Origin of the sequence: Paenibacillus sp. SYP-B3998 (assembly GCF_010820665.1) — a bacterium.
In the GTDB taxonomy this organism is placed as follows: Bacteria; Bacillota; Bacilli; order Paenibacillales; family NBRC-103111; genus Paenibacillus_E.
Window position 1 is genome coordinate 57,672 of sequence record NZ_JAAIKC010000003.1, and the last position, 57,671, is coordinate 115,342.

60 protein-coding genes (2 of these 60 cut by a window edge) are annotated in these 57,671 nt (G+C 44.0%); 51 read left to right on the forward strand and 9 right to left on the reverse strand.

All coding sequences use genetic code 11. The features are described from left to right. Nucleotides 1-817, forward strand: the 3' portion of a protein-coding gene (glnA, locus tag GK047_RS10590) for a type I glutamate--ammonia ligase (protein WP_481855982.1). 521 nt of this gene lie to the left of the window's left edge; only the last 817 of its 1,338 coding nucleotides appear in the window; its start codon lies beyond the left edge, outside the window; the stop codon is at nucleotides 815-817. A gap of 255 nt (nucleotides 818-1,072) precedes the next feature. On the opposite strand, the gene GK047_RS10595 is transcribed toward glnA, so the two are convergent. After that, nucleotides 1,073-1,735, reverse strand: a complete 663-nt coding sequence (locus tag GK047_RS10595; RefSeq protein WP_163945524.1) for a stalk domain-containing protein — start codon at nucleotides 1,733-1,735, stop codon at nucleotides 1,073-1,075. Nucleotides 1,736-2,200: 465 nt separating this feature from the next. After that, on the reverse strand, nucleotides 2,201-2,551 hold the full coding sequence (locus tag GK047_RS10600; RefSeq protein ID WP_163945526.1) for a hypothetical protein: 351 nt from the start codon (nucleotides 2,549-2,551) through the stop codon (nucleotides 2,201-2,203). A 386-nt stretch (nucleotides 2,552-2,937) separates the two neighbouring features. On the opposite strand from GK047_RS10600, the gene GK047_RS10605 reads away from it, so the two are divergent. Beyond that, entirely contained in the window at nucleotides 2,938-4,176 is a 1,239-nt protein-coding gene (locus GK047_RS10605) for an aminopeptidase (protein ID WP_163945529.1), read from the forward strand. A 160-nt stretch (nucleotides 4,177-4,336) separates the two neighbouring features. Here GK047_RS10605 and lexA read toward each other — a convergent pair whose 3' ends face one another. Then, nucleotides 4,337-4,954 carry a transcriptional repressor LexA gene (lexA, locus tag GK047_RS10610; RefSeq protein WP_163945532.1) on the reverse strand — a complete coding sequence of 206 codons (618 nt, stop codon included), beginning with the start codon at nucleotides 4,952-4,954 and terminating at the stop codon, nucleotides 4,337-4,339. A 261-nt stretch (nucleotides 4,955-5,215) separates the two neighbouring features. Between lexA and GK047_RS10615 the strand changes: the two genes are divergently transcribed. From GK047_RS10615 to GK047_RS10625, 3 genes are all read left to right on the forward strand, one after another. Beyond that, nucleotides 5,216-5,494: a LysM peptidoglycan-binding domain-containing protein gene (locus GK047_RS10615; RefSeq protein ID WP_163945535.1), complete on the forward strand. Its 279-nt coding sequence runs from the start codon at nucleotides 5,216-5,218 to the stop codon at nucleotides 5,492-5,494. A 140-nt stretch (nucleotides 5,495-5,634) separates the two neighbouring features. Continuing rightward, nucleotides 5,635-5,820 (forward strand): DUF896 domain-containing protein, encoded by a 186-nt coding sequence (locus GK047_RS10620; protein ID WP_163945538.1) that lies wholly within the window; start codon nucleotides 5,635-5,637, stop codon nucleotides 5,818-5,820. A 41-nt stretch (nucleotides 5,821-5,861) separates the two neighbouring features. Further along, nucleotides 5,862-6,653, forward strand: coding sequence for an HAD family hydrolase (locus GK047_RS10625; protein WP_163946706.1), 792 nt, complete (start codon nucleotides 5,862-5,864; stop codon nucleotides 6,651-6,653). Nucleotides 6,654-6,729: 76 nt separating this feature from the next. Here GK047_RS10625 and GK047_RS10630 read toward each other — a convergent pair whose 3' ends face one another. Then, complete coding sequence (locus tag GK047_RS10630) at nucleotides 6,730-7,272, reverse strand: 1,2-dihydroxy-3-keto-5-methylthiopentene dioxygenase (protein ID WP_163945540.1); 543 nt, start codon at nucleotides 7,270-7,272, stop codon at nucleotides 6,730-6,732. A gap of 219 nt (nucleotides 7,273-7,491) precedes the next feature. Here GK047_RS10630 and metH point away from each other — a divergent pair, with 219 nt between their 5' ends. The 5 genes from metH to GK047_RS10655 all read left to right on the forward strand — a co-directional run bounded on the left by metH (nucleotide 7,492) and on the right by GK047_RS10655 (nucleotide 15,287). Then, entirely contained in the window at nucleotides 7,492-10,929 is a 3,438-nt protein-coding gene (gene metH, locus GK047_RS10635) for a methionine synthase (protein ID WP_163945544.1), read from the forward strand. A gap of 191 nt (nucleotides 10,930-11,120) precedes the next feature. Then, nucleotides 11,121-12,050, forward strand: coding sequence for a ribonuclease Z (gene rnz / locus GK047_RS10640; RefSeq protein ID WP_163945547.1), 930 nt, complete (start codon nucleotides 11,121-11,123; stop codon nucleotides 12,048-12,050). 449 nt (nucleotides 12,051-12,499) lie between these two features. Continuing rightward, on the forward strand, nucleotides 12,500-13,270 hold the full coding sequence (locus tag GK047_RS10645; protein WP_163945549.1) for a GNAT family N-acetyltransferase: 771 nt from the start codon (nucleotides 12,500-12,502) through the stop codon (nucleotides 13,268-13,270). Between the two features lie 21 nt (nucleotides 13,271-13,291). Continuing rightward, complete coding sequence (locus GK047_RS10650; protein ID WP_163945552.1) at nucleotides 13,292-14,263, forward strand: lysophospholipid acyltransferase family protein; 972 nt, start codon at nucleotides 13,292-13,294, stop codon at nucleotides 14,261-14,263. Between the two features lie 31 nt (nucleotides 14,264-14,294). Then, nucleotides 14,295-15,287 carry a metal-dependent hydrolase gene (locus GK047_RS10655; RefSeq protein WP_163945555.1) on the forward strand — a complete coding sequence of 331 codons (993 nt, stop codon included), beginning with the start codon at nucleotides 14,295-14,297 and terminating at the stop codon, nucleotides 15,285-15,287. Between the two features lie 212 nt (nucleotides 15,288-15,499). Here GK047_RS10655 and GK047_RS10660 read toward each other — a convergent pair whose 3' ends face one another. Then, nucleotides 15,500-16,111: a nitroreductase family protein gene (locus tag GK047_RS10660; protein WP_163945558.1), complete on the reverse strand. Its 612-nt coding sequence runs from the start codon at nucleotides 16,109-16,111 to the stop codon at nucleotides 15,500-15,502. 157 nt (nucleotides 16,112-16,268) lie between these two features. Here GK047_RS10660 and GK047_RS10665 point away from each other — a divergent pair, with 157 nt between their 5' ends. The 9 genes from GK047_RS10665 (at nucleotide 16,269) to GK047_RS10705 (ending at nucleotide 26,144) form a co-directional block, all read left to right on the forward strand. Further along, nucleotides 16,269-16,484: a hypothetical protein gene (locus GK047_RS10665; protein WP_163945561.1), complete on the forward strand. Its 216-nt coding sequence runs from the start codon at nucleotides 16,269-16,271 to the stop codon at nucleotides 16,482-16,484. A 58-nt stretch (nucleotides 16,485-16,542) separates the two neighbouring features. Next, nucleotides 16,543-18,831, forward strand: coding sequence for a DEAD/DEAH box helicase (locus GK047_RS10670; RefSeq protein WP_163945563.1), 2,289 nt, complete (start codon nucleotides 16,543-16,545; stop codon nucleotides 18,829-18,831). Beyond that, nucleotides 18,828-20,273, forward strand: a complete 1,446-nt coding sequence (locus GK047_RS10675) for a ribonuclease H-like domain-containing protein (RefSeq protein WP_163945566.1) — start codon at nucleotides 18,828-18,830, stop codon at nucleotides 20,271-20,273. The genes GK047_RS10670 and GK047_RS10675 overlap by 4 nt, the downstream gene beginning before the upstream one ends. Before the next feature lie 107 nt (nucleotides 20,274-20,380). Then, a complete protein-coding gene (mutM, locus tag GK047_RS10680) occupies nucleotides 20,381-21,190 on the forward strand; it encodes a bifunctional DNA-formamidopyrimidine glycosylase/DNA-(apurinic or apyrimidinic site) lyase (protein WP_163945569.1) in 810 nt (269 codons plus the stop codon). Between the two features lie 15 nt (nucleotides 21,191-21,205). Further along, a complete protein-coding gene (locus GK047_RS10685) occupies nucleotides 21,206-22,042 on the forward strand; it encodes a deoxyribonuclease IV (protein ID WP_163946709.1) in 837 nt (278 codons plus the stop codon). A 90-nt stretch (nucleotides 22,043-22,132) separates the two neighbouring features. Beyond that, nucleotides 22,133-22,480 (forward strand): cyclic-phosphate processing receiver domain-containing protein, encoded by a 348-nt coding sequence (locus GK047_RS10690; RefSeq protein ID WP_163945572.1) that lies wholly within the window; start codon nucleotides 22,133-22,135, stop codon nucleotides 22,478-22,480. Nucleotides 22,481-22,503: 23 nt separating this feature from the next. Next, on the forward strand, nucleotides 22,504-23,277 hold the full coding sequence (locus GK047_RS10695; protein WP_163945582.1) for an ABC transporter ATP-binding protein: 774 nt from the start codon (nucleotides 22,504-22,506) through the stop codon (nucleotides 23,275-23,277). Nucleotides 23,278-23,369: 92 nt separating this feature from the next. After that, nucleotides 23,370-24,407, forward strand: coding sequence for an SAM-dependent methyltransferase (locus GK047_RS10700; RefSeq protein WP_163945584.1), 1,038 nt, complete (start codon nucleotides 23,370-23,372; stop codon nucleotides 24,405-24,407). A gap of 87 nt (nucleotides 24,408-24,494) precedes the next feature. Then, complete coding sequence (locus GK047_RS10705) at nucleotides 24,495-26,144, forward strand: serine/threonine-protein kinase (RefSeq protein ID WP_163945586.1); 1,650 nt, start codon at nucleotides 24,495-24,497, stop codon at nucleotides 26,142-26,144. A gap of 1 nt (nucleotide 26,145) precedes the next feature. Here GK047_RS10705 and GK047_RS30600 read toward each other — a convergent pair whose 3' ends face one another. Next, nucleotides 26,146-26,445, reverse strand: coding sequence for a tryptophan-rich sensory protein (locus tag GK047_RS30600; RefSeq protein ID WP_481855984.1), 300 nt, complete (start codon nucleotides 26,443-26,445; stop codon nucleotides 26,146-26,148). Here GK047_RS30600 and GK047_RS10715 point away from each other — a divergent pair. The 16 genes from GK047_RS10715 (at nucleotide 26,371) to GK047_RS10790 (ending at nucleotide 44,997) form a co-directional block, all read left to right on the forward strand. Then, nucleotides 26,371-26,883 (forward strand): acyl-CoA thioesterase, encoded by a 513-nt coding sequence (locus GK047_RS10715; protein WP_163945590.1) that lies wholly within the window; start codon nucleotides 26,371-26,373, stop codon nucleotides 26,881-26,883. The two genes, GK047_RS30600 and GK047_RS10715, sit on opposite strands and share 75 nt — an antisense overlap. A gap of 264 nt (nucleotides 26,884-27,147) precedes the next feature. Further along, on the forward strand, nucleotides 27,148-28,266 hold the full coding sequence (locus tag GK047_RS10720; RefSeq protein WP_163945594.1) for an AAA family ATPase: 1,119 nt from the start codon (nucleotides 27,148-27,150) through the stop codon (nucleotides 28,264-28,266). Continuing rightward, on the forward strand, nucleotides 28,263-29,525 hold the full coding sequence (locus tag GK047_RS10725) for a TadA family conjugal transfer-associated ATPase (RefSeq protein ID WP_163945597.1): 1,263 nt from the start codon (nucleotides 28,263-28,265) through the stop codon (nucleotides 29,523-29,525). Before GK047_RS10720 ends, GK047_RS10725 begins: the two co-directional genes overlap by 4 nt. Then, complete coding sequence (locus GK047_RS10730) at nucleotides 29,522-30,466, forward strand: type II secretion system F family protein (protein ID WP_240343898.1); 945 nt, start codon at nucleotides 29,522-29,524, stop codon at nucleotides 30,464-30,466. The genes GK047_RS10725 and GK047_RS10730 overlap by 4 nt, the downstream gene beginning before the upstream one ends. A gap of 1 nt (nucleotide 30,467) precedes the next feature. After that, complete coding sequence (locus GK047_RS10735) at nucleotides 30,468-31,337, forward strand: type II secretion system F family protein (protein WP_205516705.1); 870 nt, start codon at nucleotides 30,468-30,470, stop codon at nucleotides 31,335-31,337. A gap of 15 nt (nucleotides 31,338-31,352) precedes the next feature. After that, nucleotides 31,353-31,580 carry a Flp1 family type IVb pilin gene (locus GK047_RS10740; protein ID WP_163945603.1) on the forward strand — a complete coding sequence of 76 codons (228 nt, stop codon included), beginning with the start codon at nucleotides 31,353-31,355 and terminating at the stop codon, nucleotides 31,578-31,580. Beyond that, nucleotides 31,570-32,583: a hypothetical protein gene (locus tag GK047_RS10745; RefSeq protein ID WP_163945606.1), complete on the forward strand. Its 1,014-nt coding sequence runs from the start codon at nucleotides 31,570-31,572 to the stop codon at nucleotides 32,581-32,583. Before GK047_RS10740 ends, GK047_RS10745 begins: the two co-directional genes overlap by 11 nt. A gap of 14 nt (nucleotides 32,584-32,597) precedes the next feature. Then, complete coding sequence (locus GK047_RS10750) at nucleotides 32,598-34,865, forward strand: hypothetical protein (RefSeq protein ID WP_163945609.1); 2,268 nt, start codon at nucleotides 32,598-32,600, stop codon at nucleotides 34,863-34,865. A 17-nt stretch (nucleotides 34,866-34,882) separates the two neighbouring features. Beyond that, nucleotides 34,883-35,548, forward strand: coding sequence for a TadE/TadG family type IV pilus assembly protein (locus GK047_RS10755; protein ID WP_163945613.1), 666 nt, complete (start codon nucleotides 34,883-34,885; stop codon nucleotides 35,546-35,548). A gap of 9 nt (nucleotides 35,549-35,557) precedes the next feature. Then, on the forward strand, nucleotides 35,558-36,073 hold the full coding sequence (locus GK047_RS10760; RefSeq protein ID WP_163945616.1) for an A24 family peptidase: 516 nt from the start codon (nucleotides 35,558-35,560) through the stop codon (nucleotides 36,071-36,073). Between the two features lie 70 nt (nucleotides 36,074-36,143). Then, nucleotides 36,144-37,661, forward strand: a complete 1,518-nt coding sequence (locus tag GK047_RS10765; RefSeq protein WP_240343928.1) for a DUF6382 domain-containing protein — start codon at nucleotides 36,144-36,146, stop codon at nucleotides 37,659-37,661. A gap of 676 nt (nucleotides 37,662-38,337) precedes the next feature. Continuing rightward, the gene (locus GK047_RS10770; RefSeq protein ID WP_163945621.1) at nucleotides 38,338-39,894 is read left to right on the forward strand and encodes an ABC-F family ATP-binding cassette domain-containing protein; all 1,557 of its coding nucleotides are present in this window, start codon (nucleotides 38,338-38,340) and stop codon (nucleotides 39,892-39,894) included. Between the two features lie 12 nt (nucleotides 39,895-39,906). Beyond that, on the forward strand, nucleotides 39,907-40,197 hold the full coding sequence (locus tag GK047_RS10775; RefSeq protein WP_163945623.1) for a Dabb family protein: 291 nt from the start codon (nucleotides 39,907-39,909) through the stop codon (nucleotides 40,195-40,197). A 146-nt stretch (nucleotides 40,198-40,343) separates the two neighbouring features. Further along, nucleotides 40,344-41,366: a M42 family metallopeptidase gene (locus tag GK047_RS10780; protein WP_481856000.1), complete on the forward strand. Its 1,023-nt coding sequence runs from the start codon at nucleotides 40,344-40,346 to the stop codon at nucleotides 41,364-41,366. Continuing rightward, nucleotides 41,363-43,345: an ABC-F family ATP-binding cassette domain-containing protein gene (locus tag GK047_RS10785; protein ID WP_163945629.1), complete on the forward strand. Its 1,983-nt coding sequence runs from the start codon at nucleotides 41,363-41,365 to the stop codon at nucleotides 43,343-43,345. Before GK047_RS10780 ends, GK047_RS10785 begins: the two co-directional genes overlap by 4 nt. A gap of 38 nt (nucleotides 43,346-43,383) precedes the next feature. Next, nucleotides 43,384-44,997 (forward strand): ABC-F family ATP-binding cassette domain-containing protein, encoded by a 1,614-nt coding sequence (locus GK047_RS10790; protein WP_163945644.1) that lies wholly within the window; start codon nucleotides 43,384-43,386, stop codon nucleotides 44,995-44,997. Between the two features lie 111 nt (nucleotides 44,998-45,108). On the opposite strand, the gene GK047_RS10795 is transcribed toward GK047_RS10790, so the two are convergent. After that, a complete protein-coding gene (locus tag GK047_RS10795; RefSeq protein WP_163945647.1) occupies nucleotides 45,109-45,321 on the reverse strand; it encodes a hypothetical protein in 213 nt (70 codons plus the stop codon). Nucleotides 45,322-45,374: 53 nt separating this feature from the next. Between GK047_RS10795 and GK047_RS10800 the strand changes: the two genes are divergently transcribed. Genes GK047_RS10800 through kapB form a run of 3 tightly spaced genes read left to right on the forward strand, consistent with a single transcriptional unit; the run spans nucleotide 45,375 to nucleotide 46,654 of the window. Beyond that, complete coding sequence (locus GK047_RS10800; RefSeq protein ID WP_163945649.1) at nucleotides 45,375-45,911, forward strand: hypothetical protein; 537 nt, start codon at nucleotides 45,375-45,377, stop codon at nucleotides 45,909-45,911. Nucleotide 45,912: 1 nt separating this feature from the next. Then, nucleotides 45,913-46,230 (forward strand): thioredoxin family protein, encoded by a 318-nt coding sequence (locus tag GK047_RS10805; RefSeq protein WP_163945652.1) that lies wholly within the window; start codon nucleotides 45,913-45,915, stop codon nucleotides 46,228-46,230. A gap of 28 nt (nucleotides 46,231-46,258) precedes the next feature. Then, nucleotides 46,259-46,654 carry a kinase-associated lipoprotein KapB gene (kapB, locus tag GK047_RS10810; protein ID WP_163945656.1) on the forward strand — a complete coding sequence of 132 codons (396 nt, stop codon included), beginning with the start codon at nucleotides 46,259-46,261 and terminating at the stop codon, nucleotides 46,652-46,654. Here kapB and GK047_RS10815 read toward each other — a convergent pair. Beyond that, on the reverse strand, nucleotides 46,651-46,872 hold the full coding sequence (locus GK047_RS10815; RefSeq protein WP_163945659.1) for a hypothetical protein: 222 nt from the start codon (nucleotides 46,870-46,872) through the stop codon (nucleotides 46,651-46,653). The genes kapB and GK047_RS10815 overlap by 4 nt on opposite strands. Before the next feature lie 474 nt (nucleotides 46,873-47,346). On the opposite strand from GK047_RS10815, the gene GK047_RS10820 reads away from it, so the two are divergent. From GK047_RS10820 to GK047_RS10880, 13 genes are all read left to right on the forward strand, one after another. Next, nucleotides 47,347-48,420, forward strand: coding sequence for a Gfo/Idh/MocA family protein (locus tag GK047_RS10820; protein ID WP_163945662.1), 1,074 nt, complete (start codon nucleotides 47,347-47,349; stop codon nucleotides 48,418-48,420). A gap of 19 nt (nucleotides 48,421-48,439) precedes the next feature. Then, the gene (locus tag GK047_RS10825; RefSeq protein WP_163945665.1) at nucleotides 48,440-49,081 is read left to right on the forward strand and encodes a TRIC cation channel family protein; all 642 of its coding nucleotides are present in this window, start codon (nucleotides 48,440-48,442) and stop codon (nucleotides 49,079-49,081) included. Nucleotides 49,082-49,114: 33 nt separating this feature from the next. After that, nucleotides 49,115-49,597, forward strand: coding sequence for a hypothetical protein (locus GK047_RS10830; protein ID WP_163945668.1), 483 nt, complete (start codon nucleotides 49,115-49,117; stop codon nucleotides 49,595-49,597). Nucleotides 49,598-49,736: 139 nt separating this feature from the next. Next, nucleotides 49,737-49,886: a hypothetical protein gene (locus GK047_RS10835; protein WP_163945671.1), complete on the forward strand. Its 150-nt coding sequence runs from the start codon at nucleotides 49,737-49,739 to the stop codon at nucleotides 49,884-49,886. 32 nt (nucleotides 49,887-49,918) lie between these two features. Further along, nucleotides 49,919-50,626 carry a hypothetical protein gene (locus tag GK047_RS10840; protein ID WP_163945674.1) on the forward strand — a complete coding sequence of 236 codons (708 nt, stop codon included), beginning with the start codon at nucleotides 49,919-49,921 and terminating at the stop codon, nucleotides 50,624-50,626. 84 nt (nucleotides 50,627-50,710) lie between these two features. Beyond that, nucleotides 50,711-51,046 (forward strand): hypothetical protein, encoded by a 336-nt coding sequence (locus tag GK047_RS10845; protein ID WP_163945677.1) that lies wholly within the window; start codon nucleotides 50,711-50,713, stop codon nucleotides 51,044-51,046. Between the two features lie 90 nt (nucleotides 51,047-51,136). Continuing rightward, complete coding sequence (locus tag GK047_RS10850) at nucleotides 51,137-51,334, forward strand: hypothetical protein (protein ID WP_163945680.1); 198 nt, start codon at nucleotides 51,137-51,139, stop codon at nucleotides 51,332-51,334. Then, nucleotides 51,331-51,549 (forward strand): hypothetical protein, encoded by a 219-nt coding sequence (locus tag GK047_RS10855; RefSeq protein WP_163945683.1) that lies wholly within the window; start codon nucleotides 51,331-51,333, stop codon nucleotides 51,547-51,549. The genes GK047_RS10850 and GK047_RS10855 overlap by 4 nt, the downstream gene beginning before the upstream one ends. Nucleotides 51,550-51,615: 66 nt before the next feature. Next, nucleotides 51,616-52,503: an AAA family ATPase gene (locus tag GK047_RS10860; RefSeq protein ID WP_163945685.1), complete on the forward strand. Its 888-nt coding sequence runs from the start codon at nucleotides 51,616-51,618 to the stop codon at nucleotides 52,501-52,503. 4 nt (nucleotides 52,504-52,507) lie between these two features. Further along, on the forward strand, nucleotides 52,508-54,421 hold the full coding sequence (locus tag GK047_RS10865; RefSeq protein ID WP_163945687.1) for a nitric oxide reductase activation protein NorD: 1,914 nt from the start codon (nucleotides 52,508-52,510) through the stop codon (nucleotides 54,419-54,421). A 175-nt stretch (nucleotides 54,422-54,596) separates the two neighbouring features. Next, on the forward strand, nucleotides 54,597-55,775 hold the full coding sequence (gene purT, locus GK047_RS10870) for a formate-dependent phosphoribosylglycinamide formyltransferase (RefSeq protein WP_163945689.1): 1,179 nt from the start codon (nucleotides 54,597-54,599) through the stop codon (nucleotides 55,773-55,775). A gap of 35 nt (nucleotides 55,776-55,810) precedes the next feature. Then, nucleotides 55,811-56,296, forward strand: a complete 486-nt coding sequence (locus GK047_RS10875) for a hotdog domain-containing protein (protein ID WP_163945690.1) — start codon at nucleotides 55,811-55,813, stop codon at nucleotides 56,294-56,296. Between the two features lie 109 nt (nucleotides 56,297-56,405). Further along, a complete protein-coding gene (locus tag GK047_RS10880) occupies nucleotides 56,406-57,200 on the forward strand; it encodes a TIGR00266 family protein (protein ID WP_163945692.1) in 795 nt (264 codons plus the stop codon). Nucleotides 57,201-57,351: 151 nt separating this feature from the next. On the opposite strand, the gene GK047_RS10885 is transcribed toward GK047_RS10880, so the two are convergent. Further along, nucleotides 57,352-57,671, reverse strand: partial view of a sulfate ABC transporter substrate-binding protein gene (locus GK047_RS10885; protein WP_346010321.1) — the 3' end only. Its footprint extends 793 nt past the window's final position; 320 of the gene's 1,113 nt are visible here — the last part of the coding sequence; its start codon lies beyond the right edge, outside the window — the gene reads right to left on this strand; its stop codon occupies nucleotides 57,352-57,354.

Sequence of the window (57,671 nt, forward strand, 5' to 3'; positions counted from 1 at the left end):
GTTAACGTTGGAAGAGATGGGCTTCGAAATTGAAGCGTCACACCACGAGGTAGCGCCAGGTCAACATGAGATTGACTTTAAATACGCAGATGCGATTAAAGCGGCAGACCAAATTCAAACGTTTAAGCTCGTTGTTAAAACGGTTGCCAGACAGCATGGTCTGCATGCGACATTCATGCCGAAGCCGCTGTTTGGTATGAACGGTTCAGGTATGCACTGTCATCAATCACTATTCAAAGAAGAAGAGAACGCATTCTACGATGAAAGCGATAAGTTAGGTTTGAGTAATATTGCTAGACATTACATGGCAGGTGTTTTGCGTCATGCGCGTTCCTTTGCTGCGATTACTAACCCGACAGTGAATTCGTACAAACGTCTTGTTCCTGGTTATGAAGCCCCATGTTATGTCGCATGGTCTGCTAGCAATCGAAGCCCAATGATCCGTATCCCGGCATCCCGCGGATTGAGCACACGCGTTGAAGTTCGTAACCCTGATCCGGCTGCGAATCCTTACCTAGCTCTGGCAGTTATGCTTGCCGCTGGATTAGATGGCATCAAGAATAAAATGCAGCTTCCAGCTCCAACAGATCGTAACATCTACGTGATGTCCGAAGAGGAAAGAGAAGAGCAAGGTATTCCTAGCTTACCTCTTGATCTGAAACAAGCATTAGAAGAATTGATTCGAGACGAAGTTATTTGCGACACCTTAGGCGAACATGCTTTGGCTCATTTCTACGAACTCAAAGAAATTGAGTGGGATATGTACCGCACACAAGTTCACCAATGGGAAAGAGATCAGTATTTAACGCTTTACTAATTCATGAATCCCTTGGCGCTGTAAGCGCTGAGGGATTTTTCATTTGGGGGCGTTACAGTATTTAGGATTAGGCAAAGGGAGTGCCCACAAACTGCCCACAAATTCTAAAATAAGTTGGTTGCGGACTCCCCAAAGTGTCGCTTTAACTAATATAAGAAAAAAGCTCTTATGGTCAAGATACAGAATAAGTCTTGATCCATAAGAGCTTATTTAGTTGGTTTTGAATTCACATAAATTTAGTTGTTTATTGTCATGTTACTTATAGTAGGAAGTAGTTAAAGGAACAAAAACACCTGATTTGTCGTTATTTTCATATGAATAAAAAACAGTAACTTCATTTAGTCCAGCTACATTGACTTCGATTGTTTTTAATCCGTCTTCTATCTTCACTGTGTCTTGTTTAAGCAAAACGCTGTTTTTGTCTTGAATTTTTATTGCAACCTCTGAACCAATAGCAGCAACTTGTAAATAAAGTTTTTGATACTTACCCTTCGGCTCTAATGTGAAATTCGATCCTGAATTCTCTGTATCCTTAATTACTTCCCCATAATCCTTGTTTTTATATTTGGTTAGATTCGGGTCTTTAATAGCTTGATAAAAAGTTTGAGCAGCATTAACAGGAGTACCTTCGACTTTTTCGCCAAATAAAACGCTGTTTGCTGCTGCATCGTAATCTACTGCAACATTAAGTGAATTTGCAATTGCTCTGGCTGGTAAATAAGTACTTCCATCGTATGTAATTGGAGTAACAACATTACCTTGAGCATCTAGCAATTGAACAGATTTTCCGTTTACTTTGACGCTGATATCATTGTTTAGATAAGCCTTAATTTCTTGCAAATTAGCTCCTGCGTAAACGCCACCTGCTGCGCCGAAAATCATAGAAAACCCGACAATAGAAACTATAGTTTTCTTCATGTTATCTCTCCTCTTATCTGTTATAGACCTTAACTCTCTTTCCATAATATATGACAGATACAGGAAGTACAAGTGATTTGAACATACTTCAATATATAGACTGTAAGAATGATTCAAATCTTTGTAGTGTAGAATTGCAATTTACACGTATAATCTTCTCATAAAATGTCCAATTTTAACTCAGTAGTTTAATAAATATGATTCTGGATCAACTCATAGCGTTGATGTGGTTGAAAACAGTTTTTATTATGACTCCAGTAATTCCTTTAAAGCAAACATAGGCTTCTAATATTTTTCATGGGGAAACACTTTTTATATCTGGACCCATCATTTAGCGACACCCCTAAAAATATGATAATAAGCTTCAAAATCCATAAAAGCTCAAGGGGACGCTTTCCTTCAGGGCTTTTACATTGCCCAGTGCTTCCAGTACAAGATTATAATTCATTGATCTTCTAAACTTGTCTATTGATTTTCTCTTAAATTTTTTAGCAGTTCTTTTGTCTCGTTTTTGTATTTGTATTTTATTCTATCAATCGAATAAATAATGATTGTGGAAATTATTACTGAGCCAAGAGGACCTACGATAAAAAATGAACCTGGAAGAATTCCATATCCTGCTGCACCTTCATTTTCCTCACCAGCTTGATAGAATGCCCATGCACAGCACAGAAAAGACACCGGGAAATACATATAAAATGTAATGGGTGTAAAAAGTTTTATTACTGGTCTAGATTCTTTATCTCTATTTACTTTTCTAATGATACTACGAATTACAACTATGACGAGAGCAAAAGCCAGTAGCCCAATTAACACTTAATTCACCCCTTTGTAAAACCACGAAAATTTTACCACTATCTTCCATGCTTGTCTACCTATATTTCCATTAATTCGTAGACCATTCGACATTAAGCATATATAATCTGAAATAAGTACTTTTACTAATATCTAGGTTTTTTTTTGAATTTAAAGTTTGAAAGCGAAAATAATAAAAAACGTTGATTCTAAGCTATTTTGCTAAGAAATAATATGATATATTAATGAAGGAATATTAACCGTACACAAGTTCACCAATGGAAAAAAAGATCAGTATCTGACGCTTTACTAATCTTACAGCTACAACTAGATAAGATGAGCCCGTTAGCTTTTTAGGATGAGGAATCCTATGCTAGTGGGCTTTTTCACACGAGGAGAGAGGGCAAATGGACGCATTTACGACTAATTTGGAAAAATATGCAGAGCTTGTTATTCGCATTGGGGTTAATCTTCAAAAAGGACAAGATTTGATGATAGAATCTCCCATGGAGTCACTTGAATTAACTAGATTAATTGTCAAGAAAGCTTATGAGGCTGGAGCTAGCTTCGTTCAGGTGCATTGGCAGGATGATCTGATTACTCGCAGCCGTTTTGAATATGCGGTGGATGAGGCGATTGATTATTATCCAGACTGGTACACAAGCATGTTGGAGCGATTCGTGGAAAACGGAGGAGCATTATTGAATATTAAGGTTCCTGACCCTGATCTTTACAAAGGTATTGATGCTAGTATGATATCAAGAGCTTCGAAGGCAGCGGCTACAGCTCGTAAAACATATCAACAATATGTTCGGACAAGTAAATTTAGCTGGTGTCTGATTAAGGCTCCGACGCAAGCATGGGCATCGAAGGTGTTCGCTGATTTTCCTGAAGAACAGCGAATGGATGCCATGTGGGATGCAATTTTCCGTATGAATCGGATTTATGAGGAAGACCCGGTGGCAGCATGGCGGATACATATCAAGCAGTTGCAGCGGATGCGAGAAGTCTTGAACGCTAAAAAGTATACTGCACTCCAATACCGTGCACCAGGAACGAATTTGCGTATTGAGTTGCCGGAAGGGCATATTTGGCTAGGCGGGGACAAAGGCAATGAGCAAGGAATCCGTTTCGTAGCCAATATGCCTACAGAGGAAGTATTTACAATGCCGAAGAAAACGGGTGTCAATGGTACGGTTGCCTGTACGAAACCTTTGAATGTAAACGGTGCGATTGTAGATAAGTTCTCGTTTGTATTTGAAAATGGTCGAGTGATTGATTATACAGCTGAAGTGGGTTACGAGCATTTGGAAAGTCTAATGAATATGGATGCTGGGAGCCGTTATTTGGGTGAAGTTGCGCTTGTGCCGGTTGACTCACCGATTTCCAATATGAATCGTATCTTTTATAACACAGGCATTGATGAAAATGCTTCCTGCCACCTTGCCTTGGGAAGCTGTTACCCCATTAACATAGCAAATGGAGCGAAGCTGTCTAAGGAGGAGTTGGATGAGCGCGGAGGTAACACTTCCCTTATTCATGTTGATTTTATGATGGGATCTGCTGATCTTGAAATTGATGGTGTGTTAAGTAATGGTGACGTTGAACCTGTTTTCCGTAAAGGGAATTGGGCGTTATTGTTTTGAAGCTTTTTGTAGTTCCGGAGTTGCGCCTGATGTGCGTATGAATGTGGATAAAGCTGCTTTATGAAATAAGGTTATATCTGGAGAGATAACAAAGGCCACTTCGACTAATGCCGAAGTGGCCTTTGTTATACAGATTTATTGTAAGGAGAAAAAGGGCGGTTTACATATCGCGGAATAAACCAATAACGCGACCGAGAATTGTAACATGTTTCAGAAGAATCGGTTGTAAAGCAGAATTTTCTGGTTGTAGACGAATATGATCGCGTTCCTTATAGAACCGTTTCACGGTAGCTTCATCATCCTCAGTCATTGCAACGACGATATCACCGTTATTAGCTGTCTGCTGTTGTTTAACAATAACGTAGTCACCGTTGTGGATACCAGCGTCAATCATACTATCTCCCATAACACTGAGCATAAATACGTTGTTGTCGCCTACTAAATGAGATGGAAGAGGGAAGTAATCTTCAATGTTCTCTGTTGCAGTGATTGGTACACCTGCTGTTACTTTACCAATCAATGGCACACGAGCAACAGAGTGTGCGAAATTGCTTTCGCTGCCATCCAAGCCTAAGATTTCTATCGCCCGAGGCTTTGTAGGATCGCGACGAATTAAACCCTTCTTTTCTAAACGCTCCAAATGCCCATGTACTGTAGAACTGGAAGCTAGTCCAACAGCTTCGCCGATTTCTCTTACAGAAGGAGGATATCCCTTATCTTTCACTTCATTCTTAATGAAGTCCAATATTGCCTGTTGTCGCTGTGAAATTTTGCTCAATTGTTATCACTCCAATTATGGTAATCATTAGCCAAAGTATACCATAGAACCGGAGTTCGTACAAACATAAGTTCGAGAAATAGATTGACTCAAACATGTGTTCGTGTTATTCTAAAAACAGAACAAATGTTTGGAGGTTGATTATTCATGTATATAGCCTATTCTCACACAACGACATCAACGACACCTCATAGATCACTACACACATCAAACCGGATGAAACTCAACTCGAAGCTTGCAAAAAGATTGTTTGGTTTTTTTATGTTAGTTGTCATTCTTGGTGCTGTTTTCTCTTTCGGAGCCATAGTTCAGGCCTACGCAGGAGAAGGGAGTTCCATTACTACCTCCAAGGTGGACGTCTCATTGACAGTGAAGACATATGAGCGTGTTGTTGTTCAGCGTGGAGATACGTTATGGAGAATCGCATCCACGCATCTGGATAAAGGCGGGAATATTCGCGCTTACATTGATCAAATGTATAATTTCAATCGATTAAGCTCTAGCGTGCTTCAAGAGGGTCAGGTGTTACTACTCCCTTAATCGCTAGCTGTTGCTGCATATTTCTGCCGATGTTAGAAGCACGGGGGTGTTCCCGTGCTTCTTTTTGGTTCCTTTCTTGACATTCTTTTAAGGGGATGGCAAAGTAATAGTCATACTGATTTTTAACAGGGAGGATACTCATGAGCGACAGCATAGATCAACATATTGAACGGATCAATGAGCTTGCACGTAAGGCAAAAACGGTAGGACTTACGGATGAGGAAATTGATGAGCGCAACGAGCTGAGAAAAAAATACATTGAAGCATTTCGTGGTAATCTGAAAATTCAACTTGATTCCATTAAGTTTGCTGACGAAGAGAGCTAGTTTTAATATAGAAACAGCGCATTCAAAAGGGGAAATGAATGATGACAGTGAAGGCCGTGCTTTTTGATTTAGATGATACGCTATTATGGGATGATCGTAGTGTGAAGGAAGCATTCGAAGCTACTTGCGCTGAAGCCGCCAAACTAGTAGAGGTGGAACCAAGTGCTTTGGAGAGGGCTGTTCGACAAGAAGCCCGTGCATTGTATGAATCATTTGAAACGTTTCCGTTTACCAAAATGATCGGAATTAACCCTTTTGAAGGGCTGTGGGCGAACTTCACACAAGGAGACAAAGAGAATTTCCGCAAGTTAGAGAAGCTAGCGCCAGGGTATCGTACAGAAGCTTGGACACGCGGACTGCGAGCGTTAGGCATTGAGAATCGTGAGCTCGGTTATATGCTGGGTGAATTATTTCCTAAGGAACGCAGAAGCCGTCCACTTGTCTATGAAGAAACATTTCGAGTGCTGGATTCTCTAAAAGGCAGCTATAAGCTCTTGCTCCTAACAAACGGTTCTCCTGATTTGCAAAAAGAGAAGCTGGCTGGTGTTCCTCAAATTGCAGATTACTTTGATCATATTATTATCTCTGGGGAATTCGGTGAAGGCAAACCAGCTGTTTCCATATTTCATCACGCGATGGGGCTGTTGAACATCGAGCCTCATGAGGGCATGATGATTGGGGACAAGCTGACTACGGATATACTGGGTTCAAACCGCGTCGGTATGCGTAATATTTGGATTAATCATCATGGACTTACGGGTGGAGATGAAATTGTTCCTGCCTTTGAAGTTTCACGTTTACAAGAAATTTTGCCAATTATCGCAAATGGCTAAACAACGTTAGTACCAAAAAGCCCAACGAATTTTCAGGATCTTTGTTCCTGAGACGTTGGGCTTTTTTTATAATATGCTATGCTTTAATAAATTCCGGATCATCAATGTTATAAGCGACCCAACCGTCTTTTTCGATAAAGAGGCGAACAGCTACAATTTGACGATTGTCCATCAGTGTGAAGAAATGGTTCGTGTTTTCAGGAACGGAAATAACATCTCCTGGCTCTAACTCAACATCGAAGTATCCAACTTCACCTTCGGATTTAATAATGAAAATACCTTTGCCGGATACGATCGCGCGAATTTCATCTTCCGTGTGTGTATGCACTTGCTCGAATTTAGTGAGCAATTCTTCGATCTTAGGCGTAGAGTCAGATAGAGAAATAACGTCCCAGATCTCATAACCTCTTCGTGCAGCAAGATCGCGAATTTCTTCTTCGTAGGTGCTGATGATTTGCGCTTTTTCTTCATCGCTTAGAATGAATTTTTCGCGAAGTGCCTCAGGTAGCTTGGTAGGCTCCCAGTGTTCGTAGACAACATTTTGACTATCCAAGAAGGCTTTGACCTGGTCTTCGCCTTCAATGCGCTCGTTTGTGTTGCGAATTCGGATTTGTGCCATGTTCCATCCCTCTTTCTATGTAAATATACTTGTATTATAGTGGAAATGAAGCTGGATGTCGATGGATATGGATAAATAATTCCGATATATCCAATGGGAAAAATATATAATTCAAATTCTTTTCATAGAAGCAGTATTCTGTTAGAATAATTCTTAATATATTTTGTCGATAAAACGGGTTTATTTCTGCTTTACGCCAAGTTGAAAGGGAGTCACGAAATGATCAAAATACCGATTCAAGAGCAGTTAAAGAAAAAAATTATGATCCTCGACGGCGCCATGGGCACAATGATTCAACAGGAGGATTTAACCGCTGACGATTTCGGAGGGGATGATCTCGACGGTTGTAACGAGATTCTTTGTGTTACCCGGCCGGATGTCATTCGTAAAATACATGAAGCTTATTTCGCGGCAGGCGCGGATATGGTAGAAACAAATACATTTGGAACGACTAGCGTCGTGTTGGCGGAGTATGATTTGCAGGATCGTCATCGTGAGTTGAATTTAGCGGCAGCGAAATTAGCAATAGAAGCAGCTAACAAATATTCAACGCCAGAATGGCCCAGGTATGTTGTCGGTGCGATGGGACCTACAACCAAGACGTTATCGGTAACTGGAGGCGTAACCTTTGAAGAACTCGAGGAAAGCTATTACCAACAGGCTTTGGCGCTAGTAGAAGCTGGTGTTGATGCCATGCTGCTTGAGACTTCGCAAGATACGCTCAACGTGAAAGCGGGTAGCATCGGGATTCGTAGAGCGTTTGAGACAACCGGTGTGAAGCTGCCGATTATGATTTCTGGAACGATTGAGCCCATGGGTACAACGCTGGCCGGACAAAATATCGAATCGTTCTATATTTCATTGGAACATTTGGAGCCTATATCCATAGGATTGAATTGTGCAACAGGGCCAGAGTTCATGCGGGATCATATTCGTACACTTTCTGGGATTGCGCAAACAGCGATAAGTTGTTACCCCAATGCCGGGCTGCCGGATGAGAATGGACATTACCATGAGTCGCCAGAATCACTAGCCAAGAAAATGGCAGGATTCGCCGAGCAAGGTTGGCTCAACATTGCCGGAGGCTGCTGTGGGACGACGCCGGATCATATTCGTGCCATGGCTGAAACATTAGGTCAATATAAGCCAAGAACGCAATACGGAACCCATCCACCTGCCGTTTCCGGTATTGAAACCGTCTTTATTGAACCTGAAAATCGACCTATCATGGTCGGAGAACGGACAAATATTTCCGGTTCCCGGAAATTCAAACGTTTAATTAAAGAAGGTAAGTTTGAAGAAGGCTCTGAAATCGCGCGTAATCAGGTGAAAAATGGTGCTCACGTCATTGATATCAACTTGCAAGATACAGATATTGACGAAGCCTATGCGATTGAGGAGTTTATGCAGGAAGTCGTGAAGAAAGTTAAAGTGCCACTCATGATTGATTCCACCTATGACCACATCATCGAGTTAGGCTTGAAATATTCACAAGGTAAAGCGATCATCAACTCCATCAATTTGGAGGATGGAGAAACGAAATTTGAGGGTATTCTACCGCTGATTCATCGTTATGGAGCTGCTGTAGTTTGTATTCTCATCGATGAGCGCGGGCAGGCCGTATCTCGTGAAGCGAAAATTGAAGTAGCGACGCGTTCCTATGAACTTTTGACACAGAAATACGGGATGAACCCGGAAGATATTATTTTTGATCCGAATATGTTCCCGGTTGGTTCAGGTGATCCCCAATATATTGGTTCCGCAGTAGAAACGATAGAAGGCATTCGCATGATCAAAGAGAAGTATCCTACGGCTAAAACGATCCTGGGGTTAAGTAATATTTCCTTTGGTTTACCAGATGCTGGTCGTGAAGTATTGAACTCGGTATATTTGTACCATTGTACGAAGGCTGGTTTAGATTACGCAATCGTTAACACGGAAAAGCTTGAGCGTTACGCTTCGATCCCAGAAACAGAGCGCAAGCTTGCCGAAGAATTGATTTACAATACGAACGATCAAACATTGGCGGAATTCGTTGCACATTTCAGGGAGAAAAAGGTTGAGAAGAAGGAAAAAATATCGAACCTTTCCTTGGAGGAAAGGCTTGGTTCTTATGTCGTAGAAGGAACGAAAGAAGGACTTATCCCCGATTTAGAGATTGCGCTACAAAAGTATTCGCCGCTTGAAGTGATCAACGGTCCTCTGATGAAGGGGATGGAGGAAGTGGGAAGGCTTTTTAATAACAATGAGTTGATCGTCGCGGAAGTGCTGCAAAGCGCTGAGGTAATGAAGGCATCCGTTACTTATCTTGAACCTTTTATGGAGAAGTCAGAAACCGCGGTTAAAGGGAAAATTATTTTGGCGACGGTCAAAGGCGACGTGCATGATATTGGGAAAAATCTAGTCGAAATTATACTTTCAAATAATGGCTATAAGATTGTAAATTTAGGGATTAAAGTACCGCCAGAGCAAATTATTGAAGCTTATCGGAGAGAGAAGCCTGATGCAATTGGCTTATCTGGTCTACTTGTGAAATCCGCACAGCAGATGGTTATCACAGCACAGGATTTACGTACCGCTGGCGTCGATGTGCCTATTATGGTCGGTGGCGCAGCGCTTACCCGTAAATTTACAAAGACGCGCATCCAGCCGGAATATGAGGGTGTTGTGTTGTATGCCAAAGATGCAATGGATGGGCTGGATATCGCTAATAAGCTTAGTGACCCAGAGCAGCGTAAGCGTCTCATTCAGGAATTGAGAGAGAGCAAAGAGTCCGATGTTATGGATGCTGGCAAGAAAGAAGAGCTCATGCCGAAGCTCACCCGTGTGAAATCATCGTCAGTAAATAAAGAACTGCCTGTGAATGTTCCGCAGGATTTAGAACGCCATGTACTGCGTGATTATCCAATCAGTCATTTGATGCCTTATGTCAACATGCAGATGTTGTTGGGTCATCACCTTGGCTTGAAGGGTAAGGTGGAACAACTGCTAGGCGATAAAGATGCGAAAGCGATGCAGCTTAAAGATACAGTGGATTCCATTTTGTATGCCGCCCAAAAGGAAGGCATAATAAAGGCGCACGGCATGTACCGTTTCTTCCCTGCGCAATCAAGCGGTGACAATGTGATTGTATATGATCCAGCGGATCATACGAAAGTGGTTGAAACTTTCACCTTCCCGCGGCAGGATAAAGAGCCGTATCTCTGTTTAGCTGATTATCTAAAATCTGTGGAAAGTGGGCAGATGGACTACGTTGGGTTCCTGCTTGTAACCGCTGGGCACGGTATTAACGATCTTGCCAAAGAATGGCGCGACAAAGGCGATTACCTGAAATCACATGCCTTGCAATCGACCGCACTTGAAGTGGCTGAAGGATTTGCAGAGCGGGTTCACCATATCATGCGTGATGTGATCGGCATTCCAGATCGGCCTGATATGACAATGCAGGAGCGTTTTGGGGCGAAATATATCGGACAACGCTTCTCTTTTGGTTATCCGGCTTGCCCGAGTCTTGACGATCAAGCGAAATTGTTTGCTTTGTTGACGCCGGAGGATATCGGTGTGGAGCTCACGGAATCAATGATGATGGAGCCAGAAGCCTCTGTTTCCGCCATTGTATTCGCTCATCCGGAAGCCCGTTATTTTAACGTAGGTTAATTGCGGCATGTAAGAGAGCTGTGTATCCAAAGTAAAAGCGAGGCTGACTGCTCGAACTTCAATGTTCAGCAGCGTACCTCGCTTTTTGTTTCGGGATGTCGGAGTTTGACTTCTCGGCCGAATTGAATTAGCATTTTTGTGAAATAATGCGAACCTGAAATGGCAATTGCAGATAGATTGGAGTTAAAGAAGTGGAACTATATTTTCTAGGCACAGGGGCAGGTATGCCCTCTAAACAACGCAATGTAACCGCAATTGCGCTGAATTTGTTGGATGAGCGGGGCTTTTACTGGTTATTTGATTGCGGAGAAGGCACGCAGCAGCAAATCTTGCACTCATCTGTAAAGCTCGGGCGTACCGAGAAATTATTTATCACGCATCTTCATGGCGATCATGTATATGGACTTCCGGGGCTGCTGACTAGTCGCTCTTATTTAGGGGGGGACACACCGCTAACGGTCTATGGACCTGTAGGCCTTAAAAGCTTCATTGACACGGCATTAGCGGTAAGTGGAGCTCATCTGACCTATACACTTCAGATTGTAGAGATAACGGAAGAAGGTTTGATATTTGAAGATGAAACGTTCCGCGTTGAAACGGCACGTCTTGAGCATCGAATTGAATGTTTTGGCTATCGGATTGTGGAGAAGGATCAACCTGGAAAGTTGTTAATGGAAAAGCTTAAAGGATTGGGTGTACCCGCTGGACCGATTTATGGTCAATTGAAGCAAGGGCTTAGCGTACAACTAGAAGATGGACGCACGCTACATGGGTCCGATTATCTAGGGGCACCCATTCCAGGCCGGATTGTTGTTATACTGGGAGATACACGCTACTGCCATGGGGCAAAGCACTTAGCCCAAGGCGCTGACGTATTGGTGCATGAGGCAACGTTTGCCATGGACAAGCAGGAGCTTGCCTATTCGTTTGATCATGCGACTTCTGTAGACGCAGCGAGAACCGCAGAGGAAGCAGGAGCTGACGCACTGATCTTGACACATATAAGCTCTCGTTACCAAGGTGAGGACACAGATCTGCTGCTTCAAGAAGCTCGAAACCTACATGAGAATACCTTTGTAGCTAAAGATTTTTGGAGCTTCGAAGTACCTCGTAAAGTCTAAAAGGGAAAGCCTTTCCATTATTTGGAGAGGCCTTTTTTCGTTCTTGAGTGGTTTAGGCAAATATTAAGCTTTCCTCTCATATGCTATCCGAAAGAGACGCGTATAGAGGTGACTTGATGGGAATTTCGCTGGCTGAGGTGCTGCTTTCTGTGTTTATGTCCGCCATTTTTTATGTGATGTTGAAAGAAATCAGAAATGCTTACAAAGACTCCCCGTAGTGGCTGTATGCTGCTACAGCTTGGACGTAAATTAATTTTCATTTATTGGTGGATTCTTATTAAGCTATCAATCATTAGGGAAACAGAGCTTGTGACAGAGTTCTGTTTCTTTGTTTTTTGAAAAATTGTAAAAACATTACAAAAGCTTTACAACACGAAAACGATCGCTTAATAATCCTTTGTTAACCTTAAATTATTAAATCCTAGTTTCTCTAGAAAGGCGTGTGGAAGATGAGTCAAACGCTTCTGAATACGGCGCCGCAGCATGCCAAGCTGTCTGTCATGATTGCGACAACCGCACAAGAAATTGAACAGGCTATGCGTTTAAGGTATGAAGTGTTTGTGGAAGAAGAGAAAAACATGCGGTTGCTAAACGAAGAAGGTTTGGAGAAAGACGCCTACGATGCTTATTGCGATCATTTGATCGTCAAAGATTTGGATACGAATCAGGTGGTTGGCACATACCGATTGCTCCCTGGTGATCGCGCTTTAACCGGAATTGGATTTTACTCAGAAACGGAATTCGATCTAACCCGATATGCGTCTTACAAAAGCCAAACCCTAGAACTTGGCCGCAGCTGCATTGCTCCTGAGTTTCGTGGAGGTAAAGCAATCCAGCTTCTATGGGAGGGGATCGCTGCATACATAAGCGAACGTAATTATTCCTATCTAATTGGTTGTGCCAGTGTGCACATGAACAATTTAGATGATCTTAATTTAATATATACCATGCTGCGCAAGAAGGAAGTATTGACGGATCGTTTTGGTGTTAGTCCGCTGCCGACCCATCGTATTCCAGGACTTGCGATGCTGGACATTGAATGCAATGAGAAGGATGTGTTCCGTAAACTGCCGCCACTAATGAAAGGCTATCAATGGTTAGGCGCTGAAATCGGTGGAGATCCAGCCTATGACGAATTATTTCAGACCGTAGATTTTTTTATTATTTTGCAAAAAGATCGAGTGACGCGCAGATACAAGCGCCATTTCCTCAATACTTAAAGAGATAGGGAGGGGATCGTTTTGTATGAATTGATATCGAAATTGACAATGAACGATCGTTTGCTTCGACGTTTATCTAGCGCTTTCAGCTTTATTCCAGACTGGATAATTAGGATTATTTGTTTATTATTGGCGAGAATACTGTACTTGGCAGCTCGCAAAGGTGTCAGAAGGCGTGTGGAGCGTAACTTGAGCGAAACTCTGACTGATTTAACGGAAAAATCGCTAAGGAAAACAAGTGTTAACTATTTCCAAAATTTAACAATGACGTTGTATGAGATTCTTTTTCATTCGTATCACTTGGAAAAAAACGGGGAAAACACCTTCGATGTAGAAGGGGAGTTGCACTTGAAACAAGCGGAACTGCATGCACAAGGACATGGATTTATCGTGTATACGCCGCATGTAGGAAATTTCTTCTATTATTATTGGTATTTAAGTCGTAAATACGATTGTTTAACAATTGCATCTGCAGGAAGTCCTGAGCTTAGACCGCTCTATATGAGGTTTGCAGCGATGGGATGCAAGGGTCTTGACTATGACAGTACGCCACCGCTGGAGTTATATCGGACGCTGAAAAAGCATCTTGCAAGTGGCGGTATTGTTTTTATTTTAGGCGATTTCTGGAGGCCGATTTTTCCTCTGTCCCGACTATTTGGTAGACTAACTCGCATGCCTGAAGGCGCAGCGATGCTGGCGATTGAAAATTGGGTACCTATAGTGCCGTTCTATGGTTACCGAATCAAAGGTTTTCGGCACCGTTTAGTATTCAACCAGCCCATGTTTCTGTATGAGAAGTATACACGTTCAGAAAGGTCGGAAGCCAATCAACTGCTCAGCGGGTTCATTGAGCGGGTAATCAAAGCACATCCCTCGGAATGGTTTTATTGGTTTAATGTACATGAGCATTGGGAAGGAACACAAGAGAAGGAGGATTCGAACGACAAAACGGAAAAGATCAACATAGTAATGGCATCGGAAGTTACTGGCTAACACATCGCCCAAAAGGAGAGGTGAATGACTCATGGATACTGGAAGCCACTTATTGTTCGGAGTCACACTAGCAGGATTAGCTTGTTTGGAACCGGCTGTCGCTCAGGAACCAGCGCTCGCTCATGCGATATTAGCAGGAACATTGATAGGTTCACATGCGCCCGATTTCGATACGTTAGCACGTATACGCGGATATGCGAGCTATGTCAGAATTCATCGCGGGATCACGCATTCGTTGCCAGCTTTATTTATTTGGCCCATCGTACTAAGCTTGCCGCTTGCTGCCTTGTTCGGTGTATGGGATCATCTTATAAGTCTTTATTTATGGACTTTTGCCGCTGTAGTGTTCCATGTATTTCTAGACTTGTTTAATGTGTATGGGGTTCAATGTTTGAGGCCTTTTTCAAAAAAGTGGTTTCATCTTGACACCTTATGTCTGTACGAACCGTTTTTATTTGGGATTCATACAGTAGGAGTGATGCTCTGGTTGCTGGTTTGGATGGGAAGCAATCAGGCGCATGTTGGTGCAATGTTTGCCATCATTTACGGTGTTAGTGTCATCTATATCGCTATTCGGTTCATTCAACGGTTCCACTTGGTTAAAAGGGTGTCATTCCATATCAATCAAAAGGGAATCTGTCATCTTATTCCAGGTTTAAGTTGGTTTCATTGGCAGTTTGTGCTGGAAGGAAAATCTGACTTTTACCTTGGAACGATACAATTCGGTAAGATTGAAATCCAAGAAGAATACAAGCGTACAGATTATACGCACCACGACACTCACCCTATCGTACAGGCGACTTTAGCTACGGATGGCGTTCGCGCCTTCCTGCACTTCGCTCAGCGTATCCATGTGTGCTGGAAAGAAAAGCATGATGGCTATGAAGTGCAGTGGCGTGACGTACGCTTTTGGCATAAGCAGAAGCTGCCTTTTGGCGTGAATGTGCTTTTGGACCGGGACATGAATGTAGTCAGTCATACGCTGGGTTGGGATAAGAAGGCGTGGGACCCACCTTATGTTTGAGAAAATAAAAATAGCCTCACACCTACAGGTGCGGGGATATTTTTATCTTCATGCAAATGAAATGGCTCCTCATAAAAAGTGAACGGCTCAGATATTTGTTGGATTAAATATTCTCAGTTTTTTCAATGCCTGTTTTGTGAAGAGCAGTTCATAACCATTAAATTGTTCTAAATGAACTTGAAAGTGTCTATATTTGTAGGGTGAAATGCTCTTTATTTCTCATTTTTCAAAGTTTTCCCAAATTCAGCAGCAAACAAAAAACTGTCCAAGGGTTGACGATTAGAGGGTACTTCACGCTCTTGAAATTTATCAGCTAATGCATCAATCGGTCCGCGATAGCCAATGGCGATAACAGCGTGAATGTCATAGTCTTCCGGCACTCCTAGCGCTTCACGTGCTTGCTGGCGATCGAAACCGCCCATAGCATGTGTGATAAGCCCTTGATTGGCTGCTTCTAAGGCAAGATAACCCCACGAGGTACCGGCATCAAACGCATGCGAGGGATTCGTGTTGCCATTAGCTGTTTTCGTGTGAGAGACAAGGACAGCGAGGACAGGAGCCTTTTCACACCATTCGCGATTTCCAGCTGCAATAAATGGATGGAATTTGGCTCTTTCCTCGATCGACCGAGCGATGATGAAACGCCAAGGCTGTAAATTGCTCCCTGAAGGAGACCAGCGGGCAGCCTCGAAGAGACTGAGTAGAACGTTCTCAGGTACTTCTTGTTCTTTGAAGGAGCGAGGTGACCATCGAGTAAGAAATTGTGGATTGATTTCGTGATCAGGTTGGCGATTATTTTCAATCTCTGTAGGTAATGTTGTCATCTAGGTTTCCTCCTTTATTTTAACTCCTTTTCATTTTAGCTGATTTTGTCAATCAATACGAATTCGCTTAGTTGTTGAGAAAATGGTATGTTTCCCCATTAAATAGGTAAAGCTAATGAGTAGGAAATGATGTACCGAGAAGAGGTGCGAGCAGACGATGGATTTTACAAGTCAGGATGTTGTGATTATTGAGAGAGCTTTGCGAACAGCAATGCTGCATGAGAAAGAAGAACAAAAAACAAGGGATTATCGAGAGGTTTTGTTGAAGCTGCAGGAAAGCGCGAAGCACGCGCTGAATGTGCATACGAAGACAGCAACCGCTGATCATGACGGTATTCGATACGATTATGATGATTCGTCCGATCTCATGTAGACATACGAACGTATATTCTGTAAAATGGAAGAAACAATGCGGTAAGGAGATTCTACTCATGAATCCTTTAACAGGTAAGTTTTCTTCCATCATCGAGATGATTGACTGGATTCGTAAAGCCCCAGAAATCATGTCACAAGTTACCTATTGGCACACAATACCCCCACGCGATCCCAAACTGGCTGTTTTTCCAGATGGACTGCATGAGGGTATTCGCGTTGCATTAGAACATAAAAACATTGATCGTTTATATACACACCAAGCAGATTCATTTCGTGAGGTAATTGCAGGCAGGCATGTTGTAACGGTGACACCGACGGCTTCCGGTAAAACACTTTGCTATAATCTACCCGTGCTACAAAAAATTCTTGAAAACGATGCTTCGCGCGCGTTGTATTTGTTCCCAACAAAAGCACTTGCACAGGATCAGGTGGCTGAACTGCAAGAGATGGTCGACTTTATGGATGTCGATATCAAGACTCATACGTATGACGGTGATACGCCGCCGACGGTCAGGCAAGCGATTCGTAATGCGGGACATATTGTTGTGACGAACCCGGATATGCTGCATGCCGCGATTCTTCCGCATCATACGAAATGGGTGAAATTGTTTGAGAACTTGAAATTTATCGTAATTGATGAAGTGCATTCATATCGTGGTGTTTTTGGCAGCCACGTGGCGAATGTGATTCGCAGATTGAAGCGGATATGTCGTTTCTACGGTTCGACGCCGCAGTTTATTTGCGCTTCCGCGACGATTAATAATCCGAAAGAGCACGCGGAGCGTTTGATAGGCGAAACCGTGACTCTTATTGACAATAACGGAGCGCCAGCGGGCGAGAAGCACTTCATATTTTATAATCCGCCAGTTGTGAACCAACAGCTCGGTATTCGTAAGAGTTCGGTCCTGGAGACTCGTAAGCTGGCAAGCGCTCTGTTGCGGAACGGGATTCAGACGATTGTTTTTGCGCGGAGCCGCGTGCGCGTGGAGATCTTGCTAACCTATCTACAGGAACTCGTGGCCCACGAGCTGGGTAGCAAATCGATCCGCGGCTACCGCGGCGGTTATCTCCCGAAGCTTCGCAGGGAGATCGAGAAGGGCTTACGCAGCGGGGAAATCCGCGGCGTCGTTAGTACGAACGCATTGGAGCTTGGCATCGATATCGGCCAGCTGCAAGCGTGCGTGCTCAACGGCTATCCCGGCACGATAGCCAGTACTTGGCAGCAGTCCGGACGTGCCGGACGGCGGCAGGAGACCTCGCTGACGATTCTTGTCGCGAGCAGCAACCCGCTGGATCAATATTTGATTCAGCATCCGCGGTATTTTTTCGAGCGTCCCCCCGAGCAGGCGCTCATTCATCCAGATAACTTGATCATTCTTGTCGATCATGTGAAATGTGCGGCGTATGAGCTGCCTTTTGAAGCGAATGAGCGGTTTGGAGGTGAACAGCTGACCGATATTCTTGAATATTTAACGGAGGAACAAGTGCTGCATCAAGTGAAGGACCGTTGGTATTGGATGGAGCAGTCTTTCCCTGCTCATAACATTTCCTTGCGTTCGGCTGCCCAAGAAAATTTCATTATTATCGATATGACGAATGGTCATCGGGTTATTGGCGAGTGCGATCGGTTTAGCGCTCCGACCCTTATTCATGAAGAAGCGATTTACATTCATGAAGGCATCCAATTCCAAGTGGAGAAACTAGATTACGAAGAGAAGAAGGCATACGTGCGGCAAGTTAATGTGGACTATTTCACAGACGCAAGCATGGCGGTTCAGCTTAAGGTGCTCCATGTTAATCGGGAAGGCCAATCAGGTGGATTGTTACGTCAACTTGGCGAGGTCACCGTCAATGCCCAGCCTACAATTTTCAAAAAAATTCGTCTAAAAACGCATGAAAATATAGGTTCTGGTCCTATTCGATTACCGGAAGAAGAACTGCATACGAGCTCGTATTGGTTCACCTTTGACGAGTCGATGTCAGCAGGTAAATCCGCAAATGACATGCAGCATGCGCTGCTTGGCATAGCGAATGTTCTGGCGCATCTCGCGCCGCTGTATTTGATGTGTGACCCAATGGATATTCGGGTCATCCCACAAGTGCGTGCCGTACATAACAAGCTGCCGACCGTATTCTTTTACGACCGCTACCCAGGCGGCGTTGGCCTTAGTGATCGGCTGTACGATGTACACGGACAGCTTATGGATCAAGCTCGCAGTCTGATTGCTGACTGCGGCTGCCTCAGCGGCTGCCCGGCCTGTGTTGGGCCGATCGAAGAGGTTGGCTTGCTCGGTAAGAAGCTCGCGCTGGAGCTGCTTGGGCAGCTCGATGGCGGTGCCCGATGAGCGGGCTCCGCGAAAGGCTCGGTCGTCTCCGCAAGCCAGAGACGGTCTCTGCGGCAGCGCCGCCCGCACCAGATGGGGGCGGCGAGTGGGAGCAGATCGGAGCCCATGTGGAAACGAGCCCAGCTGGCTCATTCGTGATGCGCCGCAGGACTTACGGTGCGGACAGCACACACGGCAAGTATAGGCTGCTAGAGCTAGCCGATTATGCGCAGCAGCTGAGCTGTTTTCATATCCAAGATGCTATTGTCGGACTTGAAGAGCTGCTCTTCTTCGACACGGAGACGACCGGTCTCGGCGTCGGCGCGGGCAACGTGCCATTCATGGTTGGAATCGGTTATTACACAGGTAAGATGTTCATAGTGGAACAACTTTTCATCCGTAATCCAGCAGAGGAGCATGCGATGCTTGTTTACCTTCAAGAGCTGCTTACTCGCTTTACACATCTGATTTCATACAACGGTCGTACGTTCGATTGGCCGATTCTCAAAAACCGATACGTACTCAATAGACTCAAGTTGGACGACTCCAAGCTGCTGCAGCTTGATCTTTTGTATCCATCACGGAGTCTGTGGAGGAATACGCTCCCCTCTTGTCGATTAAGTAAAGTCGAAGAGAGCCGTCTTGGTTTTGAGCGAGTGGAGGATGTGCCAGGTTCCATGGCACCAGCTCTTTATTTTCAATATTTAGCTGAAAAGGATCCAGCTGTGCTGGAGGGAGTTTTTATCCATAATGAGCACGACATCGTGACTTTAGCGGCATTGTCGATTCATTTTGGCAAGCTGTTAGGTGGCCTTTTTGGTGAGCAGGGCGAAACGGTATCGATATCGATGTCGGAGGCAGCTCTGAATTTTGCGGACATGGAGCTAGAAGAGCTTTACCGCACGGGTCTTTGGCTAGAAAAGATGGATCGGTCCGCTTTAGGCGATTACGTTCTAAATAAGCTTTATGCTAGGCTTACAGATGAGTCTCGATTTGCAGAGCATCAAAACTCAGCACTTTTACAGCCAAGAGCATGTTCTCATCCTGACGAAGAGTCTGCTGTTCTGCTTCTTGCTGCATATTATAAAAAGAAAGGGATTTATGATCGTGCAGTAGTGCTTTGGAAAAGGTGGATCGAAGCCAAGAATGCGAGCATTGCCTTGCAATTAGAGCCCTATTTGGAACTAGCGATGTATTACGAGCATCGGGAGAAAAACTATCATCAGGCTATTTTTTATGCTGAAGAAGCATGGGCCAAGCTATGGCGTCGGCGCGCTCTACAGCGCAGTGACAGCAAACATATGGATGCCGAGGAGGCGCTAGAGCGCAGGATCCGTCGTTTGAAAGAAAAATTGAGGAAAACAGAGCAAACGAATGCAAGATTTCTTGGTACAAGAGTAGCACCAAAGCTACCGAAAAAAAGCCGGTTAAAGCCGGTATACGCAAGTGAAGGCTTAGTATAGAAGCTTGCGACATGAGGAAGATCAGCATAGGTACACAGTCTTCTTAAGCCGTTTACTTTGTCCTTCTTTTGGACATACAAGGTAGAAAAAGGCAAGGAGAGCGAAATATGCCCGAGCTTCCAGAAATGGAAACCTATCGTCGTCAACTGACCCCATTAATCCAAGGAATGGCCATTACAGGAGTTGAAGTTAATCGTCCGAAATCTCTCAATGTCGACCCGGAGCAGTTTATTCAAACGCTGTTAGGCAATCGCGTTGTGCGTATAGATCGAAGAGCCAAGCATTTGCTTTTTCTTTTGGCAACAAACGAGGTTCTGCTGCTGCATCTTATGCTAGGTGGCTGGATGTTTTATGGGACAGAGGAAGAGAAGCCAGATCGGACAACCCAAGTTGTTATCCATTATGGAACTAAGCATTTGTATTTTATTGGATTACGTCTAGGTTATTTACATTTGCATAGCGGGTCTGAAGTAGATGCTTTATTAAGTAAGTTAGGGCCAGAACCGCTAGAAGCTCATTTTACTTTTGCTCGATTTCAGGCGGAGTGTAAAGGAAAGAAGAGTAATTTAAAAGTTGTTTTGATCGATCAAACGATTATTTCCGGTATTGGCAATTGTTATTCAGATGAGATCTGTTTCTCTGCGGGTTTGCTGCCTATTCGTAAAATCCCCTCTCTTCAAGAAGAGGAGTTAAACCGACTGTACCATGCAATGCGGGCTGTACTGCTTGAAGCTATTCAATACGGAGGGTATATGGAGTCGCCTTTGTTTAGTGGCGATCCTTTAACAGGTCAGTTCGATGCGCGGTGTCGAGTTTATGATCGAGAAGGTGAACCCTGTTTGCGCTGCGGTCATCCGATTATCAAGAAAGAGGTCTCCAGTCGCAAATGTTTTTATTGTGCGAATTGTCAGGCGTAAAGGGTTAGCAAGATGATGTATATTGGCGCTCATGTTAGCACAAGAGGCGGTTATTTAGGAGCCGCGAAGAAAGCTTTCTCCATAGGTGCAACTGCTTTTCAATATTTTCCGATGAATCCGAGAAGTCTTTCTACCAAGAGCTTGAATCTTGGAGATGCCGAAGCTTGCGCTCAATTTAGTAGGAATCATGGTATGTTATCGATCGGGCATGCGCCGTATCCGTTAAATCCTGCCGTTGATGATGGAGAGCGAAATCGGATGGTACAGCTTTTAACGAATGGATTGGAAATTACGGAAGCATGTGGCTCTATAGGACTTGTGGTGCATTTTGGAAAATATGTAGGAAAAGACCCGTTACAAGGCTACAAAAATATAATACAATGTTTGAATAGCGCGACTCGTGCGTATCAAGGGCCTTCATTAATCTTACTTGAAAATCAAGCTGGAGAAGGAGCCCAGCTTGGTTTGACCTGGGAAGAAATGGTTCAGGTGCGCAAGCTTTGTGAACAGCCGCTTAAGGTTGGCTTTTGTCTGGATACGTGCCACGCATTTGCAAGTGGATTGTGGCGTGGTTATGATTGGAAGGAGCTAGAAGCAAGAGGAGAGATTCTGGAGTATCTTCCTCACTTGAAGGCTTTGCATTTAAACGACTCAGTTTACCCTTATGGTTCTCGTCGAGATCGCCATGCGAATATTGGGACGGGCTACATAGGCAATGAGAATGTGCAGCAACTGTTAGCTTCTAAGTACGTAAAGCACATCCCAATCGTTCTGGAAACACGAACGGCTAGTGATGGTACACATCGAGACGAGATTGCCCTTGTGAAATCATTGGTAAATACAAACCATTAGAATGTCAAAGTCATTGACATCTTTTTAAGCATGGACGTCTTCATTGTTTTGATTATCTTATGACAAAGACTATGAAAGGAAGGACTAGTCATGATTCATCTGTACTTAGATGATCTGCGTCCTTGCCCACATGGCTTTACATTAGCGCAAACCGTAGAAGAATGTACGTTAATGCTCCAAGATTGTGAAGTCAATATTCTCTCACTGGATCATGATCTAGGTTGGGGCACTCAACAAACGGGCATGGACGTTGTCATTTGGATGATTGAGCACGAAATTTATCCAAGAACGGTGTACCTTCATACTTCAAGCTCATCAGCTTGTTCCCTTATGTATGAAATGCTGCTTGCAGTTAAACCCGAAAAGATGAAGCTGTATCCTCACAGACTTCCAGACGATTTGCTTCGGCAGATCGCCAAGGGAACGTTCGCAGAGTAGTATAGAAAGGAATCGATGTTTCTATGATCCATTTATCTGGCATTCATTTTATTCGTCAAGACCGGCACATTCTCGAGGATGTGAGCTTGGATATTAAGCAAGGCGAACACTGGATTTTGTTAGGAAGAAACGGCTCTGGGAAGACTACACTACTGGAAATGATGAATGGCTATGAATTTCCGAGCAGAGGTACCGTTGATGTTTTAGAGAACCGTTATGGTCAATGTGATGTAAGAGAAGTCCGCAAAAAGATCGGCTACATCTCACAGTCTCTCTTCGAAAAGTTAAATCTCAACGATCCGGTTTGGGAAGTTGTAGCTACGGGAGAATACGCGTACCTTCGGTTTTACCAAGAAATTCCTCGAGAGGTCAAGGAACGTGCGCTGCATATGCTTGAGAAGGTGCGCATTCTGCATTTGGCGGATCAACCGCTGGGTACACTCTCTCAAGGGGAACGCAAGAAAGTGATGCTTGCTCGTTCACTAATGATGAAGCCATCGATTCTTATCATGGACGAGCCTGCTGCTGGACTTGATTTGTATGAACGAGAGCGTTTGCTAACAGACATTAATGACCTTAGTAAACAAGATATAACCGTTGTATATGTAACTCATCATATTGAAGAAATTGTCCCTTTATTTACACATGTTGCCCTTATTGAGCAAGGGAAGTTAATCGCTGCTGGTCCCAAGAAAGAGGTTTTGACGCCTGAGAATGTGAACAAAGCATTCGGCGTTCAAATAACGTTGGAGTGGTTCCAAGAACGTCCGTGGATCAAGGTCATTGAGCCAAGATAGACTGGTCAAGGAAATCTAGGATGATTAGGATTCAGATTAACAAATTTAAGTGAATGAAATTAGGATAAGTAGTTTAGACAAAGGATGCGGCTATGACAATTTTAGCAAAATGTATTGGTACTTCTAACCATGGGTTTGCTCAGTATGCACAAGAAGAAGTGCGCAGGTTGTTCCCTACTGCCAAATTCACATTACTGGTTCCCACCGAAGTATTCCTGTTCGAAGTACCTATTGAACTGGGAGAAGTGTTAGCAAAGCTCAGTGAGCAAGAGCCTATTTTCCTTCGGCATGTACAACCCGTTCATCAGGAATGGGAATTGAGCAGATCCGAAGCAGATGTGGATCAACTAAAAGGTTGGTTAGGACAGGCGAATTCATCTGAGTTCATTGGCTCAGGTAAAAAAGTAGCTGTTCAAGTGCGGAAAGAAGAGCGTGCCAATGTTCCGTATGCGCCCTTTGCGGTGAAGGCTGCTTTAGACGAAGTTATTGTGTCTCAATTGGAGTCAGAGCCTGTCGTCAGGCACTCGGATTTCATCATTTCAGTCTATGTAAGTGCAAGCAAGCTATTTGCGGGCATATCTAAGCCAACGGATAATTTGTCGGACTGGTCTGGTGGGGCCATGCGATTTCTTAAGGAAGAAGATCAAATTTCCCGGGCAAAGTTTAAACTATTAGAAGCCGAGCAGCGTTTTGGGCTTGATTTCAGCTGCGCCCGTGCTGCGCTAGATATCGGAGCTGCGCCAGGGGGATGGACGTCGTTCTTACTGGAGCGAGGGTTGCGTGTGACAGCCATTGATCCTGCGGCGATGCATCCAAACTTGCTTGGGAAACCACAATTGACGATCCACAAGAAAAATGCGGGTGACGTGAAGCTGCGCCAGGACGAATTTGATTTGCTTGTATGTGATATGAGCTGGAACCCACGTCAGATGGCACGGCTTGTCGCTGACTTGCTTTACGCCCTTCAGAGTGGGGGAACCGCCATTATTACAGTGAAACTCATGCATAAAAAGCCGTTCCAAACCATCCGAGAGCTCATGCAAATCTTTGAGTCTTCGCTTCATTTGATTAAAGCTAAGCAGTTGTTTCATAACCGCGAGGAACTAACTTTATACTTGCAAAAAATATAGAAAATGGAAGAATGATGTAGATTTTTGTGTGAAACCCTCTTATAATCAAGGTGATTCTTACTTGATAAAAGGGGGTTTTTGATTATTTTGAATAACAAGCAGCATTTAATCGGTTCAACCATAGGGGGAAGATACTGGATTCACTCCTTGCTCGGTCAAGGTGGAATGGGACATGTCTATTTAGCGGAAGATATGAAACTGAAAGGAAAAAAATGGGCTGTAAAAGCTTGCCTGCCATTCGAGGCAGATCCAGCACTTTTTTTGGAGGAGGCGGAAATGTTGGCCAAACTCCAGCATCCGCAGCTACCGCAGCTTGTGGATTATTTTACGACGTACGATGGTAGCTGCTACTTAGTGATGGACTATATCCAAGGGCCAACGTTGCAAGATTTGTTCGAAGAAAAAGGTCGTGAGCTTCCTGTTTCCAAAATTGTGAATATAGCTTTGCAACTATGTGACTTGTTTCATTATTTGCATACGTTTCAGCCACAGGCGATCATTTATCGCGATCTGAAACCTGCCAATGTAATGCTAAGCGAGCTTGATCAAGTGAGACTGATCGATTTTGGAGTGGCTCGACATTACACACTAGGAAAATCGTCGGATACGATGCCGATCGGGACGGTTGGTTTTGCAGCGCCAGAGCAGTTTCTAGGTTTACAGACAGATGTCAGAACTGATTTATTTACACTAGGCGCTATGCTGTATTACCTGCTTTCAGGAGGGCAATACGCTTCTATGTCACAGCAACCATTAAAGCATTTCCGCAAAGGGTTACCTGATGCTTTGACGACAACTATCCAATTACTGCTTAACGAGCAGCCTCAAGAGCGTTGTCAATCTGCAATGGAAGTAAAGCATCGGCTCCGTGCCATACAATCCGAGATAAATGATCAGGGAAGCATGAAAAGTCTTCAACAGGGTCACCAAACAGCTGTGAGAACAATACCTGATAAACTGATCGTAGTGGGGGGATTGTTTGCTGGTGTGGGGTCAACATTTACTGCTATTTCATTAGCTCGAATGTTACATGCCAGGCAGATTCCTAATGCGCTTGTCGAGCATCCAAAGATAGAACCTGATCTGTATATGCTTCTGTATGGCGATCATCAGGCACCAGAAGGATACAGATTCGCATCAGAATGTCTTATTGATTCTACACCATTTGATGGGATGCTTTGGACAAGTGGATTCACATCATGGCTGCCTTTAAACCCCGAGGGGTTTCGTGAACCCTGGCTTCCAGCCGATTCCTTTAAGTTGTTGTATGCAATTAAAGCGCCGATCGTCATCTTGGATGTTTCGACTCAATGGGAGGAACAGACGATCCAGGAGTTATGCCATAGCGCTGATGAAATCGTTGTGGTGCTTGATGCTTCGCCAGGCAAATGCAACCGACCGAGTGCGAGGGCCAAGTTAGAACAACTTGAATCCTATCGCAAACGAGGGAAAAGGGTGCATTATGTAGCGAACCGAAGCACATTTGCTCAACTAAACAGAGAGTGGATCGATTCCTTGCCCGTACCGCCAATAGGAACGATTCCCGAAATTCCCTATGAAGAAGTGATGCGTGCCATTTGGAAAGGGGACTGTATCCAGGATCACCCTCAAATCTTAGCTAGGCTTGAGGAATCGCTTGCACAGGTTATGCATGCAATTTTACCTGGGAATAACCATCGCTTAAGCAATAATTCACGTGCGAGAACGTTTTTTTCGCGATTCAAAAAGCAGGGTTAATTCATTTGTTTAATTGATTTATCGTCCAAGCAAGGAAGGTAGCAAAACAAGACCAAAGTAAGCAGGGCACTAGGAGACAAGCAGCAGAGTATGAAATTGTTGCATAAATCAACAAAAACGTTGAAATGGCGACCAGAAGTGTATCTAGAAATGCTAATCGAGATATAACCATTGCGACAAGTATGATATGATTCAAGATGTGAAGAACTGAAAAGGGGAGAGAGAGATGGAACAAAGATTTACTAGAGAATCTAGATGCTTCAAAACATCTAGAATTTTCCCTACCGATGTGAATAACCACAATACGTTGTTTGGCGGTAAACTAATGTCTTACATTGATGACATTGCTTCCATCGCTGCTCACAAACATTGTCGTAGGTCCGTTGTAACGGCCTCGACAGATTCTGTGGACTTTTTGTATCCCATCCATACCTCAGATTCCGTTTGCTTAGAATCGTTCGTGACTTGGACAGGCAAGAGTTCGATGGAAGTTTTTGTGAAGGTAGTTACAGAGGATTTAAAAACAGGTGCGCGGCGGATAGCGGCAACTTCTTTTCTCACATTCGTAGCGCTGGATGATAACAAGAAGCCTGTGGTTATTCCTTCTGTTGTGCCGGAAACAGAGGAAGAGACGAAACTGCACGAGTCAGCGCCATTAAGAGCTGAAATTCGTCGTAACCGGAGAGAAGAGAGTAAGAAGCTTGCCGGGTTTTTAACGATGAAATACCCTTGGGAATAAAAGGGATTGATTTTTTTGCTGATTGTGGTACAATTTGGTTAATTTCATCTAACAAGCGGAAGCACCGTTGATCGTGGAGATATCATCTCCTCAATCGGCGAGTGCTTTTTTTGTTTTGTTTCTTGGACGTAAAGGAGGTTGATGCATGGTCTTAGCCACCAAAACGCGCTTGTTCATTGTGTTTGCAGTCATCGGGCTAGTTCTGATTGGCAGTGGATTATATGAGATGTTTTCGTAATTTGAAGACCGTATAGGAGGATAATAATGACTAAGATTCAACTCTATGTATTGGATGAAGATAACGCTTATGCTGATCGATTAGCGGCATTTATTCGGACTTCGGAGTTTGGTGACAAGCTCCAAGTGAAGTTGTTTTCAAAGTTGGATTTCGTGATGGAACTGCTAGATAAACCAGAGTTGGAAGGAATCCTTCTCTTGTCGGAAGCTTATTATCCGAATTTCACTAATCGATGTACATCGCTATTTAAAATTATTTTGAGTGAACAGATTTGTAATTCCCGAGAGGCAGAAACAAAGCTTCCGTTTTTGTATCGTTTTCAATCTCTTCATCAGCTAATTTCACGCTTAATGGCCTTCTACTGGGAACAGCAGAAATTGATTGCTTCGGTTGGTTCTAAGCGTACACAGATCGTTTCAGTCTTCGGGAGTGTCGGCAATAGCGGAAAGACAATTACGGCCATCCACTTGGCCAAGCAGCTATCCTTTCGGGGCGAGCGTGTCTTTTATTTAAGTCTAGAGTCGATTAGTTCTGCCTCGTCTTGGCTGGAGGGAGATTCATCGCGATTCTCACAGCTTTTATATTATTTGAAAAGCACTCCTGAATTACTTGGACCGAAAATAGAACTGTTAAAGTCTCATGATCCTCGTCTAAGGTTCGATTACATGACGCCTAGTGATCAAATTAGAGAAATGCAGGAGATGAGCGGCGAAGATGTCCGGATCTTGCTTGAAGCACTGACTTCTTTGAATCAATATGATTTTATCATCATCGATCTAGAGGCTTCTGTTCATCCAAGAATCGTCAGGGCGTTAGAACTTAGCGAGTATATCATGTGGATTGTTCTAGATGATTTGAATGGTTTGTTCAAGGCACAAGCTTTGTGCAAGCAAATAGGAAAATTGCAAGGCGTTCATTTTGTTGTTAATAAATATACGGGGAAGCAAATGAACAACTTTTCAGTTCTTGGGAAAAGTATCGAGTGTTATCTTCCATATATTCCAGAGTGGAAAATCATTCATTCCGCTGAGCAAATATGGCAATCAGTTATATTTTCAGAGCAAGTGTATGGCATGTTTACTGCTTGCAAATCTAGTTTGTCCTCCCGTTCGTTGATAGCAAATGAAGAAGCAGCTGCTTCATGAACCAGGCCCTTTTTCTCGATCTGAAGCAGCAAATCAATGAGAGGTTAGACCTATCTCATACAGTGAGTGATACGAGGTTGATGGAACTTATTGAGGAAGCCGTGTTTTCCATATCGGTGGAGCAGGATTGGACATCTAGTGAGATGCATGAGGGGGTTAAGCGTCTTTTTAACTCTTTCCGGGGGTTAGACATCCTTCAACCGCTTATTGACGATCCCTCTGTGACGGAAATTATGGTAAATGGACATGAGAACATCTTTTTTGAGCAGAAAGGAGGAGTGGAGCGTTATTCATACGCTTTTGAAAGTGAAGCGAAACTGGAAGATCTCATTCAAATGATCGTTTCCAAGGTTAATCGAATTGTAAATCAAGGCTCGCCAATCGTTGATGCACGACTCAAAGATGGTTCTCGCGTGAATGTCGTATTACCGCCCGCGTCTCTAAGCGGCCCGACACTGACTATTCGTAAGTTCCCGGATAAGCCAATGCTCATGGACGATTTAATTCGTCTGGGGACGATCTCAGAAGAGGCAGCGGAATTGCTTCAGATAATGGTTCAAGCAGGCTTTAATATTTTCATTGGAGGAGGGACAGGCTCAGGAAAGACTACTTTTTTAAATGCTTTAGGAGCATGGATTCCTAGGGACGAAAGGATTATTACGATTGAGGATTCAGCCGAGCTGCAGATACAAACAGTACCCAATCTAGTGCGAATGGAGACCCGAAATGCGAATACGGAAGGCAAGGGGGATATTTCCATTCGGGATCTAATCCGTGCTTCTCTACGAATGCGTCCGAACCGTATCATCGTCGGCGAGGTGCGCGGAGCGGAAGCGCTCGATATGCTGGCAGCCATGAATACTGGCCATGATGGTTCGCTCAGCTCTGGACATGCAAACTCATCTTCTGACATGTTAAGCAGATTAGAAACTATGGTTCTAAGTGGCGCTTCCCTTCCTGTAGAGGTCAGTCGCAAGCAAATAGCTTCAGCGCTAGATGTAATGATTCATATAAGCCGAATACGTGATCGTACCCGTAAAGTGACGGAGATTCATGAAGTACTCGGTGTCGTGAATGGTGAGGTGCAGCTGCATCCGCTCTTTGTATTTGAAGAGTCTGGTGAAACTAACGATCTTAGAGTGATCGGTAAGCTTACTTACACGGGCAATAGGCTCCACAACATGCACAAAATTAGAATGGCTGGCTTGCAACTGCCTACATGGATTGTGAAAAGTGAGGAGGCTGGGGGGATTTCTTGACGATACTACTTGTTGTTATAGTAGGCGTTTGTAGTTGGTTTTTGCTAATGATGTTGGAGCGAAAAAGAGGTTCTTCCCGAAAATTGGAAGTGGTTCCCCCTAAAATAAGCACTAAAAAACGCTTCATTTTTGGACAAGTCAAACACCCAAGTCACATTGCTCAGGAAGAAATAACAGGCGGACGAGCTGGTAAAGGTACACTTATTAATTATAACGACTACGAACTTTCAACGAAAGAGAGAACGATTGCTATTCTAATGCTGGCTTTACCTGCTGTAGGGATAGGTTTGGTCTTCTACAAAAGTATGTTGTTTGCTTTTGCGCTAAGTACAGTGGGTTTTGCATATCCGCGTATCAGAAAGAAGCAGCTAATTCGATTCCGCAAAAATAAGCTTCATGTTCAATTTAAGCAAGCATTAAGTTGCTTGTCATCGTCAATGACGGCGGGAAAATCAATTGAAACTGCTTTTCGCGAAGCGCATGAAGATCTATTGGTCATGTACCCCGATCCTTCCTGCCTGATTGTCATTGAGTTTGGTATTATCTGCAGAAGGGTGGAGAATGGGGAGCCTATTGAAGCCGGGCTGAAAAATTTTGCTGATCGTAGTCATTTGGAGGACGTGACTAATTTCACGGATGTTTTTCTTACTTGTAAGCGGACTGGAGGTAACTTGGTTGAAGTCATGAAGCGAACGGCTGGGGTCATTGGTGAAAAATTAGAAATTATGCAAGATATCACGGTGATGATTGCCCAGAAGCGTTTTGAATCAAGAGTGCTGTTATTTGCACCGATAATTATCGTTGCCGTACTTGCTGTAACTTCACCTGAGTACATGGAACCTCTTTATACAGGAAGCGGCGTGCTCATTATGACAGCTAGCTTGCTTCTTCTTTCGGCCTGTTACGGGATTACTCAAAAAATTATGAATATCAAGGTGTAGCATGTGGATCACGATTATTTGTAGCGTAGAAATGACCGCTATATTGTTCTTGTACTTGTTAGGTTTTAAAAAATACAATGTGTTCTTTAAAGACAATCCATATCCATTTCAGATGAAGTGGCTGCTTCCTTCTAGTTTTCTTATTGTTGATAAACTTCAGTTGATGGAAAGGTTACCCGATCTCACGGCCAAAGTGCATCACAAGCTGCTGACGCTTTATGGGAGAAGCTTCACTACGCATGGCAGCAAATTGTTTTTTGCGGAGCTAATTTCTGCTTCTATAGGCTGTTTGCTTGTTGTTTCCCTCTTATCCGTCTTGGCTGGAGCAGATGGTACCCTCCTAACCCTTGGCATTGTAACAGCGATTTTAGTGCCAGTGCTTATGGTTAGGGATCTTGACACGAAAATTCGTAAGAAGCAACAGCATATGATTCTTGAGCTTCCAGAAGTGTTGAATACGATTGTGCTTCTCGTAAATGCGGGTGAGACGGTTAATCAGGCATGGATTCGCTGTGTACAGGGCCGACTCAACAAGGAGCAGACGCCGTTATACAAAGAACTGGCTCAAGCTGTTTATGAACTGGAAATGAATGTTTCATTTGCTAAAGTGATGGAGGATTTTAGCAAGCGATGCGCTTTGCATGAGGTATCCTTGTTTACCTCCACGCTTTTACTGAATTACAAACGAGGAGGGAGTGATTTTGTGATGGCTTTGCAGGCACTTTCATTGGAACTATGGCAAAGACGGAAGTCTGTTTCAAGGACATTGGGTGAGGAAGCGTCATCTAAGTTGGTGTTTCCGATGGTTCTAATATTCGTCGTAGTTATGGTCATCGTTGCTGCTCCCGCATTACTTATCATGAAACAATAAACGGAGGAATGTACAATGAAAACGGCTTTAAGTTGGGTAGAAGCATTTTGGAAGGATGAAGAAGGACTAGGCACTTTGGAAATCTTGTTGATTGTTGCCGTTCTAGTGGCTATTGCAATTATTTTCAGAAAGTGGATCGTTTCATGGTTTCAAAAATTGATTGGTGATGCCAATACGAACTTAAAGGATAACAGTACGGTATCGCCTTGCATACCGAATCCAACAACAAGCTGTGCGCCATAATCGACTGCGACGCTTGGGAGTAAATGAGCAAGGGAGTTTCACGATAGAGGCTTCGCTTGTGTTTCCAATCATTCTACTGTGCACACTCACGCTGCTATTTGTTGGGATGTTTGTTTATCAAAAGGTATTCGTTCACCAGATTGCCCTTGGAGCAGCAGAACGTCTAGCTTTTTCTTGGAACAACAGTCACAAAGATTTGATGACTGGCAATTACAATCCCAGTGAAACAGATGGATTGTACTGGCGTCTGACACAGGATAATGTAACGGATCTCTTTGGCTTACTTGTATCACGAGGTTCATCCGAAGTTTCCATCCCTTCATCATCTGGGGGAACTAACGGTGGCCATGTTCAGAAGAAACTAGCTAAATCTTCAGCTATGTTGCCTACGGGTATGCGAGGTGTTGCTCGGTATTCAAATTATCTTTTCGATCATCGAATCGAGGTCATATTGAAGAAGCCCTTTTTGATGCCGCCATTTTTACGTAAGTGGTTCGATCCTGAACAAGCAAATGGACGAGGAGTATCTCATGTCGTGGATTCTGTTGAATTGATTCGGCTAACAGATATTACTCGTACTTACTTAAAAGCGATTAAGGGGCGAATCTCACCGGAAAAGGCAAAAGAAGCGCTTAAAGAACCAGCCCAAGGTGACCTATCCGGACCAAGCGTAACCATAAAATCCGAGCGCCAAGCGGCAGCGTACTTGAAATCGCTAGTAGGTGGAAGAGAAGTTGTATTAACTACAATGTCAGGTAAGAGCAGGACGATCGATGCTCTAGACCTCCACGGTATTGCTCATCAAGCATTTTACAGTGTGTCAGAATCTCAACTTCGGGAGGAACAGATGCCTAAGGACGTTGAATTGCTTGAGCAAGGGACGCAAATAAAGGGAATTGTTTGGCATTTCTTTAAAAGTGATCCTAGTGGTAAAAGCATGCCCTCTGATAAATTTCGCAAGGAGTTGGAACGAAAAGGGATCGTTGTTGTTATTCACAATTAGAAAGGGGAGAGTTCTTGCATAGATTTGTTCGTTCAGAAAAAGGCGTAGTTTCCGTTTATCTGATCCTTATCATTGTGCCGATTTTTTTATTTCAAGCTGTGTTAATTGATTTCGCAAGAATTAAGCTTGCAGAGAAAGAAACGGATTCAGCCGTCAAAGCGGCTACGCGATCTGTCATGTCCGCTTTCGATATGGAACTCCAGGCGATGGGTTTATATGGTCTTGGCTTAACGCAAGAAAATAAGGAAAGTATTTTTCGTGAAGTATTTGCCGATAACGTATCTGGTCATGTAACACCTGGTGGCTTTCATTATATTGATACAAAGCCTGAACTCAGGGATTTACGAGTAACACCTGTTTATTCATTGGCAAATCATGTGATTTTTGAAAAACAAGTGTTGGAGGATATGAAAATAAAAGCCCCAATAGAGTTCATGCTTGAGATTACTGACAAGTTCCGTAAGAGCGGAACTACAGTTCCTTTTGAACAGGGCTCTCTGTTTGCTAAGGAAGCATCAGAACTCGATAAACTACTGAATCAAAGAGAAGAAGCATTAGACGAAGCGTGGCAAAGCACGGAAGAATTATTTGCAAAGACTAAGGCGTATCACGATCACTATCAGAAACGAATCTCTGAACTCGGTGATTTAATGACTCAAATCGGCTCGCATACGATGAATGAGGTTCGAAGTAGTTTAGACCAAGTTAAGGATCAGTTGAGATCTATCCGAGAAGCGATGGCGAATTTAGATTCAAATCTAGCTTCCTTAAGTCAAGCCGGACCTCCAAATTGGGCAAGTATACAGCCTATTTTACAGTCCAAGCAAGCTCTAGGTGAGCAGGCGCAAGCACTCGTGGAAAAGCAAAATGAGCTTGAGAAATTGCTGGAGCTTTTGATCAAATACGCGGCTCTTCTCACAACGACTAAAATAGAAGCTTTAGCAAACGGGAAAGTAATTGGTGAGTTGCTGCATAGGATCGAACCTGAGCTTCGAAAAGCAAAGCAAAAAAATGATGAAATTCGTCAAAAATTAAATGGAATCGCTCAGAATGCTAGCGTAGATAAGTCTAAAGCGTCTGATGCTTTTCTTAGTGTAGTCGTCATCGGTGATGACTACTTTTATAAATATCAGACATCTATTGCTAGCATTGTTGCCTTATTTTCTGTTTTTCAGGAAATTGTGGATTCGGTCATTTTGTATACGACAGATAATAAGACTAAGGCAAATAATGGGAATGAAGCTTATTGGACACAATCAAGCACGTTTTATGCTAACCAAAATGCATTAGAAAAATCAAGAATGGAAAAAAATGAATCGATTGGAAAGCGTAAACGTGAGCAGAAGGATAAGATTCAGAGCATATTGGAACAAGCGAAACAATCTATCGGTGCTTGCAGTACAGTGATCGATCAGAACGGGGATCGGGAGCGGTACAAAAAGCTCCAGGGTGATGGAGAATCAAAAGGGTACTATCAAAAATATCGTGAAGCAAACGCTCAAGATACGTTCATCGGCAGTGAAATTGCCTATGATTTGGAGAAATCGGAACCCGTTAGCCTCAAAGCGATGAGTATGCTGGATGCTTTTAATCAAGCGACTACATCACTACGTAATGAACTCTACGTGAATGAGTTTGCTTTAACAAAATTTAATTACCGCACATATGGATTGGAAAAAGATCCTGCAGGTAAACCCAAAAAATCGAACGAGCTCGTCGATCCAGGCTCTCATGCTTTAGCTAATCAAGAGGTGGAGTACCTACTGTACGGTTTCTCTTCCTGTTTAGCTAATATTTCTTCTGCTTATGCGGAAATGTTCGCTTTTAGACTGGCGATACGGACGGTGGAAGCATTGCTCGATCCCAAAAAAGAATTGCTTAATATAGGCTCACCGTTGCTTGTGTTCTTGGCTGCCGCTGCGGAGGGAGCCTTCGAAGCTTTTAAGGACATGAATAATTTAATTAAAGGGGAGTCGGTTGAATTATCTGCCAAAATTACGATGTCAGCAATGAGCTTGTCATACAAGGATTACTTGCGAATTTTTCTGCTTTTGCATAGTAATAACACTAAAGTTATGGCAAGAATGCAAGCGCTTATTGAAATGCAAACGGGCAAAGATTTACTTCTACAAACCACCTATATGCAAGCAAATGCATCAACCAGTATAAGATTATGGTTCGTGCCGAAAATTATGAAATTGATGGAAGGGACCGGGCTATTAGGATGTAAAGTTCAAGGGAATCGATGTAAGTTAACGAGTACGGCTGCGGTGGCTTATTAAACGAAAGGGGAGCGCTGATGTTTCGAAAGTTTCAGAATGATCAGCAAGGAGGGATGGTTCTGGAAGCTTCGCTACTACTGCCATTTTTTCTTGCCTTTGTGTTCGGACTTATTATTTTCATTCAAATTGCTATTCTAGAGATGGCTTTGCAATCAGGCGTTTCGGAAGCAACTAAATCGATTGCAGGTCAATTGTACCCCGTTCGCCTCCTTTTTCAAGAGGCAAAGTCGCAGTATGACCAGAGTAAGGCTGCAGAAATGATTAATTCAATAATTGGTCGTGTGCAAACTGCTAGAGATAAAGTGAAAGGTGCTGAAGATTTAGCCGATGAATACGCCGCTTACATACCAGATACGCTTCTGGAAGTAGTGAAGTGGGAAAAAGAAAAACGTGTTTTGGGCGAAGGTAAAACAAAGGAAGAAATTGATAAGGTTTATGATCAAATTGTAAAACCTCAAATCAATGCGGCATTTACTCCGATTGTGTATGCTTTTTGCGAGGTCTCCTCGATTAGGAAGGAGAATTTTAAAGTAATTTCCGTAACACTTCCAAGCATAGAAAATGGGGGGACCGCTTTCTTTGGGGTTGAGGCTCAACTGGTGTATAAGCTGCCGCTGCCGTTTATAAGCCAAACCATCATTTTGAAAAAGAAAGCCGTAGAACGAGCGTGGGTCGGCGCCTAGGAGGATATCTTGTCAGTAATTTACGTAATCTTATTTATTTTTATTACCATTGCATTTGTTATTGATGTTCGGAAATCGATACTCCCTAATATGCTAACGTTAGGAGGGGTACTTGCTGGGTATTCGTACCATTTCTTCATACATGGATGGAATGGTCTTAAATTTGCTTTTTTAGGCTCAATTACAGGGTTTATAGTACTTTTGCTGCTATATGCTCTTGGAGCGCTTGGTGCTGGAGATGTCAAGTTGTTTGCTGCTATCGGTGCATTAATGGGTGTTTCGTTCATTATACAATGCATGGTCTACTCTATTTTATTTGCTGGTATCATTGGTTTATTCCTGCTTCTTGTTCGCAAACAAGTGGTCGCAACAAGTCATAAGCTAAAGAACTGGTTCACTGCAATTGCTGTTTATGGGGATAAGGAAACCTTGGTGAATATGAAACGTCAAAAGAATCTGAAATTTCCGTTTATGTATGCTGTAGTTCCGGGTGTTGTGATGGCTTGCTATGAAGCTTTTTTATGAAGGAAGTGAGACGTTGATTCAGGAGATTTTCGGATTACGCTACGATTTTGTGCATCGACATGGGCTTTATATGGAATTGTACAGAGAGAAAGGCCTACAATCAGAGGAGCTTGATACTCTGGAGCTTCGCATGTTGGAAGCAAACCAAGTTCCAAACTTGCTTCCCTTGGAGGTGCTCGAGGTAGATTTCCGCATAAGTTTACTGTACAACCTTTCCTCCAAGCGAATGCTGGCACATGTTTTGAAGGTGGAAGGAATAACGAAACAGCAGCTAGCCAAGCTTCTTTACGCCATTGTTTGCGCGTTAGAAGAACGCAAAAACTTTATGCTACACGAATCAGGCTATGTGCTAAGAGACAATTTTATTTTTATTGGCATGGATTGGTCGGATGTGTACCTTACGTATGTGCCTTTAACTGAAAGAAGCGATGAAGTTACCTTACTCGCCAAACTACATCTATTAATAGAGCAGCTTGCCTCGAGGGTGAGAGAAGAGGATCAATTGCAGGCTGCTGCATGGGCAAATTCTTTTTCAATTGTGCGCGATTTACAATCCTGCAAAGAAAAACTTCTTAATGCTATGGACGATACGAAGGATGCCAAGCCAAGGGAGTTATTAGACTCGTTGGATAAGATGGATTCAGCAACTTCATTTGAAGACCAATACGGGAAGGAACAGAATAAAGACCACCAGGCAGAACGTCAGCTAGGCCAAGAGCACCAGGAAGACCCGCAAAAAATGTTTTCCAGCTTAGGGGGAAATAGGTTACCCAAACCTTTACTGAACAGAAAGGTTGAATTCTCAATGAATCCTGCAGTTCATGAAGAGAAGGAAATACCCGTACCTTTGTTATTTTCAAGTATTGAGATGCCAGAAGTGAGTAAGACTAGTTCAATATCTATCTCTTTTTTTAAAAGTTCAAAGAGATCAGAAATTATATTTCTTGTAGGCGTATTATTGATAATTGCGTTTTTATGGCAAAACTATTTTACCTATCCGTCATTAGTATCTTTTCGCATCACATTAGGGTTGACGATATTACTATTGGACGGTTGCTTAGTCATTAAATTCATGGGATTTCCACGATTGCAACCGTTAAACCGTTCGTTATCTAAAGGTTACTCATTAGGAGGTCAACAGCCACAGATAAATGAGGATCTACCAGCCTCACCTTCTATAAACATAAAAGAACATTATGAAAATCTGTATAGGCATACGACCTTACTAAAAGAAACAAATCCTAACGTGACAACTTTTTTGGGGAGTAAAGAGAGGCCGCCAGCTGGGGCAAGGCTGGAGGTACTAAAAGAAGGTATTAGTCAAACCTTCAACTTGGAAAATAGCAGTAGTTTTACTATTGGAAGGGGAGATTCTGAGGCGAAAGTTGATTACGCTATGCAGGAAGCGGGTATTTCCAGGCTTCATGCAGAAATTATTAAAGAGGGTGATACATACGGAATCAAAGATTTAGGCTCTACGAACGGCACTTTTTTGAATGGGGAGCAGCTTGTTTCTTATCAGTCCTATGGACTTAAGGATGGGGATAAGATTCAACTCTTATATTTTGAATTCACTTTCCGAGAGTAAAAGTTTATACGTATAGTAGTTCAATTCACCTTCCTAAAGTGAAAATAGATGAAAAAGACGCACAGAGGAAAGGAAATTAAACTGGATGCAGACACAGCTTCGGACAGAGTTGTGGGGCTATATTACTCTGTTGGCTTTAACGATTATTTTGTTTCTTCTTGTCGATTTGTTTACGTTTGTATATAAACCAGAAAGTTCAATTTCAGGAAACGGGAATCCTGGTCTTATCCCTTTTATGTTCATGTTACCTTGCTATTGCGTACTTCTAGTTTGGACTTTTCTGATAAGTAGACGTTTTTCTGCTTTGTTAAAAACCAAGAGATTAAGGCTTGCCTTATCTCTTATTCTCTTGGTTATTCTTGCTTATTTAACGATTCATGAAATAAATTATGTTCTGAAGCAGGTTCGTCTCTGGGGTGGGGGCCCTTTGGAACCTACTTCGATTATTTATCGTTGGGGTTGGATTAATTCATACACCAACACTTTGTATGCAAATGTGTTTACATTCCTTAGTGGTTTCCTATCTGCGCTAGGCGTAGGAGTATTATGTAAAAAAAGTTCTAAGTGAGCGCTTTCGGCAAGATATTAGCTATTCCTGTCTGGGTTCCACAGTGTTATAATAAGAAGTCGCCGATTGGCGAGTATCTTTTAAGAGACAGGAGTTCGGATTCACAATATGAGTCTTTTGACAGTTGAAGATTTAAGCCACAGCTTCGGGGATCGAACCCTATTTAAAAATGTTTCATTCCGCCTGCTCGCTGGCGAGCGTATTGGTATCGTTGGAGCAAATGGCGTGGGTAAATCCACGTTGATGAATATATTAACCGGAAAGCTGCTTAAAGATACAGGTAAGATTGAGTGGACGCCTCGCGTTCATTATGGTTACTTGGATCAGCATTCTGTACTAACACCAGGCAAGACGATACGTGATGTTCTTCGTGATGCTTTCCTTCCTCTGTATGAGCAGGAAAAAGAAATGATGGCAATCACAGAAAAAATGGGCGATGCAACACCAGCTGAGCTTGAAGTTTTGCTTGAAGAAATGGGTGAAATTCAAGAGCGCCTAGAAATTGGCGGCTTTTATTTACTTGATGTTAAAGTTGAAGAGATGGGTAATGGCCTTGGATTAAATGCGATTGGTTTAGACCGTGATGTCACCTCATTGAGCGGTGGACAGCGAACGAAAGTTCTACTAGCCAAGCTGCTATTAGAAAAGCCCACCGTTTTGCTTTTGGATGAGCCAACTAACTACTTGGACGTTGAGCATATTGAGTGGTTAAAAATGTATCTAAAAGATTACCCATTTGCTTTCATGTTAATTTCTCATGATACGGAGTTTATGAACGATGTCGTGAATGTTGTGTATCACTTGGAGTTCACGAAGCTGACACGCTATACCGCGAATTATGAGAAATTCCTAGACATGGCCGAGATGAATAAGACACAACATATTGATGCCTACGAAAAGCAGCAAGAATTCATTAAACAGCAAGAAGATTTTATTCAAAAGAATAAAGCGCGTGCCTCGACTTCGGGTCGAGCGAAGAGTCGTCAGAAACAGCTTGAGAAAATTGAGCGTATCGATCGGCCTGAGTCGGCCATGAAGCCAACTTTCGTATTTAAAGAAGCACGTTCAAGTGGAAGAGTCGTATTTGAAGCGGAAAATATGCAAATCGGCTATGATAAACCACTTTTGCCTACAATGAACGTTACAATTGAGCGTGGGGAGAAAATTGCCATCGTTGGTTGTAACGGAGTTGGTAAATCGACGCTGCTCAAAACGATTTTAGGTAAAATTGAACCTTATAGCGGTAAAACCTATCAAGGTGATTACTTGTTTTCATCCTATTTCGAACAAGAAGTTAAAGCAGCAAGCATTACGCCAATTGATGATGTTTGGAATGAATTCTCGTCTATGAATCAAAATGAAGTGAGAGGGGCTCTCGCTCGTTGCGGCTTGAAAAATGAGCATATCACTCGCCCGCTTAGCATGCTCAGTGGAGGCGAACAAGCCAAAGTGCGTCTTTGTAAGCTGCTTATGAGAGAGAGCAACTGGCTATTGTTTGACGAGCCGACGAATCACTTGGACGTTGTAGCCAAGGAAGAATTACAACGTGCGCTAAAAGCGTTCAAAGGCACCGTTTTACTCGTATGCCACGAGCCTGATTTCTATGAAGGTTGGGTAACGAGGGTTTGGGATGTTGAGGAATGGTCCGCTAAAGTAAATAAATAGGGGGAATGAACGATGCTAACGCATGTTGTGTTTTTTAAACTTAAAGATCGAAGCCCAGAATCCGTACAGGCGACGAAACAAGTTCTCACGAACATGGAAGGGAAAATATCGGTGCTTAAGCACATTGAGGTTGGAACTGATATTTTACATTTAGATCGTTCGTATGACATCGCCTTGATTACGAAGTTCGATTCTGTGGAAGATTTGAAAGTGTATGATGCGCATCCGCTTCATGAAGAAGTAAAGGTTCATATGAAGTCTGTCCTAGATGGGACCTCAGTTTGTGTCGATTTCGAAAGCTAACACGTTTGAAAAACGCTGGAAAACAGTGTAGTATCCTTTATGATGAGGCTGCACTGTTTTTTGTGTGTTATAGAGGAAGTTTATAAATTTTATATACTTGGAAAAGGGAGGAATCCCGTTTGAAAACGAAGCTGAATAAAGCTTATATGACAGAAATACTTGATATGCTGCTGCGCACGCCTAGTCCAACAGGATTTACGCATCACATTATGCGAAAAGTGCAGGCTGAGGTAGCGAAGCTCGGTTATGAGCTAACCTATACGCATAAAGGCTGCGGTATTGTAACGATTCCTGGCGAGAAGAACGATCGCGTGATTGGGATTTCAGCGCATGTGGATACACTTGGAGCCATGGTTCGCTCTATCAAAGATAACGGCACGCTCAAAATCACGTCGCTTGGCGGTTTTATGATGGGTGCAATTGAGAACGAATACGTTCAAATTCATACACGTGATGAGCGTGCTTATGATGGCACGATTCTCACATCTAGACCCTCTGTTCATGTATATGATGACGCAAGAGAATTTAAGCGCGATGAAGCGAATATGGAAGTGCGGATCGATGAGCTAGTGAAATCCAAAAAAGATGTTCAAGCATTAGGTATTCGTGTTGGAGACTACATCTCCTTTGATCCTCGCGTTCAGATCAAGGGAAATGGGTATGTAAAATCACGTCATTTGGATGACAAAGCAAGTGTTGCTTCTTTGTTTGGCTTGTTGAAACTGATTAAGGAAGAAAACGTAAAGCCAGCATTTACAATTAAACTGTTTTTCTCTAATTATGAAGAGGTGGGTCACGGGTCAGCTTTTATTCCAGAGGATATTACGGAACTGATTGCTGTTGATATGGGCGCATTAGGTGACGATTTGAGCGGTAGTGAGCACGATGTATCCATTTGTGCGAAGGATTCATCGGGTCCCTACGATTATCAAATGACTTCAAAAATGATCGAGCATTCTGAAAAACTAGCGATTGGCTATGCAGTCGATATTTATCCGCGATATGGCTCTGATGCATCTGCAGCACTCAGAGGCGGTCGCGATATTCGTGCCGCGCTCGTTGGTCCAGGCGTTCATGCGTCACACAGCATGGAACGCACGCATATGGATGCTGTAGTGAACACTGCTGCACTGCTAGCAGCCTACATCGTGGAGCCTGCTGAAGCATGAACATACTAAGTGCGCTTAACATAACGAAAACGTATGGGGACAAGGTACTGTTCGACGATATTTCATTTACCGTGAACGAAAAGCAACGCATCGGTCTTATTGGCGTGAACGGAACGGGAAAGTCCACACTGCTGAAGCTGCTAGCTGGTCTTGAAACGGCCGATCGCGGTAAGCTTGTGCATGCGAACCATTTTCGGGTGGAATATTTGCCGCAGAACCCGGAGTTCGATCCGAACTCCACCGTTCTTGAGCAAGTATTCCACGGCGACACTCCGCTCATGAAGACGCTGCGCGACTATGAGCGCGCTCTTGCAGAGTTGGAGCTGGATGCTGCCAACGAGAAAAAGCAGGAGCGGTTGTTCAGCGCCCAGCAGCGTATGGAAGAGCATGATGCTTGGGAAGCCAGCACTGTAGCGAAGATCGTGCTGACGCGACTCGGCATCAGCGATTTCGACAAACCTGTCGGCCAGCTGTCCGGCGGTCAACGCAAACGCGTCGCGATGGCGCGCGTACTCATACAGCCAGCAGACCTGCTTATTCTGGATGAGCCGACGAACCATATTGACAATGACACAGCCATGTGGCTAGAGGAATTTCTCAGCAAGTGGCGCGGAGCCTTACTGCTTGTTACTCATGATCGCTACTTCTTGGAGCGGGTAACCAACCGCATTCTTGAGCTTGATCGTGGCAAGATTTATAGCTACGAGGGCAATTACGAGGCATTCCTTGAGAAAAAGGCAGAGCGCATGGAATCGGAAGCCTCTAGTGAAGACAAACGGCAAAACTTGCTTCGCCGCGAGCTCGCTTGGCTCCGTCGCGGCGCGAAAGCGCGGACGACGAAGCAGAAGGCACGCATCCAGCGCGCCGAGGATCTTAGGGACCGTAAAGTTGACGGTCCCGGCGAAAAGCTTGACATGGCGCTGGCTGGCAGCCGCCTTGGCAAAAAGGTGATGGAGCTGGAAGCCATCTCCAAAGCTTTTGAAGGCGGGAAGCCGCTGCTGCGCGACTTTAGCTATATTGTGATGCCGAACGACCGTCTGGGCATCATCGGTCCGAACGGCAGCGGCAAATCGACGCTGCTGAATATGCTCGCTGGGCGAATTGCGCCTGACAGCGGGACCATTGAGACCGGCCAGACTGTCAAGTTAGCCTATTATACGCAAGAGAATGCTCAGATGGACGAAAAGATGCGTGTCATCGAATATGTGAAAGAAGCGGCGGAAGTCATCCGCACTTCCGATGGCGAATCCATTTCAGCATCGCAAATGCTCGAACGCTTTTTGTTCTCTCCAACGCTGCAGTGGTCGCCAATTGGCAAGCTTTCCGGCGGCGAGAAACGCAGGCTGTTTCTGCTGCGCACGCTGATGGGCGAGCCGAACGTTCTTCTCCTCGATGAGCCGACGAACGATTTGGACATTCAAACCCTCACTATTTTGGAAGATTATTTGGATCAATTTCCTGGTGCAGTCATAACGGTATCCCATGATCGCTACTTTCTGGACCGAACCTGTACGCATCTGTTTGCTTTTGAGGGAAATGGAGCTATCGAGCCATTTATCGGCAACTACTCCGATTATTTGGAGGAGAAACGAGCGCAGGATGAGGCTGAGCAAGGACGCAAGGAAATCCTTAAAAATGTAGCTTCTCCCAAGCAAAACAGTGTGTTTGCTCCAACTACAGCTCATGTAACAGCAGCTTCTGGGAGCGGGAACGGCGGTAGTTCGCAAAATCAAAATCGCCCGAAAAAGCTGACCTTCAAAGAACAAAAAGAATGGGACGACATTGAAAACACAATTGCTGCCCTTGAAGAGAAAGCGGCTCGTTTGAAGCAGCAAATTGAAGCGGCTGGCAGTGACTTTGATCGAGTTCGGGATTTGTTCGAAGAAGAGCAGCAAACAGCCTCTGAATTGGAGAAGGCCATGGAACGTTGGACTTATTTATCTGAGCTGGTAGAAGAAATAGAACGAAATAAGGTATGATAGAATCAAACTAATATAAAGGCAGGTATGTATTCTAAATGATAAATGTAAATAACGTGACGCTTCGTTACGGCAAGAGAGCTCTTTTCGAAGACGCCAATATTAAATTCACGCCAGGCAATTGCTACGGTCTCATTGGCGCTAACGGCGCTGGTAAATCCACATTTTTAAAAATTCTTTCGGGTGAAATCGAGCCAAATACAGGTGAAGTGAGCATTACGCCAGGCGAAAGAATGGCAGTATTGAAGCAAAATCATTATGAGTTTGACGAAATTGAAGTGCTGAAAACCGTTATGATGGGTCACGCACGTTTGTTTAAAATCATGGAAGAAAAAGATGCGCTTTATGCGAAAGCGGAATTCTCTGAGGAGGATGGCATGAGAGCGGCTGAGCTCGAAGGTGAATTCCAGGACCTGGATGGCTGGCAGGCTGAATCGGATGCTGCTGAGCTTTTAATCGGCTTGGGTATTCCGACATCCGTTCATGACACCAAAATGAAGGATCTTGATGGGAACGAGAAAGTACGCGTTCTTCTGGCTCAAGCGCTGTTTGGTAATCCAAACATCTTGCTGCTCGATGAGCCTACCAACCATTTGAACTTGGAGTCTATTCGTTGGTTGGAGAACTTCCTATCCCGTTTTGAAGGCACCGTTATTGTCGTATCCCATGATCGTCACTTCCTGAATCAGGTGTGTACGCATATCGCGGACATTGACTTTAGTAAAATTCAAATGTACGTCGGTAACTATGACTGGTGGTACGAGTCCAGCCAATTGGCGCTTAGACTTGCTAGAGATGCAAACAAGAAAACCGATGAGAAGCGTAAAGAGTTGGAAGCTTTCATTGCACGGTTTAGTGCGAATGCATCCAAATCCAAACAAGCGACTTCCCGTAAAAAGCAACTGGAGAAGCTTACACTTGAAGATATTAAACCATCCAGCCGTAAATATCCGTTCATTAATTTCAAATCCGAACGTGAAGCTGGGAAGCAGCTGCTTGCTGTTGAAAATTTATCGAAAACTATCGATGGCGTAAAAGTTCTTAACAATCTAACGTTCACGATTAACAAAGGTGACAAAATTGCGTTCGTCGGACCGGATGGAATTGCGAAAACAACGTTTTTCAAAATCGTTATGGGCGAAATGGAAGCGGACGAAGGCAGCTACTCATGGGGGATCACGACTTCACAAGCTTACTTCCCTAAAGATAGCCAAGATTACTTTAATTCCGAAATGAACTTAGTAGATTGGTTACGTCAATACTCTAAAGATCAGGACGAATCATTTCTACGAGGATTCCTGGGACGGATGTTGTTCTCTGGAGAAGAAGCCTTGAAAAAAGCGAATGTCCTTTCCGGAGGCGAGAAAGTTCGCTGCATGTTCTCCAAAATGATGCTGAGTGGTTCAAACGTGCTTATTCTTGATGAGCCTACGAACCATTTGGACTTGGAGTCCATTACAGCGCTGAACAACGGATTAGTCGATTTCGACGGTACGATTCTATTCGTATCTCATGACCATCAGTTCATTCAAACGATCGCTAACCGTGTGATGGAAATCACACCTAGCGGGCTTATTGATAAAATGGTCACTTATGATGAATACCTTGAAAACGAAGATGTGAAAAAACAGCGCGAAACGATGTACGTTTAGTTAAGAATTGCCTCTTCAGAGCCGTGGTTTCGCGTCTGAGGATCATAAGCAAAAAGCGCCCTGACATGTTTCTCATCAGGGCGCTTTGCTTTCTTGGTAGGGAATTGCTTTCTAGCTACCGCCAGTACGACGACGTTGATTGTTTACTTTTTTTGTCATTTGGCTTTTTCCGCTTTGGTTAAGGCCACCAGCTTGCTTAGGGTTTGCTCGTTGAGCAGCTTGCTCTGCTTTCTTTTGGGCAAGTTTCTGCTTGATTGCATCGGCGAGGCTAACTTTTTTAGGACCTTCTTGTTCATTTAGTTGTTCTTGAGGTTTGTCTGACATTGTCACACCTTCTTTACGTGATATGCTTTTAGTATAATCGAAACAAACGAAAGATGAAAGAAGGTGGCTTTATGTTTGATCCAACGATATTTGATAATGTAAAAGTAGTGCTTGAAGGAGCGGTTTACGATTTGGATTTGGAGGGTCAAATCCTGATCACACGCCGCGTGGATCTGATTGATTTATCATCCATGTCGCGAACGTATGCCATAGAATTTGCTAAGAAAACAAGTCTTCCCAGTCGTGCTGAAATTAATTTGCATGTGCATTTAAGTGACTTGGCGGCAGAAATATTGGAGCATACATCAGCGGCACCCGGCTGTACATTAACTGTAAAGTTATTTACTAAAGTGATCAACCCTGAAATGGAATGCCCAGAAATAGAAAAGCAAATAGGAAGTATTTGGGAGCATCGGCCTCAAATGACGCAGCAACTGTCTTATATCTATGGAATAAACGAGGTCAAGTATGATAATCAAATAACGCTGTCGTTTGGCCGGAAAATTGACGAAAGCCATATTGATGATTTCGCTAATCTCATTGCATGCGCGGCCGATAGTCTAGATTGGTTAGATGGAAGAGGAAGGTAATATGGAAGAACTGACTCAACAAGCGTTACAGAAAAGGGTAACCAATGAGGATAAAGCTTTTGCAGTATTTTTGTATACCCCATTTTGTGGTACCTGTCAGTTAACAGAACGTATGCTTAACATCATTTTAACAATGATGCCATCTTTGAAATTAGTTAAGAGTAATATTAATTTTCTGCCGAACATTAGTCATGATTGGCAAATAACGAGTGTACCCTGTATAGTCATTGTAGAACGAGGAAAAGAAAAGCAGTATTTATATCGTATGCAATCCGTGGACGAACTGTATCGTCACTTATTGCCGCTAACACAAAACTAATATTTACAGGTATAGGAGGTTTTGGATCATGAATGTGATAACTTTTCAAGTGGGAGATCGCGTTACTGCGGAATATAAAACAGGGACTTACTATGGAGAAGTGGCCGAGGCAACGAATGGGGCCAAAGCAGCAGTTCGTATTCTAGCAGTCAAAGAACATCCGACGCAAGGAGATTTACATAATCCGATGGACCCGAATGTTGCATTTTTTCATCAACGCCGCGCGCTTTCTTTTCAAGAAATTGCGCTTATGCCGCTTTCGACCATTCGTCCGTTTTCTGGAACCGTGCCGGATTATCAAGAATCACTGAAGAGAGCGCTCATGGCGCATATTGGAAAGCTGTCGGACTTAGAAGCATGGGCCCGACGCTCTCTGCAGGAGCTTGATGTGTTGCAGCAGGAGTATTTCCCGAATAAAAATTAAGAAACTTCTAGATACAACTTCGTGCCGTCGTTATATTTAAATATCGCAACATCACCAATGATCTCAATTAATGAGATCATTTTTAATTTCTTGCGAAATTCAAAATGAAGCTCAAGTTCCTTCAATTTTTTTGACAGCAGATCCATCTGGGAATTTTTATGTGTATAATTGAGAACCGGGATTGTTTTACTTAGAAATTTGATGGATATTGCTTGCATGCTCATCCCTCCTTATTCATTACCTTCCTGTTAAGGATACATTTCAAATGTTAGATATGTTTGAGCCCAACTATTAAAAAAGTATAAGTCTTTTAAGTGTATTCCATAGATTTTGTCCGCATTCTGCATGAATCAATTGTTTGGTCATATGTATAGAATAGCCCATGGATCAGGCTCCCCCGCACTGTTTTATTTACAGGATGTGGCACGTACTAGAAGAATGTTAAGAATTAAAGAAAAAGGGATACGAAGAATGATGAAGCGGCGAAGAATTGTTTAGCCGATTTCAAGGCGCGTTCCAATTGGCTATCACCTCCTGTCGCTTATCTAATCTATGAATCTATGAATGGATTGGACAGGACGCAAGAGCAAACGATTATTTATTGTTTCATACATTCCCTGTTGCGGGGAAGGAAAGGCACATTTATAATAAGAAAGGTTGTATATTAAGAGGTACCGGAGGGTTTATAAAAAATGACAGCGAACAATCCGATTCGAATTGGTATTATTGGTTCCGGTAACATTGGGAATGTACATATGGAAGTGCTGAAGATGATCCCTGAGTCGCAAATTGCAGCAGTAACGGATGTTTATTTGCCATTAGCGGAAGCAAGAGCAAAAGAGCACGGAATTGAGAGAGTCTATGATACGACGGACAAGCTGTTGGCTGACGACTCAATTGATGCAGTCATTATTGCTGTTTCGAATGAATGGCATGCGCCTATAGCTGTAAAGGCGCTGCAGGCAGGTAAGCATGTTATGCTGGAGAAACCGATGGCAATTAACTTGGAGTCTGCAAAACAGATCGTCGAGGCCGAACGTAAAGCTGGCAAAGTGCTGATGATTCCACATCAGTTACGCTGGGAGTCGTTATCCATGCAAGTGAAGCAGCAAGTTGAGAAAGGCTCGCTTGGCCATATTTATCACGCCAAGGCAGGGTGGGTTAGACGTAAAGGCATACCTGGATGGGGCACGTGGTTTACACAAATGGATAAATCAGGCGGTGGCCCTCTAATTGATTTAGGAGTTCATATGCTCGACCTATCGCTTTATTTAATGGGAAATCCAAAGCCAGTTTCGGTTTATGGAGCTACTTATGCCGAATTCGGTCCAAGGAAAAAAGGAATTGGCTCTTGGGGCGCTCCGAACTGGAATGGTCACTATGATGTAGAGGACTTGGCAACTGCGCTGATCAAGCTGGATAATGGTGCTACATTGTCTTTGGATGTTAGCTGGGCTGCTTTAGTGGATACGGATAATCAGCCTTATGTACAGCTTCTGGGTTCTGAGGGTGGCGCATCCATAAGAGGTACAAAAGGGAAGCTGTTCGCCGAGATATTTGATCGCGAAGCAGATGTCGATATCGCCATACCTGATCTGGATGAAGGACCGCGAGTCCGGATGGCTAAACATTTCTTAGCGTGCATTGAAAGTGGTATTCAGCCAATCACATCTGTCATGACGGGTTATACCAATAATTTGATATTGGATGCGATCTATCGTTCGTCGCAAACGGGGCATGAAGTAGAACTAAACTGGGACATCTAGAAGATAGGAGCTGCAGCTAGTGAACTGGGAGTTGTTTAGTATCATTGGTACGATCGCTTTCGCGGTGAGTGGAGCGATTGTTGCGATGGAGGAAGAGTATGATATTTTAGGGGTCTATGTATTAGGCCTCGTAACAGCTTTCGGAGGCGGAATTATTCGAAACCTGTTAATTGGAAAACCGATTGTTCTTCTCTGGGAACAAGGGATAAACTTTCAAATCGCGTTGTTGGCGATGACGCTTGTATTCTTTATGCCAGTTCGGTATATTCGGTTATGGAAAACATGGGAAGCTTTTTTTGATGCGATTGGATTGGCGGCATTTTCCATTCAAGGGGCGATATATGCGACCAACATGGGCCATCCGCTTAGTGCCATTATCGTAGCGGCAGTCCTCACAGGAATCGGAGGCGGCATGATTCGAGATGTCCTGGCAGGGCGAAAGCCTTTAGTGCTCAAAGATGAAATTTATGCAGTTTGGGCAATGCTGGCGGGAGCTCTCGTGGGTCTGGGCTGGGCCCAAGGAACATGGCAATTAGCTATTTTATTTGCTCTTATCGTTGTATTAAGAATGTTATCGGTTGTGAACAAGTGGAAGCTGCCTAAACGTTCTTTACGCAATGCGGTAACCACCAATACGGAACAACAAGTAAAATCTCAATAATCCATTTTTTTACAAGGGGAAAGGGGGATTCGTGTGCAGCAAGCATCGTTACAACAACAACAAAAGATTGCTTCGGAGACATTAGCATCCCGAATTATTTCGGTAAAAGAGCTGTTGAAAACGGAGTTGGACATGTACGAGGTAGCGAAGGATCAACTTACTGGAGAGCATTATCTTCATTACGCGTACATGCATCGGGACTTTACGCAGACTGGTGAACCTGAATCTTTTCACAATTTATTACCGATAGACAGCGATGATGTACTCGGATTTATTTTCGGTGAACAGGCATTTGCATACCCCGAGCATTGGCTCAAGCCGTTTTTGAGAAATGGACCAGAAGGCTTTTACATTTGGTTCGATCCGACGCATGAAGTGGAACATCAGCATGATGAAGTCATTGCAGCTGATCTGCTTCAAAAGTTGAAGGAGTTTCGAGAAAATGGGGCTCTCGATTCCGATTCTGTTCGTAAGCTGTTGGCGGATCTGGATGAAACTGGGGACAAAGAGAAATAGGAATGAAATGTATGTGATTCACTTAAAGCCTGCTGTCGATTTTTTGATCGACAGTCGGCTTTTTTTATTTGGTAAAAATCAGCCCTTTTGTCCATATTAACACTATTGTTTGTCTAAGAAAGGGGTGTACATAGAAGTCATGAGTTTAGAGTTGTACCAATTTGCCGATTTGGACAATCGAGAAGATCTGCTTCAGGATCTTCGCAGCTTGGAATCCCGAATGAAGCATGAGCTTGGTTATGAAATCGCCTTGATTGCTTACACGCATAAAGATGAAACAAAAGAGTAGTAAGGATTCATTAACTGAAGGGAGGGATTAAAATGAAGCAAACAATTGTAAAAATGGTGCTAATTACCGGCTTGCTATGTATCCTTACAGCCTGCTCTCAAATGGGTCAGCAAAACAAAGCAGGAGCAAGCTCATCTAATTCTCAAGCAGGAAGCTGGGATGCTGATTCACGCAACAATGAAAATGCGTCTATCGGAGCCAAAAGTGTGAAGCAATCTCCTCAGCCGACAATGCCGCTTCTAACGATTGATAATACGAAAGCGCATGTGAACACGGATTTGTCTATGAACAGGGAGTTAGCGGATCAAATCATTCAAGCGGCTCATGTTGGTTCGACGGCAGTAGCAGTAACGAACAATAATATTTATGTAGCGGTTGATCTTGGTGGCATCCAAGCAATGGGGCTAGGAGAAAATGAGAAGATCCTTAGTAAAAAAAATGATCCAGAATTAGAGGCGGGGTTGTTTGGATCTGGGGCTGGAGCACAGATGGATTGGGTTTCGACAAAGCCGTTATCGTCAGAGAGCGCAAATGCAATTAGACACGCCATTACCCGAGTATATCCAGATGTGAACATTTTCATTTCAGGCAATCCCCACTTTGTGAATCGGATGCTTTATTATGACAACCAACAGCGCAAGAATAAGCGGATGGACATTTACTTAAATGAATTTAACACGATTGTGCAATATGCGTTCCCTAGCTATTCAACGGGTCAAAATCACTTGATGCACCAATAAATTTGCGAGTGTATTCCTGAGCAAGATTGGCATAATAATGGGCGGCTGCTTGTAAGCCACTAAATTTCCAAGGAGGTTTCTATCATGCATCAAATTACAGGACAAATTGCTCAGTGCCAGCAAATGATCTCACAATTGATCGGGCATACGCAGCAAGCAAACGCTCGCTATCAGCAACTGCAGCAGCAAGAACTACAAAATGCTCATCTGTTGGAGCAATTAACGCAACGTGAATACCAAGCGTCACAAATTCTTGAACACGCGCTTCAAGGTCATGCACAGGCGCTACAACAGATGCACCATTGTTTACAAATATGTGCTCAGTTGGAGCAAGAGGTTCAGCAGCAGCTTTTGGCAAACGCATCTCAGAATCAATCCAACTATGTAAACACAGGTATCCATCCTTACTTGCGTCAGTAGTGACAAAATGAACCCGCCCTCAGGCGTCTTTAGACGAGCTGGGGGTTTTCCATTGAACCGTATCGAGATTATGGAAAAGAGGTAATGTGATTGATTAAACAATATTTTGCCGAAGTCAAACTGCAAGAGAATGATTCTTTAAGCGAAGCATTGGAAGAGCTTGTTTACGAAGCGGAAAGTCAATATCATACGCCTCATGTAGAGGTCTATCAAGTGATTCAAAGAGGCGATGAAGCGTTTACAGTTATTTTAAATATGGATTTCCCAGGCATGAAGGCAGAATCATGAGCAGTCGTTTTAAAGTTCGTACCTATTGCAGTTCCAGCAGCTGTGAGTATGTACGCAAAGAGGATGTCGTTCAAGCGATTAATTATGAGTCTGCTTATGGTCTTGCTTTACAGTACAATGAAGCGCCAGCGAAACCGGAATGTCCGATATGCGGCGAACAAATGGCTTTTTATTCGTATACGCTGATCGACGATCCGTGGTTGCCTCGACACTAAGCTTGACAACATGAGCTTCCTGATAAATAGTAAGGATACGAAGTGATCAGGAAGGGCGCGAACAAAATGTCGACAATATCACTGCCACAAGCAATTATAGAACATTTGGAGGAGAGAAAAGAGCGTTCACTCACTGAGCTTTCGACAGAGGATCGCAAGCTCATTGGCTTTGCAGAATATGAATCACCCCGTGAAGATGTACTTCAGGATGTTATCATTGCTTTGTATCTTGGAAAAAATGTTTTGCTCAAAGGTCCTACAGGATCCGGTAAAACGAAGCTCGCTGAGCATGTATCTGCTATATTTGGACAACCACTGCATGCGGTTAATTGTTCTACGGACTTAGATGCTGAGGCACTCCTCGGCTTCAAGACGCTAGCATATAACGAACAAGGGAACACGGAAATCGCGTTTATTCCCGGCCCGATTATGAAAGCAATGAATAAAGGGCATTTTCTATACATAGATGAAATTAATATGGCTAAGCCTGAGACATTGCCGCTTATTAACGGCGTGTTGGACCATCGAAGATCAATTACAAATCCGTTCACGGGAGAAGTGGTCATCGCTCATCCTCAATTTGGCGTAATCGCAGCTATTAATGAAGGCTACATAGGTACAGTTCCACTTAATGAGGCTTTGAAAAATCGGTTTGTAACCGTTGACGTGCCTTATTTACAGGGGGAAGCACTCATACAGCTTTTGCGCAGTAAATCAATTCTTAGAGATGAACGGCTGCTTGGTACATTTGTAAAGCTGTCAGCAGATTTGTTGACATTGATCGAAATGGGTCAGCTTCCTGATGAGGCCGGATCGATTCGAGCTTTACTTGATGCCTGTGATTTGTCTGCCTATATTCCGCCGCTGCGAGCCGTGGCACGGGCTATCGCTGATAAATTAGAAGATGATAGGGAGCGTGCTGCCGTGATGAACGCAGCGGAAACGTTATTCTAAGGCGATGTTTGTAGGGAAACTTAGCTTATTAGACGATAAAATTGATTCCTATCTGCATATGCAGCTAGTGGATTTGGCTCGTATGTTCACAGGTCGCAAAGAGCTGGAAGTTGAGGCGGCCTTCCATGCTCAGTACGAGGAAACGGAAGCGCGTATCTCTGTTAGTCAGTTCTGGCGAGATTATCAACCTCTGGATAAGGCTGCTGGAATGAAAAGTGATGTATACTTAAGGGGGATTGGCAGCGCTTGGTTTACTGGCTATGAGGCAGTTAAAGCATATTTGAACTTTTGTCAAAGCTCCCAATTGCCTAAGCTGGCAAATCAGTTATTCGCTTTATGCGAAGACATGCGTCTTGAACGGATTTGTCGGAATCGAAGACCGGGGACTGCTCGTATATTCAAGCAGCGGCATTCTATTTATGCTTCTTATTATCAGCATAAGCTGTTGCTTCACATCCGCAAAGGCGAGCTGGCTGAAGCCGTTATTTTACTTGTTTACGGATGGTTCACAGGAGCGGAATGGAAAGGGGAAGCGCAGAAGGAGCTATCCATTCCGCTTGCGCTCATTTACCCAGTTTTAGAAAATATTGAGGAGGCAGAGCATACGTCTGAAATTGCTTCCTACTGTGAGTCGATGGTGGAATTGCTATCCTATTCAATTCAGAGTGATGCACAAGTGCCTTATTTCTGGATGCAGCCTGGCAGCGGTGTCCAGAAGCCGCTATCCGCGCGGTACGAAGGAGAGCTGAAGCGTGTGAAACGGCTGGCCAACGATGATGTGCTCCCCGATCAAGACGGGGAGAGGCAATTACCCGGCCAAGAGCGGATGCCGACTTGGCACCGCGAGAGCAGCGACCGCAGCCCTGGTCTGCTGCGGTTTGAACTGGAGCGCGGCTCACGTACGGCTACGCCCGGCGACGCGCCGCGCGAAGGCGACGCTGCCGATCAGGTGCTTGCCATCGCGCAGGGGCGCTCGCTTCGCGCACAGCGTACTGGCGCCGCCTCCGGCGAGCGGCGCCCAAGTCTTGGCGTGCCCGCTGCTGCGGGGCGCGGGGAGGGCGCCGTTAACACGCACGCGACGGCGACGTGGCTTGTGCCTGCGCGGCCCACTGCTGCACAGGAGGCCGCGTACAGGCGCTTGAGCGAGCGTGTCGCGCCGCTCGCGAAGCCACTCCAGCGAGCGATTCGCCGCGCGCTGGAGCAGAAGCGGATCGCGCCGCATGGCGATCGGTTGTATGGTCGGCTCGACAAGCGGTTGACGCGAGCCGTGACGCAAGAATCGCCGCGCCTCTTCTACAAGAAGCGGGCGCCTGTCCCTCAGCTTGACGCGGCATTCGCGCTGCTCGTCGACTGTTCGGCGTCCATGTATGACAAAATGGACGAAACCAAGCTCGGTCTCGTGCTTTTTCACGAGACACTGCGCGAACTGCGAATCCCCCACGAGGTTGTGGGATTCTGGGAGGATGCGGATCGCGTCACGGAGCAGGAAGCACCGAACCTGTTCCAGGTTGCGGTGGACTTCGGCTCCTCCTGCGCGAGCGGACGCGGAGCGGCCCTGCTGCAGCTAGAGCCGCAGCAGGACAATCGCGACGGCTTCGCAATCCGTCGCATGTGCGATCGTCTACTTCGGCGGCAAGAGCGGCAGCGTGTATTGCTAGTGTTCTCCGATGGCGAGCCTTCGGCATCGAACTACAACGATGTCGGCATCCTTGACACGTATGAAGCTGTTTTACAAGCCAGGCGTTTAGGCATTGAAGTCATTAGTGTGTTCTTGGCCAATGGCACGGTGCATGAAACGCAGCAAATCACAATGCGTAACATCTACGGCCGCAGCAGTATTGTGGTGCCGAATATCGAAGAACTCCCTCAGCAGTTGGTGCCGATTTTACGTAAACTACTGCTGAAATCTATCTTTTAGCAAACAAATCCATTACAATAGATCAGGTATATTTATACATAAATGTCGCTTTCCTTATACAGAGTAAGGAAAATCTGACTCTTTTTTTTAAGACAAAGCAAGCTTTCTTTAGAAAACTTAATAATGCTTACGAAGCAAGTTTTCTAAAGAAAACGCTAAGGAGGTTATTATTTTAATGTACGGAGCGCCATTGTCCAAGAATGCTAAGAAAATGATGCTGCTAGGCTCAGGAGAGCTTGGTAAAGAAGTTATTATTGAAGCGCAGCGCCTCGGGATCGAGACGATTGCGGTGGATCGTTATGCGCAAGCGCCTGCCATGCAAGTAGCACATCGAAGTCATGTTATTAACATGCTGGATGGGGAGCAGCTTCGCAAATTGATTGAGCAAGAGCGTCCAGACCTTATTGTTCCAGAAATCGAAGCGATTGCGACACCTACGCTTGTCGAACTGGAGCAAGAAGGCTATCGCGTTATTCCAACAGCGAATGCATCCAGACTTACGATGGATCGTGAAGGCATTCGTCGGCTTGCAGCAGAAACGCTTGAACTTCGTACCGCGAAGTATGCATTTGCGGACAGTTTAGACGAATTGCGAGCTGGCGTGGCTGCAATTGGAACACCTTGTGTCATTAAACCAATCATGAGTTCATCGGGCAAAGGACAGAGTGTATGTCGGACGCCGGATGATGTGGAGCAATCGTGGAACTATGCAATGGAAGGTGGCCGGGCGAAGAATGCACGTGTCATTATTGAAGAGTTCATTCATTTTGAATCGGAAATTACATTATTAACCGTTCGTTCCGTATCAGGTACTACATATTGCGAGCCGATTGGTCACATTCAAAAAGAAGGCGACTATATTGAGTCTTGGCAGCCACATGCAATGAGTGTAAACCAAATTGAGGAAGCGCAGCATATCGCGAAAACGATCACAGACGCATTAGGCGGCTATGGACTTTATGGGGTTGAATTATTCCTCACCAAAGATGGCGTATACTTTAGTGAGGTTTCTCCTCGACCGCATGACACGGGGATGGTTACAATGGCAACACAAGACCTGAGTGAATTTGCTCTCCATGCTAGGGCGATACTTGGATTGCCGATTACAGGAATTCGCCTTCTGACACCGGGGGCTAGCTATACGCTAAAAGCGGATCAGGAACAAGTTGCTTATACAATAAGCGGACTTGAAGAAGCGTTATCGGTTCCGAATACGCAAGTTCGCGTGTTTGGTAAGCCGGAGACCAAGGTGGGGCGCCGTATGGCAGTGGCTTTAAGCAGCGCAGCTACAGTGGAGGAAGCACGTCAATTGGCGAAAGAAGCGGCAAGTAAACTTAAATTAAGCTACGAATAAAGATATTAATGAATCATCATCAGGAGGAATACTCTGTGGAAGCTAAACCAGCACGACTCTCCCGAACCGTATTGACGGAAATCATTTTACCAGCGGATACGAATTATCATCACACCGTCTTTGGCGGCCGTGTTATGCAATACATCGACAAAGTGGCGACAATTGCCTCTATGCGTCATTCTCGCAAAAGCGTTGTAACAGCGTCAAGCGACAGTCTTGATTTTTTTGCACCCGTTAAGCTTGGCGAGGCTATTCAGTTAGAAGCTTTTGTAACGTGGACCCATCGGAGTTCGATGGAGGTTTTCGTTAAAGTTGAGTCCGAGAATTTACTTACAGGCGAAAAGAAGACAACAGCAACCTCTTATCTGACTTTCGTTGCTCTCGATGAGCATGGACAACCTTGTCCAGTCCCGACCATTATTCCTGAAACAGAGGAAGAGAAGCGATTGTTTGAGACCGCACAGGTTCGTTACGAAGCGCGGAAATTACGGAAAGAGGAACGAAATTCGTTGCTTTCATAAAGGTTGGATTTTTTATGTTAGAGGAGCCCATCTTTAATTTGAAACCTTCTTTTATGCTGGTCGTATACAACAAGTAAATTAGGCTTTGTAAATAGGAGGATTGAAGAAGATGAACGCACACGAAATTGATTACCGCATTCTTGGAAACGAAATGCAATATGTTGAGATTGAGCTTGATCCAGAAGAAAGCGTCGTTGCCGAAGCTGGCAGCATGATGATGATGGATCAAAACATTCATATGGAAACCATTTTTGGAGATGGCAGTGGAGAGAACAAAGGCTTCATGGGCAAGCTTCTCGGTGCCGGCAAACGATTATTAACCGGGGAAAGCTTATTTATGACAGTATTTACAAACCGCAATTACAACGGAAAAGAACAAGTGACCTTCGCGGCTCCATACCCAGGAAAGATTTTGGCGATGGACTTGCAGGACCTTGGAGGCAAATTAATTTGCCAAAAAGATTCGTTCCTTTGTGCAGCGAAGGGCGTATCGGTTGGCATCGCGTTCCAGCGTAAGCTAGGCGCTGGCTTTTTCGGTGGCGAAGGTTTCATTATGCAAAAAATTGAAGGCGATGGTTTGGCATTTGTGCATGCCGGAGGCTCGATTGTTGAGCGTGATTTGCGTCCTGGTGAGATGATTCGTGTGGATACGGGCTGTTTGGTTGCTATGACGCAAGAAGTTGAATATGACATTGAGATGGTAAAAGGCGTGAAGACAGCTATGTTCGGCGGCGAAGGATTGTTCTTTGCAACGTTACGCGGACCTGGGCGCGTCTGGATTCAATCACTGCCTTTCAGTAGATTGGCTGACCGTATCGCTGCTGCTTCGCGTCCTGGTGGAAGAAAAGAAGAAGGGAGCATCCTCGGTGGTATTGGAAATTTACTCGACGGTGATGGTAGATAATAGATATAGAATGTGAGAGCTGCCTTAGGGCAGCTTTTTCATTATCCTGGACGTTTGAGAAAATAAGCCCTGTACGATTATTAAATCATACAGGGCTATTCGTATACGTCCAGAATGCACTTTTCATTGGGATAAAAAATCTACTTAAGACTTACTTTGTTCCACCTTCAGCCAAGATGGTTTCCCAAATTGCGCCTTTAGCGTATAAATCTTTATTAACTTGCGTCCAACCACCGAGGTAGTTGATATCGAACAAGCCTGCCGGAGTTTGATAATTTTTCTCATACTGTTTAGCGATTGTAGGATCAACGGAACGGAAGCCCTTTTCAGCAAAAACCTTTTGCGCTTCAGGACTCCAGAGGAAGTCAAGGAATGCCTGAGCAGCTTCGCGGTTGCCGTGTTTGTCAACGTATTTATCAATAAGGGCTACTGGGTTTTCAATGGAGGTTGTGTACTGTGGAATGACTTCCA

Excerpts from the sequence above, each read along its gene's own strand:
- GK047_RS10845 (WP_163945677.1), top strand. The coding sequence starts at position 50,711 with ATGCATCAAATTACAGGACAAATTGCTCAGTGCCAGCAAATGATCTCA.
- GK047_RS10780 (WP_481856000.1), top strand. The coding sequence starts at position 40,344 with ATGACAGAAATACTTGATATGCTGCTGCGCACGCCTAGTCCAACAGGA.
- GK047_RS10605 (WP_163945529.1), top strand. The coding sequence starts at position 2,938 with ATGGACGCATTTACGACTAATTTGGAAAAATATGCAGAGCTTGTTATT.
- GK047_RS10620 (WP_163945538.1), top strand. The coding sequence starts at position 5,635 with ATGAGCGACAGCATAGATCAACATATTGAACGGATCAATGAGCTTGCA.
- GK047_RS10725 (WP_163945597.1), top strand. The coding sequence starts at position 28,263 with ATGAACCAGGCCCTTTTTCTCGATCTGAAGCAGCAAATCAATGAGAGG.
- GK047_RS10785 (WP_163945629.1), top strand. The coding sequence starts at position 41,363 with ATGAACATACTAAGTGCGCTTAACATAACGAAAACGTATGGGGACAAG.
- GK047_RS10795 (WP_163945647.1), bottom strand. The coding sequence starts at position 45,321 with ATGTCAGACAAACCTCAAGAACAACTAAATGAACAAGAAGGTCCTAAA.
- GK047_RS10720 (WP_163945594.1), top strand. The coding sequence starts at position 27,148 with ATGACTAAGATTCAACTCTATGTATTGGATGAAGATAACGCTTATGCT.
- GK047_RS10790 (WP_163945644.1), top strand. The coding sequence starts at position 43,384 with ATGATAAATGTAAATAACGTGACGCTTCGTTACGGCAAGAGAGCTCTT.
- GK047_RS10660 (WP_163945558.1), bottom strand. The coding sequence starts at position 16,111 with ATGACAACATTACCTACAGAGATTGAAAATAATCGCCAACCTGATCAC.
- GK047_RS10835 (WP_163945671.1), top strand. The coding sequence starts at position 49,737 with ATGAGTTTAGAGTTGTACCAATTTGCCGATTTGGACAATCGAGAAGAT.
- GK047_RS10670 (WP_163945563.1), top strand. The coding sequence starts at position 16,543 with ATGAATCCTTTAACAGGTAAGTTTTCTTCCATCATCGAGATGATTGAC.
- GK047_RS10625 (WP_163946706.1), top strand. The coding sequence starts at position 5,862 with ATGACAGTGAAGGCCGTGCTTTTTGATTTAGATGATACGCTATTATGG.
- GK047_RS10690 (WP_163945572.1), top strand. The coding sequence starts at position 22,133 with ATGATTCATCTGTACTTAGATGATCTGCGTCCTTGCCCACATGGCTTT.
- GK047_RS10860 (WP_163945685.1), top strand. The coding sequence starts at position 51,616 with ATGTCGACAATATCACTGCCACAAGCAATTATAGAACATTTGGAGGAG.
- GK047_RS10765 (WP_240343928.1), top strand. The coding sequence starts at position 36,144 with ATGGAATTGTACAGAGAGAAAGGCCTACAATCAGAGGAGCTTGATACT.
- GK047_RS10595 (WP_163945524.1), bottom strand. The coding sequence starts at position 1,735 with ATGAAGAAAACTATAGTTTCTATTGTCGGGTTTTCTATGATTTTCGGC.
- metH (WP_163945544.1), top strand. The coding sequence starts at position 7,492 with ATGATCAAAATACCGATTCAAGAGCAGTTAAAGAAAAAAATTATGATC.
- GK047_RS10805 (WP_163945652.1), top strand. The coding sequence starts at position 45,913 with ATGGAAGAACTGACTCAACAAGCGTTACAGAAAAGGGTAACCAATGAG.
- GK047_RS10880 (WP_163945692.1), top strand. The coding sequence starts at position 56,406 with ATGAACGCACACGAAATTGATTACCGCATTCTTGGAAACGAAATGCAA.
- GK047_RS10645 (WP_163945549.1), top strand. The coding sequence starts at position 12,500 with ATGAGTCAAACGCTTCTGAATACGGCGCCGCAGCATGCCAAGCTGTCT.
- GK047_RS10840 (WP_163945674.1), top strand. The coding sequence starts at position 49,919 with ATGAAGCAAACAATTGTAAAAATGGTGCTAATTACCGGCTTGCTATGT.
- GK047_RS10800 (WP_163945649.1), top strand. The coding sequence starts at position 45,375 with ATGAAAGAAGGTGGCTTTATGTTTGATCCAACGATATTTGATAATGTA.
- GK047_RS10775 (WP_163945623.1), top strand. The coding sequence starts at position 39,907 with ATGCTAACGCATGTTGTGTTTTTTAAACTTAAAGATCGAAGCCCAGAA.
- GK047_RS10675 (WP_163945566.1), top strand. The coding sequence starts at position 18,828 with ATGAGCGGGCTCCGCGAAAGGCTCGGTCGTCTCCGCAAGCCAGAGACG.
- GK047_RS10715 (WP_163945590.1), top strand. The coding sequence starts at position 26,371 with ATGGAACAAAGATTTACTAGAGAATCTAGATGCTTCAAAACATCTAGA.
- GK047_RS10820 (WP_163945662.1), top strand. The coding sequence starts at position 47,347 with ATGACAGCGAACAATCCGATTCGAATTGGTATTATTGGTTCCGGTAAC.
- GK047_RS10865 (WP_163945687.1), top strand. The coding sequence starts at position 52,508 with ATGTTTGTAGGGAAACTTAGCTTATTAGACGATAAAATTGATTCCTAT.
- GK047_RS10700 (WP_163945584.1), top strand. The coding sequence starts at position 23,370 with ATGACAATTTTAGCAAAATGTATTGGTACTTCTAACCATGGGTTTGCT.
- GK047_RS10630 (WP_163945540.1), bottom strand. The coding sequence starts at position 7,272 with ATGGCACAAATCCGAATTCGCAACACAAACGAGCGCATTGAAGGCGAA.
- mutM (WP_163945569.1), top strand. The coding sequence starts at position 20,381 with ATGCCCGAGCTTCCAGAAATGGAAACCTATCGTCGTCAACTGACCCCA.
- GK047_RS10855 (WP_163945683.1), top strand. The coding sequence starts at position 51,331 with ATGAGCAGTCGTTTTAAAGTTCGTACCTATTGCAGTTCCAGCAGCTGT.
- GK047_RS10740 (WP_163945603.1), top strand. The coding sequence starts at position 31,353 with ATGAAAACGGCTTTAAGTTGGGTAGAAGCATTTTGGAAGGATGAAGAA.
- GK047_RS10685 (WP_163946709.1), top strand. The coding sequence starts at position 21,206 with ATGTATATTGGCGCTCATGTTAGCACAAGAGGCGGTTATTTAGGAGCC.
- GK047_RS10655 (WP_163945555.1), top strand. The coding sequence starts at position 14,295 with ATGGATACTGGAAGCCACTTATTGTTCGGAGTCACACTAGCAGGATTA.
- GK047_RS10815 (WP_163945659.1), bottom strand. The coding sequence starts at position 46,872 with ATGCAAGCAATATCCATCAAATTTCTAAGTAAAACAATCCCGGTTCTC.
- GK047_RS10770 (WP_163945621.1), top strand. The coding sequence starts at position 38,338 with ATGAGTCTTTTGACAGTTGAAGATTTAAGCCACAGCTTCGGGGATCGA.
- GK047_RS10755 (WP_163945613.1), top strand. The coding sequence starts at position 34,883 with ATGTTTCGAAAGTTTCAGAATGATCAGCAAGGAGGGATGGTTCTGGAA.
- GK047_RS10665 (WP_163945561.1), top strand. The coding sequence starts at position 16,269 with ATGGATTTTACAAGTCAGGATGTTGTGATTATTGAGAGAGCTTTGCGA.
- GK047_RS10695 (WP_163945582.1), top strand. The coding sequence starts at position 22,504 with ATGATCCATTTATCTGGCATTCATTTTATTCGTCAAGACCGGCACATT.
- kapB (WP_163945656.1), top strand. The coding sequence starts at position 46,259 with ATGAATGTGATAACTTTTCAAGTGGGAGATCGCGTTACTGCGGAATAT.
- purT (WP_163945689.1), top strand. The coding sequence starts at position 54,597 with ATGTACGGAGCGCCATTGTCCAAGAATGCTAAGAAAATGATGCTGCTA.
- GK047_RS10615 (WP_163945535.1), top strand. The coding sequence starts at position 5,216 with ATGTTAGTTGTCATTCTTGGTGCTGTTTTCTCTTTCGGAGCCATAGTT.
- GK047_RS10735 (WP_205516705.1), top strand. The coding sequence starts at position 30,468 with ATGTGGATCACGATTATTTGTAGCGTAGAAATGACCGCTATATTGTTC.